General features: G+C 41.1%; 42 protein-coding genes (2 of these 42 running past the window's edge). 30 read left to right on the top strand and 12 right to left on the bottom strand.

Annotated features, from left to right (window positions below; translation table 11 throughout):
* On the bottom strand, positions 1 to 1145 hold the beginning of the coding sequence (locus BMY70_RS18760; protein WP_090337804.1) for a ribonucleoside-diphosphate reductase subunit alpha. Its footprint begins 1300 nt before the window's first position; 1145 of the gene's 2445 nt are visible here — the first part of the coding sequence; the start codon lies at positions 1143 to 1145; the stop codon falls past the left edge of the window.
* 452 nt (positions 1146 to 1597) lie between these two features.
* On the opposite strand from BMY70_RS18760, the gene BMY70_RS18755 reads away from it, so the two are divergent.
* From BMY70_RS18755 to hemC, 7 genes are all read left to right on the top strand, one after another.
* The gene (locus BMY70_RS18755; RefSeq protein ID WP_090337803.1) at positions 1598 to 2512 is read left to right on the top strand and encodes a sugar phosphate isomerase/epimerase family protein; all 915 of its coding nucleotides are present in this window, start codon (positions 1598 to 1600) and stop codon (positions 2510 to 2512) included.
* Between the two features lie 132 nt (positions 2513 to 2644).
* Positions 2645 to 2905, top strand: coding sequence for a type B 50S ribosomal protein L31 (locus BMY70_RS18750; RefSeq protein WP_090337802.1), 261 nt, complete (start codon positions 2645 to 2647; stop codon positions 2903 to 2905).
* A 123-nt stretch (positions 2906 to 3028) separates the two neighbouring features.
* Positions 3029 to 4219, top strand: coding sequence for a putative sugar nucleotidyl transferase (locus BMY70_RS18745; protein ID WP_090337801.1), 1191 nt, complete (start codon positions 3029 to 3031; stop codon positions 4217 to 4219).
* 38 nt (positions 4220 to 4257) lie between these two features.
* Positions 4258 to 5376 carry a DNA polymerase III subunit gene (locus BMY70_RS18740; protein ID WP_090337800.1) on the top strand — a complete coding sequence of 373 codons (1119 nt, stop codon included), beginning with the start codon at positions 4258 to 4260 and terminating at the stop codon, positions 5374 to 5376.
* The gene (locus BMY70_RS18735) at positions 5373 to 5867 is read left to right on the top strand and encodes an ATP-dependent zinc protease family protein (protein ID WP_090337799.1); all 495 of its coding nucleotides are present in this window, start codon (positions 5373 to 5375) and stop codon (positions 5865 to 5867) included. The genes BMY70_RS18740 and BMY70_RS18735 overlap by 4 nt, the downstream gene beginning before the upstream one ends.
* Before the next feature lie 6 nt (positions 5868 to 5873).
* Positions 5874 to 6776 carry a 30S ribosomal protein S6--L-glutamate ligase gene (gene rimK, locus BMY70_RS18730; RefSeq protein WP_090337798.1) on the top strand — a complete coding sequence of 301 codons (903 nt, stop codon included), beginning with the start codon at positions 5874 to 5876 and terminating at the stop codon, positions 6774 to 6776.
* Positions 6777 to 6860: 84 nt separating this feature from the next.
* A complete protein-coding gene (hemC, locus tag BMY70_RS18725) occupies positions 6861 to 7793 on the top strand; it encodes a hydroxymethylbilane synthase (RefSeq protein WP_090337797.1) in 933 nt (310 codons plus the stop codon).
* 138 nt (positions 7794 to 7931) lie between these two features.
* Here hemC and BMY70_RS18720 read toward each other — a convergent pair whose 3' ends face one another.
* Positions 7932 to 10844 (bottom strand): TonB-dependent receptor, encoded by a 2913-nt coding sequence (locus BMY70_RS18720; protein WP_090337796.1) that lies wholly within the window; start codon positions 10842 to 10844, stop codon positions 7932 to 7934.
* A gap of 366 nt (positions 10845 to 11210) precedes the next feature.
* Between BMY70_RS18720 and BMY70_RS18715 the strand changes: the two genes are divergently transcribed.
* Both BMY70_RS18715 and BMY70_RS18710 read left to right on the top strand, forming a co-directional pair.
* Positions 11211 to 12281: a sensor histidine kinase gene (locus tag BMY70_RS18715; RefSeq protein WP_229209674.1), complete on the top strand. Its 1071-nt coding sequence runs from the start codon at positions 11211 to 11213 to the stop codon at positions 12279 to 12281.
* Positions 12278 to 13015 (top strand): LytR/AlgR family response regulator transcription factor, encoded by a 738-nt coding sequence (locus tag BMY70_RS18710; RefSeq protein ID WP_090337795.1) that lies wholly within the window; start codon positions 12278 to 12280, stop codon positions 13013 to 13015. The genes BMY70_RS18715 and BMY70_RS18710 overlap by 4 nt, the downstream gene beginning before the upstream one ends.
* Positions 13016 to 13341: 326 nt before the next feature.
* Here the strand turns inward: BMY70_RS18710 and uvrA are convergent, their stop codons facing one another.
* Positions 13342 to 16197, bottom strand: coding sequence for an excinuclease ABC subunit UvrA (uvrA, locus tag BMY70_RS18705; protein WP_090337794.1), 2856 nt, complete (start codon positions 16195 to 16197; stop codon positions 13342 to 13344).
* Between the two features lie 320 nt (positions 16198 to 16517).
* Here uvrA and BMY70_RS18700 point away from each other — a divergent pair, with 320 nt between their 5' ends.
* The 3 genes from BMY70_RS18700 (at position 16518) to BMY70_RS30945 (ending at position 21850) form a co-directional block, all read left to right on the top strand.
* Complete coding sequence (locus BMY70_RS18700; RefSeq protein ID WP_090337793.1) at positions 16518 to 19778, top strand: SusC/RagA family TonB-linked outer membrane protein; 3261 nt, start codon at positions 16518 to 16520, stop codon at positions 19776 to 19778.
* Positions 19779 to 19812: 34 nt separating this feature from the next.
* A complete protein-coding gene (locus BMY70_RS18695) occupies positions 19813 to 21576 on the top strand; it encodes a RagB/SusD family nutrient uptake outer membrane protein (RefSeq protein WP_090337792.1) in 1764 nt (587 codons plus the stop codon).
* A 106-nt stretch (positions 21577 to 21682) separates the two neighbouring features.
* Positions 21683 to 21850 carry a hypothetical protein gene (locus tag BMY70_RS30945; RefSeq protein WP_177197064.1) on the top strand — a complete coding sequence of 56 codons (168 nt, stop codon included), beginning with the start codon at positions 21683 to 21685 and terminating at the stop codon, positions 21848 to 21850.
* 75 nt (positions 21851 to 21925) lie between these two features.
* Here the strand turns inward: BMY70_RS30945 and BMY70_RS18690 are convergent, their stop codons facing one another.
* Together BMY70_RS18690 and BMY70_RS18685 are read right to left on the bottom strand one after the other, a co-directional pair.
* Positions 21926 to 22531 carry an IMPACT family protein gene (locus BMY70_RS18690; protein WP_090337791.1) on the bottom strand — a complete coding sequence of 202 codons (606 nt, stop codon included), beginning with the start codon at positions 22529 to 22531 and terminating at the stop codon, positions 21926 to 21928.
* Positions 22521 to 23708, bottom strand: coding sequence for an MFS transporter (locus tag BMY70_RS18685; protein ID WP_090337790.1), 1188 nt, complete (start codon positions 23706 to 23708; stop codon positions 22521 to 22523). The genes BMY70_RS18690 and BMY70_RS18685 overlap by 11 nt, the downstream gene beginning before the upstream one ends.
* 164 nt (positions 23709 to 23872) lie before the next feature.
* Between BMY70_RS18685 and corA the strand changes: the two genes are divergently transcribed.
* The 3 genes from corA (at position 23873) to BMY70_RS18670 (ending at position 26985) form a co-directional block, all read left to right on the top strand.
* On the top strand, positions 23873 to 24817 hold the full coding sequence (gene corA / locus BMY70_RS18680) for a magnesium/cobalt transporter CorA (protein ID WP_090337789.1): 945 nt from the start codon (positions 23873 to 23875) through the stop codon (positions 24815 to 24817).
* A gap of 38 nt (positions 24818 to 24855) precedes the next feature.
* Positions 24856 to 25413 (top strand): GNAT family N-acetyltransferase, encoded by a 558-nt coding sequence (locus tag BMY70_RS18675; RefSeq protein ID WP_177197063.1) that lies wholly within the window; start codon positions 24856 to 24858, stop codon positions 25411 to 25413.
* A gap of 588 nt (positions 25414 to 26001) precedes the next feature.
* Positions 26002 to 26985, top strand: coding sequence for a glycosyltransferase family 2 protein (locus BMY70_RS18670; RefSeq protein ID WP_090337787.1), 984 nt, complete (start codon positions 26002 to 26004; stop codon positions 26983 to 26985).
* A gap of 4 nt (positions 26986 to 26989) precedes the next feature.
* On the opposite strand, the gene BMY70_RS18665 is transcribed toward BMY70_RS18670, so the two are convergent.
* Positions 26990 to 28048, bottom strand: a complete 1059-nt coding sequence (locus tag BMY70_RS18665) for a glycosyltransferase family 4 protein (RefSeq protein ID WP_229209670.1) — start codon at positions 28046 to 28048, stop codon at positions 26990 to 26992.
* A 334-nt stretch (positions 28049 to 28382) separates the two neighbouring features.
* Here BMY70_RS18665 and BMY70_RS18660 point away from each other — a divergent pair, with 334 nt between their 5' ends.
* Positions 28383 to 29378: a ribonucleoside-diphosphate reductase small subunit gene (locus BMY70_RS18660; protein ID WP_090337786.1), complete on the top strand. Its 996-nt coding sequence runs from the start codon at positions 28383 to 28385 to the stop codon at positions 29376 to 29378.
* Positions 29379 to 29467: 89 nt separating this feature from the next.
* Here the strand turns inward: BMY70_RS18660 and BMY70_RS18655 are convergent, their stop codons facing one another.
* Both BMY70_RS18655 and BMY70_RS18650 read right to left on the bottom strand, forming a co-directional pair.
* The gene (locus BMY70_RS18655) at positions 29468 to 30508 is read right to left on the bottom strand and encodes a glycosyltransferase family 9 protein (RefSeq protein WP_090337785.1); all 1041 of its coding nucleotides are present in this window, start codon (positions 30506 to 30508) and stop codon (positions 29468 to 29470) included.
* Between the two features lie 149 nt (positions 30509 to 30657).
* Positions 30658 to 31131, bottom strand: a complete 474-nt coding sequence (locus BMY70_RS18650) for a regulatory protein RecX (RefSeq protein WP_090337784.1) — start codon at positions 31129 to 31131, stop codon at positions 30658 to 30660.
* Positions 31132 to 31263: 132 nt separating this feature from the next.
* Here BMY70_RS18650 and BMY70_RS18645 point away from each other — a divergent pair, with 132 nt between their 5' ends.
* Entirely contained in the window at positions 31264 to 32079 is an 816-nt protein-coding gene (locus tag BMY70_RS18645; protein WP_090337783.1) for a metallophosphoesterase family protein, read from the top strand.
* 101 nt (positions 32080 to 32180) lie between these two features.
* On the opposite strand, the gene tyrS is transcribed toward BMY70_RS18645, so the two are convergent.
* The gene (gene tyrS / locus BMY70_RS18640; protein ID WP_090337782.1) at positions 32181 to 33482 is read right to left on the bottom strand and encodes a tyrosine--tRNA ligase; all 1302 of its coding nucleotides are present in this window, start codon (positions 33480 to 33482) and stop codon (positions 32181 to 32183) included.
* Positions 33483 to 33669: 187 nt separating this feature from the next.
* Here tyrS and BMY70_RS18635 point away from each other — a divergent pair, with 187 nt between their 5' ends.
* Positions 33670 to 35436 (top strand): discoidin domain-containing protein, encoded by a 1767-nt coding sequence (locus tag BMY70_RS18635; RefSeq protein WP_090337781.1) that lies wholly within the window; start codon positions 33670 to 33672, stop codon positions 35434 to 35436.
* Positions 35437 to 35674: 238 nt separating this feature from the next.
* Here BMY70_RS18635 and BMY70_RS18630 read toward each other — a convergent pair whose 3' ends face one another.
* Positions 35675 to 36904: an S-adenosylmethionine:tRNA ribosyltransferase-isomerase gene (locus BMY70_RS18630; protein WP_090337780.1), complete on the bottom strand. Its 1230-nt coding sequence runs from the start codon at positions 36902 to 36904 to the stop codon at positions 35675 to 35677.
* Positions 36905 to 36911: 7 nt separating this feature from the next.
* Positions 36912 to 37430 carry a hypothetical protein gene (locus BMY70_RS18625; protein WP_090337779.1) on the bottom strand — a complete coding sequence of 173 codons (519 nt, stop codon included), beginning with the start codon at positions 37428 to 37430 and terminating at the stop codon, positions 36912 to 36914.
* Between the two features lie 214 nt (positions 37431 to 37644).
* Here BMY70_RS18625 and BMY70_RS18620 point away from each other — a divergent pair, with 214 nt between their 5' ends.
* The 12 genes from BMY70_RS18620 (at position 37645) to BMY70_RS18560 (ending at position 57067) form a co-directional block, all read left to right on the top strand.
* On the top strand, positions 37645 to 38205 hold the full coding sequence (locus tag BMY70_RS18620) for a cob(I)yrinic acid a,c-diamide adenosyltransferase (RefSeq protein WP_090337778.1): 561 nt from the start codon (positions 37645 to 37647) through the stop codon (positions 38203 to 38205).
* 103 nt (positions 38206 to 38308) lie between these two features.
* A complete protein-coding gene (locus BMY70_RS18615; protein WP_090337777.1) occupies positions 38309 to 39376 on the top strand; it encodes a branched-chain amino acid aminotransferase in 1068 nt (355 codons plus the stop codon).
* A gap of 566 nt (positions 39377 to 39942) precedes the next feature.
* On the top strand, positions 39943 to 42993 hold the full coding sequence (locus tag BMY70_RS18610; RefSeq protein ID WP_090337776.1) for a SusC/RagA family TonB-linked outer membrane protein: 3051 nt from the start codon (positions 39943 to 39945) through the stop codon (positions 42991 to 42993).
* A gap of 78 nt (positions 42994 to 43071) precedes the next feature.
* The gene (locus tag BMY70_RS18605; protein ID WP_090337775.1) at positions 43072 to 44667 is read left to right on the top strand and encodes a RagB/SusD family nutrient uptake outer membrane protein; all 1596 of its coding nucleotides are present in this window, start codon (positions 43072 to 43074) and stop codon (positions 44665 to 44667) included.
* A 292-nt stretch (positions 44668 to 44959) separates the two neighbouring features.
* Complete coding sequence (locus BMY70_RS18600; protein WP_090337774.1) at positions 44960 to 46105, top strand: glycoside hydrolase family 26 protein; 1146 nt, start codon at positions 44960 to 44962, stop codon at positions 46103 to 46105.
* Positions 46106 to 46126: 21 nt separating this feature from the next.
* Entirely contained in the window at positions 46127 to 47956 is a 1830-nt protein-coding gene (locus tag BMY70_RS18595; RefSeq protein ID WP_090337773.1) for a sodium:solute symporter family protein, read from the top strand.
* A gap of 44 nt (positions 47957 to 48000) precedes the next feature.
* The gene (locus tag BMY70_RS18590; protein WP_090337847.1) at positions 48001 to 49191 is read left to right on the top strand and encodes a glycoside hydrolase family 130 protein; all 1191 of its coding nucleotides are present in this window, start codon (positions 48001 to 48003) and stop codon (positions 49189 to 49191) included.
* A complete protein-coding gene (locus BMY70_RS18585; RefSeq protein ID WP_090337772.1) occupies positions 49191 to 50381 on the top strand; it encodes an AGE family epimerase/isomerase in 1191 nt (396 codons plus the stop codon). Before BMY70_RS18590 ends, BMY70_RS18585 begins: the two co-directional genes overlap by 1 nt.
* 382 nt (positions 50382 to 50763) lie before the next feature.
* Positions 50764 to 53835 carry a SusC/RagA family TonB-linked outer membrane protein gene (locus BMY70_RS18575; RefSeq protein ID WP_090337770.1) on the top strand — a complete coding sequence of 1024 codons (3072 nt, stop codon included), beginning with the start codon at positions 50764 to 50766 and terminating at the stop codon, positions 53833 to 53835.
* Between the two features lie 33 nt (positions 53836 to 53868).
* On the top strand, positions 53869 to 55389 hold the full coding sequence (locus BMY70_RS18570) for a SusD/RagB family nutrient-binding outer membrane lipoprotein (RefSeq protein ID WP_090337769.1): 1521 nt from the start codon (positions 53869 to 53871) through the stop codon (positions 55387 to 55389).
* Positions 55390 to 55496: 107 nt separating this feature from the next.
* Positions 55497 to 56012, top strand: coding sequence for a cupin domain-containing protein (locus BMY70_RS18565; RefSeq protein WP_090337768.1), 516 nt, complete (start codon positions 55497 to 55499; stop codon positions 56010 to 56012).
* Positions 56013 to 56155: 143 nt separating this feature from the next.
* The gene (locus BMY70_RS18560; protein WP_090337767.1) at positions 56156 to 57067 is read left to right on the top strand and encodes a DUF72 domain-containing protein; all 912 of its coding nucleotides are present in this window, start codon (positions 56156 to 56158) and stop codon (positions 57065 to 57067) included.
* Positions 57068 to 57137: 70 nt separating this feature from the next.
* Here BMY70_RS18560 and BMY70_RS18555 read toward each other — a convergent pair whose 3' ends face one another.
* On the bottom strand, positions 57138 to 57671 hold the 3' portion of the coding sequence (locus BMY70_RS18555; RefSeq protein ID WP_090337846.1) for an MBL fold metallo-hydrolase. Its footprint extends 423 nt past the window's final position; only the last 534 of its 957 coding nucleotides appear in the window; the start codon falls outside the window, past its right edge; its stop codon occupies positions 57138 to 57140.

The raw sequence follows: 57671 nt of genomic DNA, 5'->3' as shown, positions 1-57671 counted from the left end.
TTTCTTGCCTTTCCCTCAAGCTCATACTGCTCATAAAGCTTTTCAAATTCTTCACTGTGCGTATCTGCCAATCCCGGACATTCATGCGGACAGAATAATGACCAGGTATCATTTGCTTCCACGCGTTTCATAAACAAATCAGGAATCCACATTGCATAAAAAAGATCCCGCGCACGCTGTTCTTCTTTACCATGATTTTTTCTCAGATCAAGGAAATCAAAAACGTCGGCGTGCCATGGTTCCATATAGATTGCAAAAGAACCTTTACGCTTTCCACCGCCCTGATCAACATAACGCGCAGTATCATTAAATACACGAAGCATTGGAACGATACCATTTGACATTCCATTTGTTCCTTTAATATACGAACCTGTTGCACGCACATTATGTATGCTCAAACCAATACCACCCGCCGACTGAGAAATAAGCGCGCATTGTTTCAACGTATCATAAATCCCTTCAATACTGTCTTCCTTCATTGTTAATAGGAAACAAGAAGACATTTGCGGCTTCGGCGTTCCTGCGTTGAACAGTGTTGGAGTGGCATGCGTAAACCACTTTTCAGATAATAAATGATAGGTTTCTATTGCCGCCTGTACATCTTCCTGATGGATACCGATAGCAACACGCATCAACATTTGTTGGGGTCTTTCGACGATTTTACCGTCTACTTTAAGTAGATAAGATTTTTCAAGGGTTTTGTAACCAAAATAATCATAGGCATAGTCCCTGTCATATATAATAGTAGAATCGAGCAGCGATGCGTGCTGGCGGATAACTTCATAAACCTCTTTTGAAATTAATGAAGCATTTTCACCGGTTTTAGCATCTATATAAGTGTAAAGACGTTTCATTGTTGCCGAGAACGACTTCAATGTGTTTTTATGAAGATTCGAGATCGCGATCCGGGCAGCAAGAATAGCATAATCCGGATGTTTGGTAGTCATTGAAGCTGCTGTTTCGGCAGCAAGGTTATCCAGTTCAGCGGTTGTTACACCGTCATAGATACCGGAAACAACCTTTTTAGCTACCTCTATAGGCTGGATATAATTGTTATCGAGGCCGTAGCTCAGTTTCTCAATACGGGCAGTCACTTTGTCGAATTTTACCGACTCGCGGCGACCGTCACGCTTTATTACATACATGGACATGTCAATTTCTTTTTCTGAGGTGAAAGTGTTTTTTAGTTGTTTATGATAATGAAGGGAGGGATAATATTTTCATGAAATAACTGAAAATTAATCGAATCTGCAAGCGGTAATTTAAGGTAAAAAAGAGCTTTGCAGGGATAGTACAAATTATGAAATTGTTAAGATTCTTATAACAAGTCAATTAGCAAAAAAACACCTAAACAGGTTTACGAAAAATAATTTTGCTAAATTTTCAATTAAAAAATTTGTAAACTTTTTCTTAGTAAATGCTTTGTAAATACAAAATAATAACAATAGTAATATCTGATATTCAATACTTTACATGGGAAAAAATTTCCCCGTTATTTTAAAATTTGCAAACTTTTATCAATTAATCATATTTTTTGTATTCATATTAATCCGATTCAACCTTTTTATTAATACATATACTTTTCAAAAAAATAGATATGGATCAGCCATTTGAACAACAGTCAAGAAGAAAGTTTTTGAAGCAATCGTCCGGAATTTATGCCGGCCTGACGCTGGGGGCAGGAACACTGGCGGAAGCTATGTCGTCTTATAATTCGGGAGCTAAATTTTCATTACCACTTGGCGTCTATGCATCTTATGAAAAAGCAGAAATGCTGAAAAGTTATGGATGCTCCTATATAGAAGAATCGGTGGGTGGATTTCTGATTCCAAAAGACGGTGATTTGAAATATGCTAAAAACCTTCAGCAGTTACAGGAAGAAAAATTCCCGATCCGGTCTTATGTAATTCTCTTGCCCGGAGATTTGAAAACACTTGGGCCGGATGCTAATCATGAAGCGATATTGCAGCGCACAGATCTTGCATTGAAACGTGCGAAAGAATGTGGTTCCAAATATATTGTTTTTGGAAGCGGCGCATCCCGAGTAATTCCGGAAGGTTTTGACCGTGATAAGGCGAAAGCGCAGCATATAGAATTAAGTAAAAAAATGGCTCCGCTTGCCGATAAACATGGTGTCACAATTGCACTTGAACCTTTGAACCGCGGGGAAACCAATTTTATCAATAGCCTTGCGGAAGGTGTTGAAATCATCGATGCCGTAAACAGTCCGTCTTTTCAGCTGCTTTGCGACATTTATCACATGTTGAAAGAAGACGAACCGGCCGACCAGATCGTTAAATTCGGGAAACATATTGTCCACTGCCATATTGCCGAAAAACAAAACCGCACACCACCCGGCGTCGCCGGTGACGATTTCAGGCCGTACCTCAGCGCATTGAAAAAAATAAAGTACAAAGGAGGGCTTTCGATCGAATGTTTCGTTTATCAGGACTTTGACAGCCAGTCTAAAAAAGGGATTGAAGTGCTGCAAAAGCAGATTAGTGAGGTCTGATTTATAATATTTTATATTTATCGCGTAGATATTGAGAAAGATAACTCAGATTTCTTTGGTTTAATAGATAAGAATTTTTACTTTTGCAATCCTTTTTGAGAATTGTATCGAAACACATAATTGCATATACAAATGAAAAATGATATTCATCCCAATTACAGAGAAGTAGTATTCTGGGATTTATCCAGTGATTTCAAATTTATTACACGCTCGACAATCGAAACCAGCGAAAACATTACCTGGGAAGATGGAACAGTTTATCCTGTATACAAAGTTGAGGTTTCTTCTAAGTCTCACCCATTCTACACAGGTAAAAATGTACTTGTTGATACTGCGGGACGTGTTGATAAATTCAGAAAACGTTACGGTACAAAAGAAACTACTGAAGCTTAATTTTAAAAAAATTAATTGCTTGTAAGAAAGCAGTCTCGAAGCGAAAGCTGTCAGAGACTGCTTTCTTTTTTTGCCCGAACCAAAAAAATGGACGAACTTTGACGATACATACTAAAACACTCTATGCGTAGTATCATCTTATTCGACGATCCGAAAATTCGCTTACAATTATTACCATTTACCTATACACGCCCAGTCGCCAAAATTCGCTGCGGAATATGGACTATCGCTGAAAAATGGAATGACTGGCTGCAAACTTCAACCTCTTTTCAAACCGAAAATTATCTAAGTACTCGTTTCCCAGCAATTCATTCAACCGATCAGATTTATATTAACGGCGCTCTTTGCCCTGATACTTTATTGGTAGAAGCCATCGAGAAATTAACTGATGAATCAGTTCTTATTTCGACTGACAATGAGATTTTAGCCATAAAAACTTCTTCCAGCGACTGGACTCCTGCTGCCGGAACAAACAGTTTCAATAAACTCGTATACTCAGAATCTGTTATTATGATCCGCCGGATCTGGGATGTATTTTCTGGTAATGGAGTTCAGATAAAATCAGATTTCGAAAGAATACTGGCTTCCAGAAAATCAGCTGGTCTAACAGATCCATTTACGCATTGTTACAATCCTGAAAATATATTTATCGAAGAAGGTGCCGTAATCAGAGCTTCGGTTTTAAATGCTGAAAACGGCCCGATCTATATAGGAAAAAATGCTTTGATTCAGGAAGGGTCAACCATCCAGGGGCCCTTTGCCATTGGCGAAAGCTCCGTACTTGCGCAAGGGACAAAAATACGGCCTAACACATCTGTTGGCCCTTTTTGCAAAGTGGGCGGTGAAGTTAGCAACAGCGTGATTTTTGGATATAGCAACAAAGGACACGATGGTTATTTAGGAAATGCCGTGTTGGGAGAATGGTGTAACCTGGGAGCGAATACGAATAATTCTAATTTAAAAAATGACCATACTGCGGTAAAGCTCCATAGCTATGTTACCGGAAAACTGGAAAGTACCGACCTGCTTTTTTGTGGACTTTTTATGGGCGATTATTCGAAAGCAGGAATTTCGACGATGTTTAATACCGGAACTGTCGTAGGCGTGAACGTCAATGTATTTGGCGCAGGATTCCAGCCGAAACATGTTCCCTCCTATTCCTGGGGCGGTAATGCGGAAGGATTTACAGAATACAGATTCGAAAAAGCGATTGCGGTTGCGAAAGATACAGTCAGCCGTCGCGGAGTGACATTTGACGAAACCGACGAAGCGATACTTCTGGAAGTTTTCGGACAAACAAAAAACCAGCGATAAAATAATTAAATTTAAAGATAGATTAACCCAAAACCATTGTGCTGTTTATAGATATTCCGGGACTGGAACATATAAAATCGACACTCAGACGTTCGGTGCAGACGAGCCATCTGGCTCATGCGCTGCTGTTCGACGGTGCGAGCGGAGGAGGAGGATTAGCTTTGGCACTTGCGTTTTCTACCTATATAAATTGCGAAAACCGAAGTGAGGAAGATGCCTGTGGAGTCTGTGCTTCCTGCACCAAGATGAATAAATTAATTCATCCGGATTTTCATTCTATTTTCCCAATAGCCACTTCAAAAAAGGTAACCGGGAATACCAGTGAGGCATTTTTGCCTTTATGGCGCAGTTTCCTGCTTGATACGCCTTATCGGGTACTGCCCGAGTGGCTGGACTTCATCAATGCCGAAAATAAACAGGGAAATATTTCCGTAGAGGAGGCTCGGGGAATACTAAAAAAACTTTCTGTTAAATCTTATGAGGGTGAATATAAAATTCTCTTAATATGGAAACCGGAAATCATGAACGCTTCCTCAGCAAATGCCTTGCTGAAAATTCTGGAAGAGCCGCCTTATAAAACACTTTTCCTGCTGGTCAGCGATCAGTCTGACCGCTTGTTAACGACCATTATTTCCCGCACACAACGTGTTGCCGTTCCGGCTTTTTCGGATGAAGAAGTCCGTTCATTTTTAAAGCAACAAGCTGTCAGTGAGAACATAGCAAATCAGATAACCTATCTTTCGGACGGGAATTTATCGGAAGCACTTCGTCTTGTCCATGAGACTTCCGATGACAGGTCTGCCTGGTTTGCCGAATGGATGCGTTATTGTTATAGATATGATGTGGCGAGCCTGGTAAGACTGGCCGACAGTTTTGATGTGATGAATAAAGAAAAGCAAAAGGGTCTTTTCGAATATTCACTCCGATTGTTCCGGGATATGCTGGTTTGGAGCCAGGGCGCTGCCGAGCTGTTGCGGGTTCCCGAGGAAGAACTTACTTTCGTGCAGAATTTTTCCAAAGCAGTTAATTTCGACGCTTTGGAAAATATGGTTCAGGAAGTCAACGTTGCATATTACCACATCGAAAGAAACGTAAGAGCAAAAATGGTGTTTCTTGATCTGTCCTTAACTATTGCACCATTTTTTCAACGTAGATGAAAAAAAAGATTGAGCTTATCGGAGCAACGGATATTGTAGACTTGCCAGAACTTGGCTGGTATAAGGTTCCGGTTCGCGTAGATTCAGGGGCAGCAACCTCTTCCATTCATTGTGCAAAAGTCCGCCTGATTAAAGACGGAGACGATACAAGACTTTGCTTTTATCTGGATTCAAAAAAAGGCGCACCTGGGCAATCGTTTACGGTAAGCGATTTTAAAGAAACCGTTGTCCGCAATTCTTCTGGGAAAGAGGAAAAAAGATATGTGATAAAAACGCAGATCACTCTTTTTGGAAGGAAAATACGCACTGAATTTTCATTGGCGAATCGCAAGAAAATGAGCTATCCGATATTACTCGGAAGAAAATTGCTGAAAGGCCGTTTCATCGTTGATGTTTCACAAAAAGATCTTTCCTCAAAACAAAATGCCGAGAAAATCAGACATAAGAAAAATTCTGATCCGAAGGCCAACCCTACTCTTTTAATCCAATAGATTTATATGAAAATCGCCGTATTATCCACCAATCCGGACCTCTATTCAACGAGGCGTCTGGTGGAGGCAATCAAACAGAAAGGTCACCAGGCTGTGGTTATTGACCATGTCAAGTGCTTTGTCATGATTGAAGGAGGAAAACCAACTGTCATTTATAAAGGAAAGCCGATCAAAGGAATTGATGCTGTCATTCCGAGAATTGGGACTTCGGTAAACGCTTTTGGTTGCGCCGTAGTCAGACAGTTTGAATTGATGAAAATATTTACAACTGTCAAATCACAAGCGATTTTACGGTCCAGAGATAAATTGCGTAGTATGCAGGTATTGGCCAAATCAGGTGTGGATATTCCTAAAACAGTTTTTGCAAAAAATCCTGCGCAAGTAAATGAGTTGATCCAGATGGTGGGCGGGCCTCCTGTCATTATTAAGTTGCTGGAAGGCACCCAGGGTGTCGGCGTTGTTTTGGCGGAAACGACCAAAGCTGCAAAATCAACAATTGAAGCTTTTTATGGTTTGCGTGCCAATTTTCTCATTCAGGAATTTATAGCTGAGTCCAAAGGAGCGGATATTCGCGCTTTTGTTATTGGAAATAAAGTTGTGGCTGCAATGAAACGTCAGGGACATGAAGGAGACTTCCGCTCGAATCTGCACCGTGGCGGGGAAGGTTCTTTGGTAGAACTGACTCCCGAGGAGGAACATACTGCAATCGCCGCTGCCAAAGCATTGGGCGTTAAAATTGCGGGTGTCGATTTATTGCAATCAGAAAGAGGGCCACTGGTAATGGAAGTTAATTCTTCTCCCGGTTTAAAAGGAATTGAAGAAATAAGCGGGATCGATATTGCCTCTTTGATTGTTGCTTATATTGAAGAAAAAATAATCACGGATGAGGGCGATACCGTTGGGGTTTAGAATACCAATTGTATCTCGTAAATTTGGGATAAAATCAGCTGCTATTCTCAACAAAAGTCAGCAGCTAACAGCTTACAGAAAATCATGCATATTAAAATAGGAACACGTGGTAGCAGACTTGCTCTTTGGCAGGCATATTACGTTGAAACACTTTTGCAAAAAGGTGGCGTAACCACGGAAATCGTAATCATAGAAACGAAAGGTGATAAAATTCTGGATCGCTCTTTATCTAAAATTGGAAGCAAAGGAGTTTTCACTCAGGAACTCGAAGATCAGCTGAGAAGCGGAGACATTGATATTGCGGTGCACAGCGCCAAAGATCTTCAATCTTCACTGGATGACGATTTTGAACTTATTGCATTTACAGAACGTGAACATGCCAACGATGTTTTGGTAAGTCATAACACCAGTCTTTCTCTTCAAAGTGGAGAATCTTTTGTTGTGGGAACTTCTTCAACACGCCGTATCGCAATTTTAAAACATTATTACCCGCATATCAAAATCGTTGACATGCGTGGAAATTTACAGACACGTTTCAGAAAATTACAGGAGGGGCAGTGCGATGCGCTGTTATTGGCTTATGCAGGCGTTCACCGCATGGAATATGACGAGTCGATCGCTGAACATTTGCTGTTGGACGAATTTACCCCTGCCGTTGGGCAAGGAAGTGTTGCTATTGAAGGCGCCGTTTCTCTCTCTGATGAAAAGAAGGCAGTTCTTAAACAATTGCTGAATCATGAACCGACCGAAATCTGCCTTCGTACCGAAAGAGCGTTTCTTAAACGACTTCAAGGAGGCTGCAGCATTCCCGTTTTCGCTTTGGCAATCCTGAATCATGACGAGATTAATATTTCAGGTGGCATAATTAGTCTGGACGGACAAGAATTAATTCGCCGTTCTGAAACTGGTGCGATCGCATTTCCCGAAGAACTGGGTAGTGCATTGGCTGATGAATTATTAAACGCGGGCGCCGACCGCATTTTACAAGATATCCGTAGCCAGAATCCGTTGGTATAAGATAGAAAGGTTTTCAGTACAAAGGGCTGCTTCATAAATTGGAGCAGCCCTTTGTTTTTTCGAAAATAAACTGAAAACTAAAAAAAGGCTGTTTCAGATTACACCGAAACAGCCTCTAATTTTCATGAAAACCGATTCTTAATTTTTAATCGGAGGAATAGAATCTGTGGGTTTCTTTGTGCTGTCAGCCGGAGTTTGCGGAATAACAGGCGCTGGTACTTTTTGAGTTGAATCGACCGGCATTGTCATTTCCGGTTTTTTCGTGCTATCAGCAGGCATTTGTGGCATTGCCGCACCTGGTACAATCTGTGTACTATCTAATTTTTGCTGCGTGCTGTCAGTCTTCTGTGGAACGTTCATTCCTGGCTGTATGCGAGAAGCGCTGTCTGGTTTGGTTTGCGGCGCGCTAAATCCTGATTGACCCTGCGGCCTGTTTCCCATACCAGCCGGACGACCACCTGCCGCTCCCGGAGTTATTGCCGGCGTCACAGCTGGTGCTGCCTGTTGCATCTGACCACCACCATCGTTGCCGCCGCCGTCACTTTTCTGGTCATCATTGTTAACTGATTTTCTTCTGCGTGTTTTTTGCTCAACAAAAGTCATCTTACCCAGGCGGTAAGAGAAGTTGATACGGAATCCTCGGTTGTAGCGATAAATTGTACTAACCTGATCAAATGTCGAAGAGGACAGATCCGTTCTCATTTTAAGTGCGTCGCTCAGGAAGTTTTCCATTGCCAAACCTACGCTGCCTCTCTTGTTCTTGAAATCCTTTTTGATACCCAGGTCATACATTCTGAAACCACCTGCAGAACCTTGCAGCTGCACTTCCTTACCTCTTGCAAATCCACCACCCTGGATTCCCCAGCCACCTTTTAAGGTAACACCAGTTCTGAAACGACCGCTTACTACATAACCGTTGTTGCTTGACTGCAGTGCCGCTACCGGACTGTTATTTTTCAGGTTAACATAGTACACATCCATTCCACCACCAACTTGCCAGATTTTGAATAGTGTAAGGTTTCCAAAGATATTTGCACCATAGTTCTGCTTATCTCCAATGTTTCCGTAAGTCGTCGTGATCACACCAGTTTCACTGGTTGTACGAATATTCTCTATCGAGTTGTTCGTAAAACGTGCGAAAGTCGAAACATTGACATACAGGCTATTTTTGAAGAAACTTGTTCCCAATTCGATATTGTCTGTTAATTCAGGATCAAGGTTTGGATTCCCAACGGTGATATTTTGCGGATTGGCAGCATTAACGTTCGGGTTCAGGAATTGGATACCAGGGCGTTGAAGACGACGGTTATAACCCAGTTTAACCGTTTGGCCTTTTCCAAAAGTTTTTGAAACATTCAAACTCGGAACCAGGTTTCCATAAGCTGGCAGGTTCAGATCTACCTCACCCTGTTGCGCATTGATTGAAGTATACTCATAACGAGCACCTCCCTTAAATGTAAATTTGCTTTTTGTTGTCAAGGTATAGGAAACGTATCCGGCTGCCACATTCTGATCATAATCAAGGCTGCTTGACGGGCTTGGTGTATTTACTTCATCGAAATAATCGAACCGGCTTATTACCTGACGGAAAATTCCTTTTCCTCCAACTTCTAACAACTGATTGTTCTTAATTGGTGTCTGGTAGTCAAGCTGAATGGTACTTTCCTGATTGGAGCTTTTGTTATTGTTTCCTGAACGTCCCAAAAATTCTGCTATTCCGCTTTTATAGGTATACAAATCCGCATCAAAATCATTGGTTCTGTTATTACGGCTGTATTGTCCAAGGATACTCAGCTCTTGTTGCGGCTTGCTTAACGTTTTGATATAGTCGACATTAACATCCCATGTTCCTGATAAATCTTTAACATCTACATCACGAAAAGATGAGGTTGTGACGCCGCTGCGTGTATTGTTGGTTGTAATTGTTTGCGGTGTGATATTATTTCTTAAACCATACCGAACACCGGCTGAAATCGTACTGTTTGGATCAATTTCATAATCAGCACCTAAGTTGTAAGATCCGAAGGCTCCTTTATTTTTTGAAGTGGTTTTTTGCTCAATTGAGAAATTATCTCCTGTTTGTAAATTGTCTGTTCTTCCAGGCTGGTTGTAGTTGAAGCGACCGAAACCTCCAAGATTGAAACCAAGTTTACCTGTCCGGTAATTCCCTCTTAAACCTAAATTAGAACCACGGTTACCAACGCCTGTATCAAGATTTAATGTACCGCCTTGAATCGTGCTCTTTTTGGTAATAATGTTAATGATACCGCCAGAACCTTCGGCATCATATTTCGCCGACGGAGAAGTGATAACTTCAACAGATTTAATCATATCAGCGGGGATTTGCTTCAACGCATCCGCAACGCTGGTTGCAACCATGGTTGACGGTTTATTATTGATAAGAACCCGAACGTTCGAGTTTCCACGAAGCGAAACATTTCCATCCAAATCCACTGTCAACATCGGTACCTTACGCATCACATCACTTGCATCACCGCCTTTACTTGTGATATCTTTTTCAGCATTGAAAACCAGGCGATCTACTTTTTCTTCAATCAGTTGCGCCATCCCTACAACCTGAACTTCATTCAACTGAACGACGTCAGGAGAAAGAATAATCGACCCAAGATCCAGTTCTGTCTTTTTATCGATCTTTATTCCTTTGATTGTTTTTGTTTTGTACCCGATGAAAGATATAAGGATCTTGAAATTTCCGGAGGCAACTTTTGTCATATTAAAAGCACCTTTTTCATCCGTTGTCGTCCCGTCTATCGGATTATTTGTTTTTTCATCCACAAGTGCCAGGGCTGCAAATTCAACAGGTTTTTTACTCAGTGAATCCACAAGAAAACCTTTAATTTTCCCGTTTCCTTTGGGTGCGTCATCAAGCGTGCCTGGAATTGCAGCCTGTTTCTGACGATCGCCGCCGCGCTGGAAGTCTCCACCGCCACCGCCGGGACGGCCACCGCCTCCCCCCCCAAACTGTGCGAATGCTGTGCTTGTCAATCCCAGGATTAGTCCTAATAATGTAAATTGTTTTATCATGTTCATGATGAATTGGGCAATAGATTGTGTATAAATCAAGTTCAAAATAAGTATCAATAAAGCGGTAAAAAAAAGGCAATAGATGGAGAGCTAGGTTCTACCGATCAACGGGCATTTCTAGCCGACGAGTTGACTGTCAAAAAACTTAAATTGCAATCTCAGATTAGCAAATCAATTGTCTTTCAGTACGATTTCAAGAACTATTACTGCCCCAAAGAATCGCACTTTTTGAAAAATCGCTTATAGATTGCATGAGCCGATCTGTCGATTTTTAACTTGGTTTGATCGAATCGGCTAGGCACTTACAAAATTTCCCTGTATGATTGTATTGTGATTAAAAGGTTTAAAAGCATCGTCAAAAAAAATATTTGCATGAATAACCCCACCGTACGAAAATATCCTCCGCTGTTCTTGCATCTCTTAGGATGGAGTTTTCTCGCATTATTTTTGATGTGGCAGCCTCTTAGCTGGCAAATTCAGTTTCCTGCCTCCTTCTGGATTAAACAGGCTGTATTATTTACGATGCTGATTGCTGTTTTTTACCTGAATTTTTATTTCTGGTTTCCTCAGTATCTGGCGAAAAACAGATATTGGCAGTTTATTTTATTTAATGTTTTATCCGTCATTGTTCTCGCTGTTTTGATGGAGCAGGTTAAAATTGCCATCAATCACGGTGAACAAATGGATAGGGCATTCAAAATGGCGAGGGAAGCAAACGGGGACAAAAAACATCAGGACCGTCTGGATTATTTTGCCTTGCTGACCGCACTTATTATCATCGGTATCAGTACGAGCGTTGCGGCTGTGCAAAATGCAGAACGCGATAAACAATACAGAAGAAATCTTGAACAGGAGAAGATCAATTCGGAGTTATCGTTTTTAAAAGCGCAGATCAATCCGCATTTCTTTTTTAATACCCTCAATAATATATACGCCTTAACAATTATTGATGTAGAGATGGCAAGGGAGGCATTGCATAAACTTTCAAGGATGATGCGTTATGTACTTTATGAAACGCAACAAGGTACCGTTTTGCTGAGCCAGGAAATTGCATTTGCACAGGATTATATTCAACTGATGCAGCTAAGACTTACTGACAAAGTCACTGTACGCCTCGAACCACCCGTTCCTTTACATGACGTTTCCATTGCGCCAATGCTTTTTTTACCTTTTATAGAAAATGCATTTAAACACGGAGTGAGTGCTGTTCAGCCTAGTCATATTGATATCAAAATCTGGCAGAAGGGGGAAAAAGTTTTTATAGATGTAAAAAACACGCTGTTCACCGAAAAAAGAACTGTGCTGGATGAAAGTAACGGCATTGGCCTGACCAACACGCAAAGAAGGCTGGATTTGTTGTATCCTGGAAAATATCAGCTGGATGTGAGTGAGAACGCCGAAGAAAAAGAATTTGAAGTACATTTGGAATTACAAACTGCATGAATATATTACAATGCATAGCCGTTGACGATGAGCCACTTGCGCTCGGACTGGTCTGTGCTTTTATTGATAAAACTCCTTTCCTTAATCTTGCCGGTCGATATTCCAGCGCAGTTGAAGCGCTGGAAGCCATTCATCAGCAACAGGTTGATCTTATTTTTCTGGACATTCAAATGCCGGATTTAACAGGCATTGAACTGGCGAGAATTATTGAAAAATCAGGAAATCAGGGGCCAAGAATAATTTTTACAACCGCTTTTAATCAGTTTGCTCTGGATGGATTTCGGGTTGATGCACTGGATTATTTATTAAAACCCTTCAATTACGAAGAGTTTTTAAAGGCTGCTTCCAAAGGAAAAGCATACGTCGAACTGGTTCAGCGTGCTGCAAATGTGGCAACGCCACCGGAAATGAAGGAGGATTACTTATTTTTAAAAGTAGAATATCAGCTTGTCAGGATCGCTTACGACGATATTCTTTACATCGAAGGATTGAAGGATTATGTTAAAGTAATTCTTAAATCGGATGTCAAGCCGGTACTTTCTCTCACAAGTTTAAAATCGTTGGAAGAAAAATTGCCGTCAGCAAAATTTATGCGTGTTCACCGTTCGTTTATTGTGAATCTGGATAAAATAGGAGCGGTAACAAAAAATACGATTCAGATTGGAACGGTAACAATTCCGGTGAGTGATCAGTATAAGGAGAATTTTAGCCAGTTTTTAAGTAAGTGGATGTGAGATTTTCATGGATTTGATTCTGTTATAAGCTAATGTCCCTTCAGGACATCCTGTTAATATAGAAAACGCAACTGCAAAATTGAACGTAACTCCAGGGTAGTTTCCTGGAAATTTAACCAAAAATTATCCGGCAAATTCCAGGAGGCTCCAAAGGAGCCGGAGAAACTTTGGGGTAAATTACTTCCTTTATCCTGGCCACTTCCTCAGAGACAAAAAATAATGGTTAGGTTAATAAAAAACAGCCAGGTATTAAGGGCACTTGTCCCAATACCTGACCGCTCTTCCAACCGCTAAAACCCTAACCGCTAATAGCGAACAGCTTCAACTCATCCCTTCAACTCCTCTTTCAAGAAAAACCCGGTATAACTTCCTTTCACTTTCGAAACTTTCTCAGGCGTTCCCTCACCAATTATTTTTCCACCCAAAGCACCACCTTCCGGGCCTAGGTCAATTACATAATCAGAAACCTTAACCACGTCAAGATTATGCTCGATGATCAGGACAGTATTTCCTTTTTCAACCAATTTGTCAAGAACTACCAGCAGATGTTTAATATCCTGAAAATGTAGTCCTGTTGTAGGCTCATCCAGAATATAAAGTGTCTTTCCTGTATCACGTTTTGATAGTTCCTCAGATAATTTCACACGTTGCGCTTCTCCGCCAGAAAGCGTTGTTGCATGCTGACCAAGCGTGATATAACCCAAACCAACATCAAAAAGCGTTTGCACTTTTCTCAAAATACGTGGCTGGTTTTCGAAAAATTCTAACGCAGTTTCAACAGTCATATCCAGAATATCAGCAACCGATTTTCCTTTGAAACGAACTTCCAATGTCTCACGATTGAATCGTTTTCCTTTGCAGGTTTCACAATTCACATGCACATCCGGAAGAAAATCCATTTCAATTCTTTTCATTCCGGCTCCTTCACAATCTTCGCATCTGCCTCCTTTTACGTTAAATGAAAAACGACCAGGCTTGTACCCCCGAATTTTCGCTTCCGGCAATTCCGCGAAAAGCGTACGGATATCAGTAAATAAGTTGGTATAAGTAGCCGGATTGGAACGTGGCGTCCTTCCTATCGGCGACTGATCTACTTCAATAACCTTATCAATATGTTCCAGTCCTTCGATACTTTTGTAAGGAAGCGGCTCTCTTCTTGATTTATAAAAATGATGATTTAGCAAAGGAAAAAGCGTTTCATGGATTAGCGAAGATTTTCCGCTGCCACTTACACCTGTTACGGAAATCATCGTTCCCAACGGAAAAGCCATTGTCACATTTTTGAGATTATGTCCTGTACACCCTCTCAATGAAAGATAATTCCCGTTGCCTTTTCTCCTGACTTTCGGAATTTCTATTTTCTGACGACCGCTTAAATAATCTGCGGTCGATGAACCATTCTTTAAAAACTCTTCCGGTGTTCCTGCGCCTACAACATTTCCACCATGGCGACCGGCACCCGGGCCAATATCTACGATGTAATCCGATGCAAGCATCATATCCTTATCATGCTCCACAACCAAAACGGTGTTCCCAAGGTCACGCAAACTTTTCAGAGAATTGATCAGTCTGACATTATCACGCTGATGCAGACCGATGCTCGGCTCATCCATGATATATAAAACGCCGGTAAGCTGTGTGCCGATTTGTGTTGCCAAACGAATACGCTGAGCCTCTCCTCCGGAAAGTGTACGAAGTGATCTGTTTAAAGTCAGATAGTCCAGGCCTACATCCAGCAGAAAACCCACACGCTTGCGAATTTCCTTTAAAACTTCATGACCAATCACACGTTGCCTTTCTTCCAGGCGATCTTCAAGATCAACCAGCCAGTTGGATAATTCACGAACGTCACGGTTTGAAAGATCTGCTATGTCTTTTCCATCAATTTTAAAATGCAAGGATTCTTTACGTAAACGTTTTCCGCGACATTCCGGACAAACATTTGTCGTCATAAAATCTTTCAGCCAATCCTGAATTTTATCATTTCCTGTTTCCTGCTGACGTTTCAGAAAATTAACAATACCATCAAACTTGGTATCCCATTCTGTTCCGGGATATTTTTTGGAAGGAACTGCCACAGGCTCTTCACTTCCATACAACACCATTTTGATTGCCTCCTCAGGAAATTTTTCTAGCGGCGTGTTCAGATTTACTTTAAAAGGTTTTAACAAAACCTCCATTTGTTTGAAAATCCAGGCATCCCGATATTCTCCCATAGGCGCAATTCCGCCTTTGCTGATTGACAAGGAGCGATCCGGAATAATTGAATCTTCCGTAATTTCCTCAACCATTCCCAAACCCTGGCAAGTCGGACACCAGCCATAAGGAGAGTTAAAAGAAAAATTGTTGGGCGAAGGATCATCATAACTAATCCCGGATTCAGGGTCCATCAGGTTTTGAGAGAAATAGTAAGTTTCTCCTTTTTCATCCAAAACCATCAAAGCACCTTTCCCTTGTTTAATCGCCGTTGCTACCGATTGGCTCAACCGATACCGCGACTGCGGATCTTCTGATTCTGCTTTTGGAACGACACGGTCAATGACAATTTCAATATCATGAACTTTGTAACGATCCAGCTGCATTTTCGGAAGAATATCCTGAACTTCGCCATCGACACGAACTTTGGTATAACCTAATCGCGCGATTTGAACGAACAATTCACGATAATGTCCCTTTCTTCCTTTCACAGCAGGCGCCAGAAGAATTGTTTTTTGACCTAAAAACTGCGTCATCAGCTGGTTTACAATCTGATCCTGAGATTGTTTTACCATTCGTCTTCCTGTTACATACGAATAAGCCTCTCCTGCCCTTGCGTATAATAACCTCAGGAAGTCATAAATTTCTGTAACCGTACCAACCGTCGAGCGCGGATTCCGTGACGTGGTTTTTTGTTCAATACTGATAACAGGCGATAAGCCGCTGATTTTATCCACATCAGGCCGTTCCATTTCACCTATAAAACCGCGTGCATAAGCAGAGAAGCTTTCCATATACCGCCGCTGTCCCTCAGCATAAATGGTATCAAAAGCTAATGAAGACTTTCCACTGCCGCTAATACCGGTAACTACCACCAGTTTATTGCGTGGAATGCTGACATCAATATTTTTCAAATTATGCTCACGAGCTCCCTGTACTTCGATCAGGTCCTGCTCAGCAAGTTCAATTCCATTCAAATGTTCCAAAATGATCCTATTGATTTATAATCGTTGAAGGCACTATATAGAATAACCACAAATGTACGGGTTGAGTTGCAAATTTTTTCCGTGATTTTCTTTCAAATACCGTATTCAGAGTCTGCTGATCCAGGCAAATTCCTCCAGCCAGATACAAACATATACAAACCAACACAGGACCTATTCATTCATTTTTGTAGCCATTAGTATATTTATATTTTTTCTTATAAAAAACATGAAAAATTAAAATAATTCTTGACTAATGTTTAGCTTTGATACTAAATTGATATTTAGTAATATTTTTTTAACATCTCATCCCTTTCATTTCTATGAAGCAAAATTTACGATTCGTAATGTTTGCTGCTGCCCTATTGCTTACAGCAATATTTTGTGGTACAGCAAAAGCCCAAGACAAAACGATTACAGGAGGTGTAACTTCCTCGGCAGATGGCAACGCAATTCCCGGTGTCAGCGTGACCTTAAAAGGATCTACAACCGGGACCGTCACAGATAGCGACGGCAAGTATTCCATCAACGTAAAAGCAGAAAATGTTACTCTGGTATTTTCTTCAATCGGATTTATCAAGCAGGAAATTATCGTTCCTAACGCCCAGTCGGTAGTTAATCTCGTCCTTGTTGATGATGTTAAAGCATTAACTGAGGTCGTTGTTACCGGTTATGCTTCTCAGCGCAAACAGGACATTACCGGTGCGGTTACTGTGATAAGCCCAAAGGAACTTACCGCAGTGCCGGCTGCCAGCGTAACACAGATGCTTCAGGGCCGCGCTGCCGGAGTTACCGTTGGAAATGATAACTCTCCGGGCGGTGGAACCATGGTACGTATAAGGGGGTTCGGATCAATCAATAACAATAGTCCTTTGTATGTCATTGACGGAGTTCCGACTCAGGGAACGCTTAACCAGCTCAATCCGAATGATATCGAATCCATGCAGGTACTTAAAGATGCGTCTGCAGCTTCCATTTATGGTGCCCGCGCTGCCAATGGTGTAGTGATTATTACCACCAAAAAAGGCAAACCGGGAGCGCCAAGCATCACATTTGACTTTTATACCGGAACACAGCGCCCTGGTAAAATGCTGGATTTGCTCAACACCAGAGAGCTGGGCGAATATCTGTATCAATCTGACCTTGGCGCAGGTAAAAATCCTTCGGTTACTTCCCCTTCGGTTCAATACAGGTTTGATGAAAACGGTAACCAGACCATCGCCGACTACATTTACCCTAATGTATTTGGAGAGCTTCCGGCTAACTACACCTATACCAACGACATTGCAGATCCGAACCTGGGAAAAACAGCTTTTAATATTACCAAAGCCAATAAGGAAGGTACCGACTGGCAGGATGCTATTTTTGATCCGGCTCCTATTTCAAATTATCAGCTCGGAGCAAGTGGAGGTTCAAACACTGCGAAATATGCTATTTCTGCAAATTATTTCAAACAGAATGGTATTTTGAAGTATACAAATTATAAGAGATATTCCATCAGGGCCAATACCGAATTCAAAAAAGGAAAGGTAACTGTGGGAGAAAACCTTACTTTTTCTTACGATGAACGCCAGGGTATTACAAACAATGATGAGAGTAACCCGATCATGTTCGCCATCCGTGTTCATCCAATTATTCCGGTCTTTGACATTACCAATGGCCCCCAGGCATTGGGAGGAACCAATACATCTCCATTCAACGGTTTTGCAGGTAGCCGGGGAAGTAACCTCGGAAATGCGCCTAATCCATTAGCGCGCTTATACCGTGAAAAAGACAATATCACAAAAGGAACCCACGTATTCGGAAACGCTTATGCGCAGGTTGATATCTTGCCCGGGTTGACCGGCCGCAGCAGCTTTGGTCTGGAATATAATCAGTCGAACCGTTCTGAGTATTTTCACAGGGATATCGAAGCAGCCGAAGCAAGAAATGCGAACAGTTTGAATGTTATCAATAACCTGGACCGCTCATTTACCTGGTTTAATACATTGAATTATGCAAAAATATTCGGGCCGCATAATTTGAACGTGTTAATAGGAACGGAAGCAGTTAAAACTTATGCGGCAGGTTTTCAGGCTAGTAGAAGTGGTTTTGCGTTTGATGATGTCGATTACCGTTACCTGGATGCAGGTGCAGCAGCCGGATTAGCCAACGCTGGTGCCGGCGCAACAAGAAGTGCACTCTTCTCACAGTTTGGTAAAATAAACTATGGCTATAAAGATCTCTTCCTGGCAGATTTCACACTACGCCGTGATGGGTCTTCTCGTTTCTCAGAGGCATATCGTTATGGTATCTTCCCAGCATTTTCAGTTGGAATGCGTATGACAGAACTGAATTTCATGAAGCCGACGCGAAAAGTACTGGACGATCTGAAACTACGTTTTGGGTGGGGAAAAACGGGCAACCAGCTGATACCCAACGTTTACAATGCCTACACACTCTATGCTGCTGATCCTCAGAACAATGGTTATGACATCAACGGTACAGGCTCGTCCATTGTTGGAGGATTTGACCTTGTACAATTCGGTAATGCCAATGGTAAATGGGAAACGAACACTTCCACAAATATTGGTGTAGATGCCGTTTTGTTTAAGAGTAAGCTTGAAGTTGTACTGGATTTATACAGTCGTAAAACAACAGATATGCTTACTCAGATCGCTATTCCCCGTACAGCAGGTACAGGAACGATCCCTTATACAAATATTGGAGAGGTCACAAACAAAGGTTTCGACATTGGTCTTAATTTCAGGGATAGAAAGAATGACTTCTATTATGCCTTAGGAGTTAATTTCGGGCATTACAAAAACAATGTTGTTAAACTGAACAACGACCCCAATTCAACAATTTTTGGATTTGCAACCCGTCTTCCTGCAATGTCAGCGACCAGGGCTGGCTATCCAATTGCGAGCTATTATGGCTATTTTGTTGATGGCGTTATTAAAGACCAGACCGAAGCGGATGCTGCTCCGAAATTCGGTTCGTATACACGTGAAGGCGTTTTCAAATTCAGGGATGTAAATGGCGACGGTATCATTACTGCGGCTGATAGAACCATCATCGGTAGTCCACACCCGGATTTCAACTATGGTGTTAACCTGAATGTCGGATATAAAGCATTTGACCTTACCGTATTTGGACAAGGAGTATATGGCAACGAAATCTTTAACTATACAAGATATTGGACGGATTTCAACGTTTTCCAAGGTAACAGGTCAAAAGATATGCTCTATAATTCCTGGAAAAAGTCTGGCGATGATGCCAAATTACCAAGGCTAAATTCAGGAGATGCTACAAGCCAGCAAGTTTCATCTTACTTTTTGGAAGACGGGTCTTATTTCCGCATCAAAAATGTACAGTTGACTTATACACTTCCTTCAATGTTACTGAAAAAGGTTAAGATCGCTTCTGCACAAATTTATCTGCAGGGACAAAACCTATTCACGTTTACCAAGTATACCGGACTTGATCCTGATATTAACCTGAGAAGATCGGGTAATGATAATGAGGATAAGCACCTAGGCGTAGACGAAGGCGCCTATCCCGTGGCTAAATCATATCTCGTAGGTGTGCGTTTCGGTTTCTAATTTTCTGATATTAACAAAAATTTCATATACTAAAATGAAAAAAATAGCTTTAATAATTTTCATGACCGCGATCAGCTTCGCCTGTTCGGACAGCTTTTTTGATCTAAAACCACAGGGCCGCGCTTCTGTTGAACAGTTAAGTAATAAAAACGGTGTCAATGCATTGCTGATCGGAGCTTATTCGCTTGTGGATGGCGTCGGTTCAGGCAATACAGGCCGCCAGTCGACAGTTTCAAATTATGTTTTTGGTGGAATTGCGAGTGATGATGCCGTAAAAGGTACCGACGCAGGTGACCAGCCAGAACAATCGTTTATCGAGCAATACAACTGGCTGTCTGACAATACTTACTTTTTGGGAAAATGGTGGCATCAATATGACGGTGTTGCTAGATGTAATGAAGTCATTCAGGTCGTGAATGGAGAATTGGTGAAGGACATGACTGACGCGGAAAAATTACAAGTAATTGCCGAGGCACGTTTCCTCAGAGGATTCTTTCATTTTGAAGCGAAGAAAATGTGGAATAAAGTACCTTATATTGACGACAAAACATATGTATCCTCAGATCCAAATTCAACCAAAGTACCTAATACAGAGGACATTTGGTCTAAAATTGAAGAGGATTTTGATTTCGCCGCTAAAAATTTGCCTGCAACGCAGTCCCAAAAAGGAAGAGCTACACAATGGGCTGCAAAATCTTTCCTTGCGAAGACATACTTATTTCAGAAAAAATGGGCACCTGCAAAGGCATTACTTGACGATGTGTTAAAAAATTCAGGAAAGAAACTTGTAGCTAATTATCATGACAATTACCGAACTGCCGGAAATAATAACAGTGAATCTATTTTCGAAATTCAGTTTTCGGTGAACGACGGAACAAACGGTAACAATGGTAATGCGGGAGATAACCTTAACTGGCCATATTCAGCAGGTGCACCAGGACGTGGCTGCTGCGGCTTTTACCAGGCATCACATAACCTTGTGAACGCATTCAAGACTGAGAATGGATTGCCTTTAATTGGCGATGCAGCCGACGGTACACTTGATACCTATAACAAGGTAGACCTACCGAACGATCAGGGAATAGCGGCATCTGCGCCATTTACCTTGGACAAAACCATCCCGGTAGATCCTCGTCTTGACTGGACAGTAGGACGTCGTGGTGTAAATTTCCTGGATTGGGGACCTATGCCAGGTTCTTCCTGGATTCGGGATCAAACTTATGCAGGGCCATTCACCGGTAAAAAATGGATGTACTACCTTGGTGAAGAAAACAGCACAACGCATTCTACCAGCAAACGAAACGTTAATAATAATTTCAGAATGATCAAACTTTCTCACGTATTGTTATGGTTGGCAGAGTGTGAAATTGAGCTTGGAAATCTGGCTGTTGCAGAAGGTTATGTAAACCAGATCCGTAACCGGGCAAAAACAGGATCTGTGCAAGATGCATCCGTTACCTACAAGGTGGAACCTTATCCGGTAGGAACTTTTGCAAGTAAAGGTGCAGACTTTGCCCGAAATGCAACACGTATGGAACAGCGCCTTGAGTTTGCAATGGAAGGTCACCGTTTCTTTGACCTGGTGCGCTGGGGCATTGCTGTAAAAGTTTTAAATAAATATGCAGCGGAAGAGGCAGTAGCCGGTAAAGAGCCATCAGGACGGACATTTAGCAAAAGAGGATATATGGCAGGGAAAACATTTACTGACAAAAACCTTTACTACCCGCTACCTCAGGATGAAATCCTGAACAGCCAATTGGATGGAAAGCCAACATTAACGCAGAATCCCGGATACTAATTGAAGATTTATTACCTAAACTGAATCCAAGAGCCGGCCTTATGGCCGGTTTTTGTCTTTGTTACCAATAAAATTATATTTGTAAAATATTAAAAATGAATCAGACATGGTATTAAAAAACGAAAGTGACTACGAAAAAGCTTCTGAAAGAATCGAAGAAATTTACGGAGCAAAATCGGGAACACCGGAAAAAAAAGAGCTTGAAGAATTGCTTAAAGCTGTAAAAGCTTATGAAGATGATTTTGTGAAAATGTTGAGGGAAAATGATCTTTAAATTTATTTAAATAATGCAAGGGCCACTTGCTTGAAGTCCGCATCACGAAGACGTAAAGGAGTATAGAGAAAACGATCACAGTAATTTTACAGAAAGCCCCTCCACTTTTTCTGCACGAGAAATAAATCGCTCGGTCAGTGTAGTCCTTACTTCCAGCACCATTTTGCACTCCATTTCAAACGTCTGCTCTCTGACAGGCAGTTCCATTTCTTTTACAATCCGCATCACGTCGTTCATTTGAACGTATGAGAATTGAAGATCATACAAATTGAACAAATGCTTTTCAACGATCTGCGCGTTTTCCAGGGCATCTTCCGTTGCAGATCGGTATGCGTTGATCAATCCCGGAATTCCTAAAAGCGTCCCTCCAAAATAACGGACAACCACAACAAGAATATTGGTAATCTCTTTCGAATAAAGTGTATTTAAAATCGGCCGCCCGGAAGACCCGGAGGGTTCACCGTCATCGCTTAACCGATAGGTCATTCGATCAAGCCCGAGACGGTATGCATATACATGATGATTTGCTTTCGGATGCAATTCCCGAAGCTCAAGCAAGTAAATTTTGGCTTCGTTCTCGGAAGAAATCGGAAAAACAAATGAGATAAATTTGCTCCCTTTATCTTTGAAAAAACCTTCCGCCGGTTCCGCTATGGTGCAGTAAGTATCGTCAAATAACACGGCTCGATCTTTTTTTATACCTGTATATTATAATTGAATAAAGCAGTGCAGCAACAGCAAAACCTGCCATCCATAAGAATACCAAAGGCAGATTCTCAACTTTGTTTGCAAACAACGCCGCGGAAAGAAATGCGCCCAGCCCGATTCCAGCTTCGAGACAGATATACATGGTGGCGATGGCCCGTCCTCTATTATGATCACTGCTTAAATCAACCGTCCAGGCTGACAATACCGGCGACAAAATTCCCATGGATACGCCAAAAAAGGCTGCGCCGGTTAAAAACATAAAAACCGTTTCCGCATAGCCGGTAATAACCATCGATAAAATCAAGACAAGGCATCCGGCGATGGTTACTGGTATGCGACCTTTTCGGTCTGAAAGTTTTCCTGCCACAAAGCGGATCAAAATGGAAAACAGAGTAAATACCATGAAATACATTCCCTTGTTACCCAGCCCGAGAATTTCACTGAAATCTGGCGTGAGTGTCGCAACCGCGCCAAAACCAAAATAGGCGAGAAAAGTTACAAATGCCGGACTGAAGACATCAGGTTCAAAAATGTCCCGCCAGGTAAGCTTGAATGCGTTTACAGAAAGTTTTTCCTTTTCAACCAATGTTTCTTTCATATTAAAAAGAATAACAATTGAAAGGAGCGCAAAAAATGACGACGTATAAAAAAGTGCATTCATCGAAAAAGCCTGGCTGATCATACTTCCGATTGCCGGCCCGAAAGCTGAACCAACGCCCATGCACATGCCGTGAATCCCCATCGCTTCTCCCCTGCGATTTGCCGGAATGATGTCTGCGATATAAGCAGCTGTTCCTGTTGGTTTAAATCCGGTCGAAAATCCATGAACCAGTCTTAAAAGCAAAAAAGGCATTACCTTTGTAAAAATCGGATATAGAAATCCGCATACAAAACATACCAGAGAACCAAAGGCCATAACCGGAACGCGGCCGACCCGGTCGGTTAGTCTTCCGCTGAATGGTCGGGATATACCTGCGGTTAATGTAAATAGCCCAATGATAAAACCCTTGTATTCTGCGCCTCCCATGTCCGAGAGATAACCCGGGAGCTCGGGGATAAGCATGTTGAAACTGGAAGAGAATAAAAAGGAACTCGTACCTAACAACCAAAACTGCAGTGTAAATATTCCTGGAGAAGCCGTATTTTGCATCCCACAAAATTACAACTATCTTGGACAAAAGTTAAGAATACTTGAAAGTGGTTAGCGTCAGGTCAAAATAAATAGCTGGTTATTCGATAATAACTAATTAGAAATTCCGCTGTATTAGTAACTCCTGATTTAATAAGACGCTCAACTTTTAACTTCAATGCGTTATGGTAAGGATATTTTACAAAGAGGGACGATTAATAAAACGTGAAAATGATATTCGCGAACTCGGCAAGGTCGAAAATCTGGTCTGGGTGGATTTACAGTCGCCATCTGCCGAAGAAGAAGAATGGGTTGAGAATAAATGCGATATCAGTTTTCAGACACCTCAGGAAATTGTTGAAATTGAAAGCAGTTCGCGATTTTTTGAACAAAATGAAACGATCAATGCGAACTCCAACTTTTTGAGTATTGACCGCGATGGATATAAAACCTATCCGGTGTCGTTTATCCTTCACAAAAATATTCTGTTTACATACCGCCGCGGAGATTCCAAAACGTTCGCAGACACGGTCAAGAAAATGAAGGTCAGCCCGGATACTTTCCAGACTGGTGTTGATTTTATGCTGATGCTTTTGGAAACCAGAATTGAGGCTGACGCCGATTCTCTTGAAGCAATTTCCAGAGACATTTCGGTTATCAGTAAGGATCTGGCTCATGAACAAAAAGCGAGACAGGAGGTTTTGTTGAGAATAAGTGCGTTGCAGGAGACGACAATGATGCTCCGGGAGACCAGTATAGATAAACAACGCGTACTTTCCGGAATTTTACGCAGTCAATATTTCCCGGAAGACAGAAAAGAACATTTACGGATTATATTAAAAGATATCAATTCCCTGCTTGAATATACCACATTCAATTTTGAGCGACTGGAATATTTACAGAATACCTTTATGGGTTTGATTAACCTTGAACAAAGTCAGGTGATCAAGATTTTCACGGTCGTTACAATTATTTTCATGCCTCCTACACTGATTGCAGGGATTTTTGGTATGAACTATACGCATATTCCTTCCACCGAAGAACCATGGGGATTTTGGGTTTCCCTGTTACTTATGGTACTTTCGTCGCTGGTGGTTCTGTGGTTTTTCAGAAGGAAACGGTGGATATAAAATCCATCGTTCATTTGCCTATTTTAAGTTTTATTTTCATGAACAACACCATTGAATTTACGTTTGCCAGAACTGACCAGGAAATCGACCAGATTCTGGCTCTCCAGCAACTTAATCTCAAAACCAATATTTCCGAAGCGGTCAAGCAGGATCAGGGGTTTCTCACGGTCTGTCATACGCGTCAGCAACTTGAACTCATGAGCGATGCCACTCCCCAGATTATTGCAACGGTCAACGAAAATGTCATTGCATTTGCTTTGGCAATGCTGCCCTCGCTGGGAAAACTCATCCCGGATCTTCAACCCATGTTTGAGATTTGTGACAATATTTTATGGAACGGTAAACTTGTGAGTGAATATAATTATTACGTGATGGGACAAGTCTGTGTGAGCGAACCTTTTCGGGGGCAGGGAGTGTTTGACAGATTATATCAGACACATAAGGCGTTATACCAACCGAAGTTTGACCTTTTGGTAACAGAAATTTCAACTTCCAATAAAAGATCTCAACGTGCACACGAAAGGATAGGTTTTGAAACTATCCATGTTCATCAGGATCATGTTGATGAGTGGAATGTAGTTGCCTGGAAATTTTAGAATGAAAATATTTATAATTCTGCAACATGTGAAAAGAATATAGATGTAATCTTTTTATTAAACTAAACTAATACATACTGGTACTTTACTGCTAAAATTTGAACAGTATATTACGTATAGACATTATTTTTTTAATATTGTGAAAGTCAACACTTTCTTCTGACTGATACTTGAAAATTTACAATTCAAATTAAAAATATCAATATAGTTTCAGATCAGGTAGATTTCAGATTTTTTTCCCCCTTCCAACCCTTTCTCTTAAAGCAGTGTCTTGATAATATTGGCATAGAACTTGCAACAGATTCATCTGAAATCTGGTATGGATTACAGTAAGTGCTGTAATTCTTAACTGGTGAGGAATCAAAGGTTTATGTACAAAGGACTATGAATGCATTTAATTAAGCTTAGAAGTATTATAAAGCTTAACTAATTACGATGCAATGATTCTTATAGAAAAGGCGTTTCAATCCCGACGTGAGAATCTCTGCCATAGGCTGTTTTAGTAAAAAACCGTACTGAGAAATTGAAAAAAAGACAGTTTCAACCGTATAGGTTATTAAAAATCTGTTTAACTAAATAACCGATTGAATGAAAAGCATCTCAGTAATCATTCCAAATTATAATGGAAAACATCTATTTGAAAAGTATTTCAACCATAATTTTCAGGTGCTTACTTCCATTGACACAGAGGTTGAGATCATCGTAATTGATGATGCCTCGACAGATGGATCTGTGGAATATTTGCAACAACATTATGGGGATAGCATCACACTTCTAAAAAAAGAAACAAATTCAGGATTCTCTGAGACTTGTAATTTAGGTATCAAACAAGCAAATATGGATTTAATATTTTTGCTTAATACCGATGTTACGCTGGAACCGGGATACCTTGAAAAGCTATATAAATTTTTCGAGAAGGAGGATACCTTTGGTGTGATGGGCCGAATTATCGGTATGGACGACGATCTGATCAGAGAGGCTGCCAGGGAGCCGCGCATTATGGGCAGAAAGATCAAATCTTCGGATTTGTTCCATCTTCAAAATATGGATGCTTTCACGCCGACATTCTATCTTTCAGGAGCAAACGCACTGATGGATACCAAAAAACTAAAAACGATTAACGGGTTTAATGAAATGTTCAACCCTTATTATGGTGAGGATCAGGAGCTTTCAATCCGGGCGTGGCGTATGGGGTGGAAATGTTATTACGAACACAATGCAGTTTGCCGCCACGAAGTAATGGCAAGCACTAAAAATCATAACCATAAACGCGCGATAAAAAGGATCCATTTCCGTAACCGCTATTATGTACATTATCTGCACCTTCAGGGGTCTGATCTTGCGCTTTGGCATTTACAAATATTGCTTTGTGACGTAATGTTGGGTGCTTTTACCTGCCAGTTTTATAAAATTGAAGCGTACCGGGATTTCCTCAGTAACAGGAAAGGCCTGCGGATAAAGAAAAGCGCATTCAATCGTCAAATGAAGAAAAATCACTCCAACATCGGCATTTTAGATGTGATTGACAATATTAAAATGATGATTAAATATCAGCATGTAATTAAATTATAACAAGTTACTTAATCAAAGTTCTGTATATTTTAATATACTGAGCTGCTGCAGTCTCCCAGGAAAATGATCTGCCCCTTGTCTTGATTTTTTCAAGAGGCAGATTTTTTTTATAATCTTCAAGGCTGTTTTGCAAAACAGAACGCATATGCTCCGGTTCGAAATTATCAAAATAATAGGCACAGTCACCTCCAATTTCAGGCAGTGATGTACAACTAGACAGCAGAATTGGTTTTCCAAAATACATGGCTTCAATGACCGGAAGTCCAAAACCCTCGGCAGTTGAAGGAAAAAGAAAGGCAAGACAATTTTTCAACAGCCACTTTTTATCATTTTCAGTAATCGGCCCGGTGAAAATGAGCCGTTCTGAAACTCCTGATTTTTTAGCTTCTTCAATGATCAGCTGCTTGTAAGCTTTGCTATGTTCTATCCCTGAAATGATCAATTTGTAATCATTTCCGACTAACAGCGCGGGTAAAACGTGGAAGTTCTTTTTCTCGGTAATGGTGCCAATCGTAAATAAGAAGGGTTGGTCGTAAGAAATTTCAGGTTCTTCAATAGGTATGCTGTCGTCCACGTTACAGCCATTGTATATCACAGAAGTTGATTTGCCTTCTAGCGACAGATGTTTCCCAAGATCATTTAATACATAATGTGAGATGGCGACAATATGATTTGCCCTGTTGATCTTATATTGAAGCTGCCTCAAAAGTTTATCCGTCTTGCCTTCTTTCAGGTTCGGGTCGTAAAGAAAATTTAGATCATGAACCGTAAGCACAATTGGAATATTTTTTCGAAAAGGAAAATAGTTAGTATTCTGATACGTACAGTGCCACAAACTCGCTTTGCGCATAGAAGGAAATAAATACTTGTGCAGGGAGTGATGCGTCAAAAATTTGGCATCCTGTCCAAAAATATTTTTTTCACTTTCAGGAATATAAAACGCAATTTCTTCGTCAAAGTTAACTTGCTTTTGCAGTGCTTTTCCTAATTGCAGACAAAAATGATATAATCCGGTATTCGGATATCGCATCCTTTCACAATCAAACATTATTTTTTCAGACATTGATTGTAAGGCTCTAAGGACAGATTTACGAATATTGAGATGTCAAAAATGCATAGACAAACTGGATTTGTCGCTTATGGATTTGCTAAAAGTAATTATTTTAAAATCTAAATATTGAAAACCTTAGGATAAGATAATCTTATTTTGGCAAATTCAGGAAACTCTATTGAGTATATTACCATTAAAGTCTTTCTAAAATAAGAACTGGATTTGGTCTTGTTCTCCTTGAAAATCCGCACCAAACGATGTAGATTTGTTTTTAGCAGTAACTACCCTCAAAGATTCCTACAATACTGCAACTTTAATCTGTTCTGTTAAAACAAGATAATTAACTATGTCACAAGAAATTATAAAACAGGAACCCCTGTTGATTGAAGATCCATTGCGCTTTGTTTTATTTCCTATAAAGCATATGGACATCTGGGAAATGTATAAGCGCCACGAAGCGTCTTTCTGGACGGCTGAAGAAATCGATCTTTCTCAGGATCAAAAAGATTGGGACAACCTGAATGATGGAGAACGCCACTTTATTTCTCATATTCTTGCTTTTTTTGCAGCGTCTGATGGCATAGTTAATGAAAATCTGGCTGTTAACTTTTTAAGTGAAGTGCAATATGCTGAGGCTAAATGTTTCTACGGCTTTCAGATTGCCATGGAAAATATTCACTCGGAGACCTATTCTTTGTTAATCGACACATACATTAAGGATCCGGCAGAAAAAGACCATTTATTGAGAGCCATCGACACCGTTCCATGTGTTCAGAAAAAAGCTGAATGGGCTTTAAAATGGATTAACAGCCCGGTTTTTGCTGAAAGAATTATCGCATTTGCAGCAGTTGAGGGAATATTCTTCTCAGGCTCATTCTGCTCTATTTTCTGGCTGAAAAAACGCGGATTGATGCCGGGATTATCATTTTCGAATGAGCTGATTTCCCGCGACGAGGGATTGCATTGTGAATTTGCATGTCTGCTTTATACACAACATATCGTCAATCAATTGCCGCAGGAACGCGTCATAGAGATCATGATGGATGCTGTAAAAATCGAGCAAGAGTTTGTAACAGAAGCACTTCCGGTTTCGTTAATTGGCATGAATGCTGATCTGATGAATCAATATATTGAATACATCGCTGATTTCTGGCTGGAACGTCTGGGTTGCCCAAAACAGTTTGGTTCTGCAAATCCATTCGATTTTATGGAACTGATATCACTTCCGGGAAAAACTAATTTCTTTGAAAAGCGCGTAGGTGACTATCAGAAAGCTGGCGTAATGAGCGGTTTACAAGATAAAGATTCAGGACATAAAATTTCTTTCGATTCAGATTTTTAGTCTGTTTCCGAAAATTAAAAACCTTGTCATTTTGACCATTGTCTGAAATGATAAGGTTTTTTCTTTAAACGCAATCTCTCGTTTTGAGGCTAAATTCTTACAAGATCGGCGCTTTTCTCCCACTTTTTTATAACTGACGCCACTTCTTTCGGAGATATCTGATTCATACACTCACACTTCGAAACATCTTCCTGACACTTGTTACAACAAGTTTTCCCTACAAGATAGGAAGCTTTCGGCCCGATCGGCCCCCACCGCATTGGAAATAGTGGCCGCATGGGAGGATATAATCCGAGGGCGTTATTTCCTATTGAAGCGGCTATATGCAGAGGTCCGGTGCTGGCGGCGATCAACCCATTGGCATGATAAATAAAAGAAATAAATTCCTTTAAAGTCATCATTCCCGTTACATCAACCACATGCTCGGGAAGCTGTCTCAGCCATTCTTTCATAGAAGCTCCTTCCGCCTTAGTGCCGGAAATAAATATCCTGTACTTTTCTTTAGGTAGAAGATGGATCAGATCCGCAAAATTCTGCAACCCCCACTCTCTCGCACTTTTATTTGATTTTGGATGTAAAATAATATTCAGCCTGTCCTGTTTTAAAAAAGAAAACAATCTTTCGGGAAGGGGGGCGATATTCTTTAACTGAAACTGACGAAACAAGTCTTCCAAAGTAAAATCCTTTTCAATTTCGAGCGCTTTTAAAAGTTTCAGATTCAATTGCGCTTCGTGCAACTCAGATTTTTTTCTGCTTAGCTGAACAAGTCTGTTGCAAGTCATCCAGTGGAACCACCGATTTGTGGTACCTATCCGGATAGGGATTCTGGCATCTTTTGCCAACCTGGATATTTTTAAATTAGGCAGAACATGGATAATTGCATCATATTTTTCTGCCTTTAAAAATTTGACCTGATCCTTGTAATCCAGTTTTTCGATCAGATCTGCGTTAACAAATTTGTCAATTGATGTGCAGGTATCAATTACATCTTCTGTATACGAACGGCCTAAAAAGTGGACTTCTGAAACTTCCGTATTCTCTTTTAAAATATTACAGATAGGGATTGTCAAAATAACATCCCCGATGGCATCTGTTCTACTCACAAGAATTTTAAGCTTCTTTCCTAACATTTTTAATTGTCATTCATGAGTTGCCACCCGACAACATTTATAATCTTTTCTTAACGCTGATTTTTATTTACTATAGTAACTAATACGGGGCAATTTTCTGCTAAAAACTAAATAAATTTTTAGATCAGGTGGTTAATTCTAATATTATTTTAAGAATTAAAGTCCTCTTGTTCAAGATTTTCTATTGTTTTCCAAACCAGCTCACTCTCATACCCTTTACCCAGTGCAAACCTTGCCAGCTTTTGTTTTAATTTGAATTTATCTGTTTCTATCCTGCCCAAGGCCTCTTTTTTCTTTGCTAGCAATTCCTTTAAACCGGCCGAATAAGACTCGTCGGGAATTTCTTTCATACCTTCCTTAATACTATACTCAGATAATCCGCGCCGGTGAAGTTCTTGTTTGATCTTCATTTTACCCCAGTTTTTCATCCGGAATTTTCCGCCTGCATAAGTTTTCGCAAAACGCTCTTCACTCAGATAGTTCATACTGATGAGCTCTGCAATGATCTCGTCCGCTTCATCACCCCAAACCTCCCATTTTTGCAGACGTTTTCGGACTTCGTCCTGTGTCCGCTCCTGATAAGCACAATAAGAAGCCGCTTTTTGAAGAATTAGACGATCCATCAGACAATATTAACAATTATTTATATTTCGTATTGTGCCACAAGATTAAAGATAAAATATCAACTCTGAATAACTATTTTTGGTAAATCATCACTTGAATAACAACGGTCATATACCAAACGCCTAGCCCATATGCTTTTTGAAAGACGCTCCTTTTTGAAATTTTTGCCTGCCATGTCGGGATTATCATTTTTAAGTTTACCCGAAAACAATCTGAAAGCCGGCAAACTTGCTCTGCGTTTCATTATAGCTTCAGACGGCCATTATGGTCAGCCAAATACAGAATATAAAAAATTTCACAGTGATTTGATAGGCTGGATCAATCAGGAAAAAGTACAAAAAGGCGTTGATTTTACAGTGATTAATGGTGATTTGATACATGATGACCCAACGTTAATGTATGATGTAAAATCCACCTTCGAAAATCTGCGGGTCCCCTTTTATGTTACTCGTGGCAACCATGATAAAGTTGGGCTGGACGTATGGGAAAGCACCTGGGGCTATCCAACAAATCATAGTTTTGCGAAGGGCGAATATGCGTTTATTCTGGGAGACACATCAAACGAAAAGGGTGAATATATTTGTCCTGATATCAATTGGCTCAGAACCGAAATCGCTAAATATTCATCCGCAAAGGGTATTTATATCTTCCTTCATATAACACCTGAAAAATGGACAGATAACGGAATTAACTGCAAGGAAGTGACGGACCTTTTTTCTCAAACACCAAATGTAAAAGCAATTTTTCACGGCCATGATCACGACCAGGACAGCCAGAAAACGCTTGGAAAGAAACCATATTTCTTCGACGGACATTTCGGAGGAAACTGGGGGACAGCTTACAAAGGTTATCGTGTAGTTGAAATTTATGAAGATGAAACCTGGCAAACGTATCAATATAATCCAACTGCGGCGCCGATTCTAAATTCTTTCAATGGCAAAAAATAAACCGCCATTTGTCTCAGAGTAAAACTTTGAGTCCTAAAAAAAGAAGCAGATTTCAAAATCTGCTTCTTTTTTTAGGACTCAAACAAACTCCAGATTCAGCGTCAGATAACTTTAATCAGGTGATTTTTCTTCCCTTTGGAAACAAGGATAAAACGATCCTGAAGTAATTCAAAATCGGCAAGTGCTTGCTCAGGAGCTGACACTTTTACTTTATTAATGCTTACAGCATTTTGCTGCAATGCACGGCGAGCTTCCCCTTTCGAAGGATAAATCTCAGAGTTTGTAACAGTAGAAATCAGATCCAGCAAGTTTGGGCAGGAATCCCAGTCTTCACGAGTGATCTCTGTTTGTGGAACTCCGTTGAAAATCGTATCAAATTCATCAATAGCAATGCTCTGCAATGTTTCCAAAGTTGCTTTTCCAAACAAAACATCAGAAGCTTTTAGTACTAGTTGATAATCACGTTCGGAATGAATACGGATCGTAAGCTCAGCCGCCAATGCTTTTTGCATAATTCTCAAATGCGGTTCAGCTGCATGGCTGCCTTCCAACACCTCAATTTCTTCTTTTGATTTTAAAGAAAAAACGCGTAAAAATCTCGGAGAATCTTCATCGCTTTGGTTTAACCAGAATTGGTAAAACTCAAACGGAGAAGTTCTTGAAGCGTCCAGCCAAATATTTCCGCCTTCACTTTTACCAAATTTCGATCCGTCCGATTTAGTAAGCAGGGGCGTCGTTAAAGCATACGCTTTGAAATAACCTTCTTCGTCTCCTTCTTTGCGGCGGATAATTTCAGTACCGGTAGTAATATTTCCCCACTGATCAGAACCGCCCATTTGAAGACGGACATTTTTATTTTTATATAAATGATAAAAATCGTAGCCCTGCAAAAGCTGGTACGAAAACTCAGTGAAAGAAATCCCTGTTTCAAGGCGTTTTTTCACAGAATCTTTCGACATCATATAGTTAACAGATAAATATTTCCCTGCTTCGCGAAGAAACTGAAGAAATCCGATTCCTTTGAACCAGTCGTAATTATTAACCATTTCTGCCGAACTCTCACCGCAGTCAAAATCAAGGAATTGTTCTAATTGCTTACGAATTCCTTCCTGATTGATACGTAAAGTTTCTTCGTCTAAAAACGAACGTTCAGCCGCTTTGAAAGACGGATCGCCGATCATTCCCGTTGCCCCTCCGATTAAGGCAATTGGCTTATGCCCTGCCTTTTGTAAATGAACCAGCAACATGATCGTCGCCAGATTACCGATATGCAGGGAAGCAGCAGTTGGGTCAAAACCGATATAACCGGCCGTCATTTCTTTATTTAGTTGCTCATCCGTTCCTGGCATCATGTCGTGCAACATGCCCCGCCAGCGCAATTCTTCAATGAAATCGGTTCTCATTTTTTTACTATTTGGCAATTTTAAAAATCAAGGTGCAAAGATAGATTGATTTTGGGAAACCTTGCAGATTTACAAAAGGTATCTGATTGAAGATTTAAATTTAGAAATCGGTTCGCGCGTTATTCTGATTAAAAGTGTATATTTTAGAATTAAAATCAGAAATTATTAAATAAAATTAACCTAACACATGCTGGCAAAACTAAAATTTCTGCATTTCATTGTCATTCTTTTATGCCTTAAATCAATCCCAAATTTGGCTCAGCAGCAAACCACATACTGCAATCCGATGGATATTGATTACAAATACAATTTTGAACAACTGAATGAAAAAATCTCTTACCGTTCCGGAGCCGATCCTGTTATCATCAATCATAAATCGGAATATTTTCTTTTTGTAACCATTTCAGGTGGCTATTGGCACTCGAAAGATATGCTGAACTGGAAATATATTACTGCAAACCGCTGGCCGTTTGAAGATATGTGCGCACCCGCCGCTGCGTCGGTTAATGATACCTTATTTTTATTTCAATCAACATTTGAGTCGAGACCTATCCTTTATTCCGTCGCACCTGAAAAAGGAATCTGGGAGTTTTATAATCGCTGGACACCAAGGTTGCCAAAAGATATCGGTCCGTGGGACCCCGCACTTTTTCATGATCCGGATACCAACCGCTGGTTTATGTATTGGGGGTCATCCAACGTTTATCCGATTTTTGGAGCAGAACTGGATCATTCTAAAAAACTGGCCTTTAAAGACCAGTATAAGGCGATGTTATGGTTAAATCAATATGAACACGGCTGGGAACGTTTCGGCCCGAACCATTCTGATCCTTTCAAACCTTTCACAGAGGGCGCATGGATGACTAAACATAAGGGAAAATATTATTTGCAATACGGCGCGCCGGGAACTGAATACAATGTTTATGCAAACGGCACCTATGTCGCCGATGATCCGCTTGGACCGTTTACCTACGCACCTTATAATCCTGTATCATACAAACCTGGCGGCTTTGCGACCGGTGCCGGGCATGGAAATACTTTTCAGGATAATTATGGAAATTATTGGAATACAGGTACTTCCTGGATCGGCTTGAACTGGGCCATGGAAAGGCGAATTGTTCAACATCCCGCTGGTTTCGATAAAGACGGACAGATGTTCGCCAACACCCGGTTTGGCGATTTCCCGCATAAAATAACCACAAAAAAATGGAGTGGAAAAGGCGATGAATTGTTTACGGGCTGGATGCTGCTTTCCTATAAAAAACCAGTTACCGCATCCACCACACTCGATACTATGTCGGCTGCGAAAATTACGGATGAAAATCCAAGGACATTTTGGGCAGCAAAACAGAACAAAGCAGGAGAAACATTGACGATAGATTTGCAGAAGGAGCAGGAAGTGAAAGCAATCCAGGTTAATTACACCGATTATAAATCGGACATTTTCGATAATGATCCTGCAAAGGTTTACACACAATTTAAAATCCTTACTTCGGCTGATGGTAAGAAATGGAATATTGCAGCCGACCTGACCACTGAGCCAAAACGTGACCGCCCGTGTGCATATATTGAATTGCCCAAACCGGTAAAGGCACGCTATGTCCGGTATGAACATATTCATGTGGCCTCCCCTGTGCTGGCCATTAGCGAGTTTAGAATTTTTGGAAATGGTTTTGGCAAATTGCCGCCGACGCCTAAAAAATTGATAGCAGTAAGGCAAAAGGATCAGCGAAACGTGGATTTAAGCTGGGAGAAAGTCGCTGGCGCCGTTGGGTATAATGTGCTTTGGGGGATTGCACCTGACAAGTTGTATCAAACCTATCAATTCTGGAACGACGAACCGAACACATTTGAACTGCGTGCCTTGAATGTTGGTGTACCCTATTATTTTGCTATTGAAGCCTTTGATGAAAATGGCGTTTCAGCGATAAGTGAGGTTGCTAGCATCAAGTGATTATTTATTCAAAGCGGGCTTATATAAAAAGGGCAAAAGCTGGGTCGAAGTACGAAATGGATTCAGCAAAGAATGATGAAACAAGAAACCCGGAATAAGTTATCGGATTATCGGAAGAACAACTGTGTCTAGAAAAAGGAGGAATTCGCTTTGTTACCAAATTACCATCCACTCTTTAATTTATTTCGGCAAATCACAGTAAATCAGACCATTAAAAAAAATATAGATACTGAGACACCTACTTTTTCCACAACAGAGAACTATCGCCATAACTTAAAAACCGATACCCATTGTCCATAGCTTCCTTATAGATGCGTCTCCAATCTTCTCCTACCAGCGCCGCGACCAGTAAAATTAATGTCGAGCCTGGCTGATGATAGTTTGTTATCAATCCTTTGCACAGTCTGAATGTATATCCAGGAAAAATGAAGATCTCCGTCTCTCCAACCACCTCGTCAAGCTTTCCGGCATCCATATAGGTTGCAATAGCCGTCAAGGCGTCATGTGCCGAAGGAAGTTCCTCTGCTTTAAAAGGATATGGATAAAGTTTTTCGATGTTAAAGACAGTTGTTTCTGCTCGGAATAATTTCACCCCAAACCAATATAAACTCTCCAGAGACCGCAATGATGTTGTACCAACCGGAACAATAGATTCTGTATTTTTCAGTAATTCAGTAATCAATGCACGGGAATACACTACCTGTTCCGAATGCATCTTGTGCTCAGTAACTGAATTTGCTTTAATGGGTTGGAAGGTTCCGGCTCCCACATGCAAGGTCAAAAACGATTTTCGGATACCCTTTTCCGCTAGTTTTTTAAATACATTTTCAGTGAAGTGAAGGCCAGCAGTCGGGGCTGCTACTGCTCCGTTCTGACGTGCATAAACCGTTTGATAGGTTTGTTTATCCCCTTCTTCCGTCTCTCTTTTGAGGTATGGTGGCAAGGGAATTTCACCTAAAGCCTGAACGATGTCGAGAAACTGAATCTCCTGATCCCACCATAATTTGATATGATTTCTGTCGTAATCAGCATAAGCAACCTGTAATCTTACCGTCTTTCCATTCACAAACAGCTCGGTAGAAAGTGTATCTGTAAGCTTAAAACGCTTTTTATTGCCGATCATACATTCCCAAATGCATGAATCCGTTACAAGCATCGCATCGTTGATGATACGTGTCGGCAACTCTGGATGTAATAAAAGAATTTCGATCGTTGCGCCAGTTTCCTTTTGAAAATAGGCGCGGGCAGGAATTACTTTGGTATCGTTAAAAACCAAAAGAGTATCCGAAGGCAAGTTCCCGGTTAAATCACAAAACGTTCCGTGTTTAATTTTGCCCTGGTTAAAAACCAAGAGTTTGGAGCTATCCCGCGGATCTAGCGGATAACGCGCGATTCTTTCATCCGGCAAATCATAGTCGAATGACTCTATACGAAGTGATTCCGCCTGCTCCAGCCAGTTATTTTCCATTCAATTTCTAATAAGTATCTTCTTCTTTTGGAACCGGTGTCCTCAATAAACGCAGAGGAAGAAGAAAAATTAAGATCATCAGAGCAAGACCGACATAAGACACCCAGGCAAAATCAAAAACAGTAAGATTATACTGACTGCTGTTTATTGTCGCCAATGCGAGAAGACTCAAACCTATGATGGTATTGATGGAAGCCACAACTGTATACAACCAATTGATTAAATGTTCGTTCAGTTCTTCACGATACTGAATCCAGATATTCCGCTTTGGAATAGGAAAATGCGATGGATCAATTTTAGGGATCTGTCTTGCAAACGCCGAAAGGACAACGTTATTAAGGATAAAAAAAGCCATAACTATGTAGAACAAATGTTCCTTATTTACATAGATTTCCGCAAGTCCGGATGCCGCAAAATCAACTGCAATCTGCTCAGGGAAAACCGAATAGGTCCAAACCAACGCAGCAAATACCATCAGCATTGAAAACCAACGCCATATTTTCACACTAAAAGTTCCAATTTTCATGAAATATCAATCCTCCTTATCTTTTCTAATTTCCCCATAATTTGGGTGCAAAATTAGGTTGGAGAGTTTCTAAAACCTAATCGTAGGAAGAGTATATGAAAAAGATTTAGGGATCAAAGTGAATATAGCGCCGTATTATTTGTAGCATTAACTTCCATTTTACCAGACAAAAGGTGCATCATCATTCTGATCATTCACTTTCAAAATCCATTTTATGAAAATTTACACTAAAACCGGAGACAAAGGCACAACTTCTCTGATCGGGGGGACACGCCTCAGTAAAGCACATATTCGTATTGAAGCATATGGCACCGTTGACGAATTGAACAGCTGGATCGGCTTGCTCCGGGACCAACCGGTAAATGAAAAACGCCGCGATCTGTTGAAGGAAATACAGGACAGATTATTTACTATCGGTTCGCATTTGGCGTCTGAACCCGAACAAACCAAGAAAATCCTTCCTGATTTATCAGAAGAAGATATAAAACTCCTGGAAACGTCCATGGATGAAATTGACGGGATTGTGCCTCAGCTAAAAGCTTTCGTTTTACCAGGCGGGCATCAGTCAGTCTCATTCGGGCACATTGCCCGTACTGTTTGTCGCCGGGCCGAGCGCTGCGTTATCCATTTGCAAACGCAAGAGGAAGTTGAAGACATCGTTGTTAAGTATCTAAATCGTTTATCCGATTATCTGTTTATGCTTTGCCGCGCAATGACTTATGAGCTGGGAATTGAGGAAGTTACGTGGAAACCAAGGGTGTCGGCAAAAAAATAATTGTTATACTAAATATCTTCGTTTTGTAGATAATTTCATTAAATTGCGAGACTAAAATAAGAAATAAAAGAGTACTTAATATTCAGCATAAATTCCAGGCCTTATGACTGCCGACACATTGCAAATAGAGATCCAGCAAACGCAAAATTCACGTTTGAAAGAGGTTGATTTTAACAACCTTGTTTTTGGTCGGAACATTGCCGATCATATGTTCATTACCGAATATCGTGATGGTCAGTGGAACAATCCGCGTATCATCCCTTACGGAGATCTTTCACTCAGCCCTGCTACTGCTGCTTTACACTACGGACAAGCTATTTTTGAAGGAATGAAAGCCTACAAAAGTGAAGAAGGTGACACCCTGCTTTTCCGTGCGATTGATAACTGGAAACGTCTAAACAAATCAGCTGAGCGCCTTTGTATGCCAACCGTTCCGGAAGACATTTTCATGAGCGGTCTGACAGAACTGTTACGTCTGGATTCAGGATGGGTACCCTCGCAGGATGGATGCTCCCTTTACATTCGCCCGTACATGTTCGCGACGGACGCCTATATTGGTGTAAAACCATCTGACACTTATACTTTTATCATCTTTACTTCTCCGGTAGGAACGTACTACGCTAAACCTCCAAGAGTAAAAGTTGAAACGCATTTCATCCGTGCTGCCGAAGGCGGTGTTGGCGGAACAAAATGTGCAGGCAACTACGCCGGTTCACTTTACCCTGCAAAACTTGCCCAGCAGGAAGGCTACGATCAACTGATCTGGACGGATGCACGCGAACATGCCTATATTGAAGAATCCGGCACCATGAATGTGATGTTTGTGATCGACGGCAAGTTGGTTACTCCGTTTGTTTCTGATACAACACTGGATGGCATTACCCGCAAAAGTATCGTTGCGATCGCTCAGCACTGGGACATACCGGTGGAAGAACGCAGGATTTCTGTGAAAGAAATCATTGAAGCACTGCAGGAAGGACGTTTGGAATCTGCTTTCGGGGCCGGAACTGCCGTTGTTGTTTCTCCATTTGCGACAATCGCATTTGAAGGTGTCGATTACGCTTTGCCAGAATTAAAGGAAGATTCGTTCGTTAATAAAGTAAAAAATTACCTAACCGAAATTCGTACCGGAAAAACAGAAGACGTTTTTGGCTGGACGTTGAAGGTTTAGCTACAAACAATAACCATAGAAAATGGACGGCAGCAATGTCGTCCATTTTTTTTGTCTTCAGAAATCTCGCCTCTGAACATCTAATTTAATAAATAGACTGCTTCAACTCCTCAAAAAAGCCTGTCTCTCAGAAATTCTTAAAATTTTACAATTTTCATCATTTTGATTAAAATGTCAATCAGACATTTTAATCACTTTTTAATTTTGTAAATCATTCTGACTCTGCAAGATCCGAGCAAATTATTTCTATAAAATTAGCATTCAAAAGTGTGAAGTTCACACTTTTGAATCATACAAATAATATATTAAACTTCAAAAAATGATATAATAGTATCATAACAAATATTATTGTAGTTACTTTTATTTAAGGCGTAATTAATAATAAAATAATCCAATTAATTTCATTAGAATAATACAATATCAATACATATTGTAATTTAAGCACCAGAAAAATGTTGCGATTAGTTTTAATTATTCAATGAATAGATAAAATAGTATTATGGTATCGATCAAAAAAGTCTATTAATTTGTATTAAAAATCATAAACCAATTAAAGCGTCATAAGCATGTTTCAAAGATTACTTATGATCGTCTCTTTGTTTTTGGGAAGTTGCCTGATGGCAATTGCTCAGAACCAAAATATAAACGGGACGGTCTCAGATGAAAAAGGAGAAGGACTACCTGGTGTAGGTGTGGTTATCAAAGGAACAACCATTGGTACCACAACGGATGTGGAAGGAAAATTCACTTTGGGTATTCCCGCTGACGCAAAAACGTTGGTTTTAAGCTCAGTTGGAATGAAGTCACTCGAAGTTGAAATTGGTGGAAAATCAACTTTCGCAATCACGATGCTCTCAGACGAACGCGCGCTGGACGAAGTCGTTGTTGTAGGTTATGGTACTACCAAGAAAAGTGATATTACGGGCGCTGTTGCTTCGGTAAAAGCGGAAGCGATTACTAAAATTGCCACTGCGAATCCACTGCAAGCCATTCAGGGCCGGGTTCCCGGTGTTAATATCGTTAGTCAATCAGGTGAACCTGGTGCTGCTGTTCGAGTGCGTATCCGTGGTGTCGGTACGATCAACAACAGTGATCCTTTATATGTTGTTGATGGTTTCCAAACCAGCGATATCAGCTTTTTAGCTCCTGGTGATATTTCTTCCATGGAAATATTGAAAGATGCTTCGGCAACGGCCATCTACGGTTCACGCGGAGCAAACGGCGTAATTCTTATTACTACAAAAAGAGGAAAAAGTGGAGCGCCGAAGATCTCTTTTGACACTTATGCAGGTGTGCAGAAAGCATGGAATAAGGTAGACGTTTTGAATGCGAGTCAGTATGCGACGTTACGTTTGGAATCTTACAGCAATGATGGAACTGTGCTTCCTACGAACGAAAATCTTTACCAGACTTTAAATGCTTTTAAAAATGGAACGGATCAAGGAACCAACTGGCAGGATGAAGTAATGCAAACTGGTTCAGTTCAAAATTACAGCCTTAACGTTATGGGCGGAAATGACAAACACCGTTACAGCGTTACAGGTACTTATTTCGGACAGGAAGGTATTGTTAAAAACTCGCCGTTGAAAAAATTCTTTTTACGTTTCAACAATGACTTTTATCTAACAAAATGGCTTGACGCTGGTATTTCGGCTGCTTATGCTAATACGGATAAAACACAATATACAGGAAGCCAGTACGGTGGTATTTTGACAAGTGCATTATCAGTATCTCCACTGGCCAAGGCATGGGATCCTGCTACCAATTTTTACGGTACACGTCCTGTACCGGAAGGTGGCGCTTACAACCCGCTGCGTATTGTTGATGAATACAAAAACAACAAGGCCTATGAGACGCTTGTTAACTCAAACTTCTTTCTTGACGCAAAAATTATCCCGGGTCTGACATTCCGTACGCAGTTCGGTGTTAACTGGAAAACAACGCATGCGAAAAGATACTTGCCACAATATTACCTGGCTAATGACGATCAACGTCAGCACAGCACATTGCGTGAAGGCAGAGGCGAACAATTGGGTTGGGTTTGGACAAATTATCTTACTTATGCAAAAACGATCGGCAAGCATAGCTTTACGGCCATGGCTGGTTTCGAAGCACAGCGTATGACATACAGCGATATGTTCCTGACCGTCCTGGATGTACCAAACGATAAATCTCAATGGTATCTGACAGCAACAAAAGGCACAGATTATTTAGTTGAAGCAACACAGTCTGACGAATCGCTGCAATCTTACTTCGGTCGTCTTAATTATAACTTCAACGAAAAATTGCTTTTGACAGCAACACTTCGTCGTGACGGATCTTCTCGTTTCCTTCCTGACAATCGTTGGGGAACTTTCCCGTCTTTTGCAGCAGGTTATAACCTAGCCGAAGAATCATTTATCAAGAGCATTCCTGCGATCAGTCAGTTGAAACTTCGTGCTGGCTGGGGACAAGTGGGCAACCAGAACAGTGCAGCTAATTACGGTTATGCTACAACAGTTACAGGGAATAATATGTATGTTTTCGGAGATCAGGCCGTTCAGGGATTTGCTCCGACAACTGCAAGCAATCCCGATTTGAAATGGGAAACTACGACAAGTTCTAACTTCGGTGTGGACGCAGGTTTCTTCAACAACCGTTTGACTTTGACTGCTGACTACTTCATAAAAGATACTAAAAACATGATTGTCCGTGTTCCAATCCCTGTTTTTGCAGGTGTGGGCCCTCCGTATGTAAACGCGGGAAGCATGAACAACAAGGGTATCGAACTGGCACTTAATTACAGAAGTCAGATCAAAGATTTCACATACGACCTTGGATTCAACGTTTCTAAAATCACAAACCGAGTAGTTGACCTTGGTGGTGGGGAACCAATTGCAGGTGGTGATATCAACGGACTTGGACAAACTACACGTACGGAAGTAGGTCGCGAAATCGCAGTTTACTATGGTTTAAAAACAGACGGAATTTTCAGAACGCAAGCTGATCTTGACGCTTATACAAGAGAAGGAACAGCAATTCAGCCAAATGCAAAACCGGGAGACGTGAAGTTTGTTGACTTGAACAATGACGGAGTAATTGATAACAATGACCGTACATATCTTGGCAGCGCAACACCAAATCTTTCTTACGGATTTAACGCAAGCCTTGGTTACAAAGGTTTCGATTTCAGTTTCTTCCTGCAAGGTGTAACAGGCGTTGAGCTTGTGAACGGTTTGGGACACTGGATGAACAATGCAAATGGTATGTTTAACTCAGTAACGAGCCGTCTGGATCGCTGGACTCCTGACAATACCAATACAGACCAGCCACGCATGACTCAAATGAACCCAAACAACAATGATCAGTTCAGCGATCGTTTCGTTAGCAGCGGAAACTACATGCGTCTGCGTAACCTTACTTTCGGTTATACTTTGCCAAAAGGCCTGGTGGAAAAACTTCATATCAGCAATGTCAGAGTTTACGTTGCGGCGGATAACCTGTTGACTTTCACAAAATACAAAGGAATGGATCCTGAAATCGGTGAATTCAACAGTAATCCATTGAACTTCGGGGTTGACCTGGGAGCTTATCCTCAGCCTCGCGTGGGAAGAATCGGACTAAGCGTAAACTTTTAAAAACCAGTTAAAAGCGATATGGCCAGCGTAAAATGCAACGGCCAATAGCTATAAGCTAATTCCATAAATATTCGAAAAATGAAAAAATATAGTTTTCCAGCACTTTTGATATCAGCTTTTATGCTGTTGCAAGGTTGCAGTGATTTCCTGGATAAAGAACCGCTGGGACGTGAAACAGATACCAATTATTTCTCTGACTCGACCAATACGCTTCTGGCAATTAATGCCGTTTACGACGTTGCTTCGTACGATGAAGGAAACGACGGACTTGGCAATTATCTTCCGCATAACTACGAATGGATGTGGGGAGATGTGTTGTCTGATGATGCTGAAAAAGGAAGTACACCAAGTGACTTTTTAGATATCCAGTATCTGAAAGAATGGAGAGCATTACCTACGAACACACCGGTTGTTGGTGTTTGGGGTAATCTTTGGATCGGTATTTATCGTGCAAACTGGGTACTGAAAAACATCGAAACCGCACCGATCAGCAATACCTTAAAAACCCGTGTTGCCGGAGAAGCACATTTCTTACGCGCTTATTATTATTTCTATCTTGCTCGTCTTTTCGGTGGTATGCCGTTATTTTCTGAGCCGGTAAAAACGACTGAATATTCGACTACACAACGTGCAAGTTTACCGGAAACCTATGCGTTTATAGAAAAAGATCTGGAACAGGCAATTGCAAATCTTCCTGAGAAAAATCAATACAGCGCTTCTGATCTTGGTCGTGCAACGAAAGGTGCTGCCCGTGGTTACCTTGCACGTGTGATCATGTATCAACTTGGTATGGACAACACGAACAACCATACCTGGAAGCAAGTACTTGACTTGACGAACGCAATTACACAGTCAGGACAATATGGGTTGACAGCTAACTTCGCCGCGATTTTTGATGAAATAAGCGAAAACAATACAGAGTCTCTTTTCGAAATTCAGGCAAAAGAATCAGGTCAGACCTGGGGCCCGATCAAAACAGGTGTGACAAACAACGTAATTCAAAATAACCGTGCAACATGGGGATGGGGTTTTAATAATCCTACCACGAGCCTGGTTAATGAATTTGAAGCAAATGATCCGCGCAAAGCCATGACGGTTTATGGAAACGGAGATATTTTGTTCGGGGTAAGACAAACCGTAGCATTTCCTGCTGAAAACATGACAGGTTACCTTAACCGTAAAGCTGCGATCGTTCAGCCGGCGCAGTCATCGGCATCAGGACAGAATATTCGCAGAATGCGTTATGCCGAAATATTGCTGATGAAAGCCGAAGCAGCCGCCCAGACAGGTGACGAAGCAACGGCCCGTGCAGCAATTAACGAAATCCGTGCAAGAGCACGTAAGTCAACTTTGCCATTAGGATCCGTAGTTGGAGGTTCCACCTACGACCCGACCAACATACCGGCGACGGCTCTTCCTGATATCACAAGTTCTGTAACAGGGTCAGCTTTAATTACTGCGATTTTACATGAACGCCGTGTCGAGCTAGGGATGGAATCTCTCCGTTTTTGGGATCAGATCCGTACCGGAACTTATATGAGCTCGTTAACAGCAGATGTAAGAGCACGTGCACAAGCGCGCTCGATCGCAGGTTCAGTTAATCCGATTCCGGTTTTGCCAATTCCATTGAACGAAGTGCAGACATGGGGTTTACAACAAAATCCTGGATATTAACATAAACTTTGCTCCGAAGTAGCATCCTGTTTATCGACGATGGCCATCTTATTATAATAAATGACTCCGTGTCAGTCGCCTGTTTCTAACCAAATTCAGGCGACTCTTCCGGAGTCATTTTTTTGGCTGAAATTTCACCAAAGACAACATGCGCCTGCAAAGTCAGGCTTATGTTGAATTGCCACTTCAAATTCATTTTGACATTGATAAAAAAATAAATTGTTTACATTCAACTTTCCCAAGTACAAGCATATCTTGTCTTCACTGAATTTCTACTCAATAAATAAGTATCATGTCTTCAATTAAATTATTATCATTTTCCCTGTCACTGGCAATCGTCTTTTTCGTTGCTGGCATTTCCAGCGCACAAATTGACAAAAACGCTACGCAGTCAACAAAAAATCTCTATTCCGGATTAAAAAGAAGTGCTTCGAAGGGTGTCATTTTCGGTCAGCAGGATGCACTTGCATACGGTTTGAATGCCGACAAAAGCCGGTGGATCGGTGATGAAAACCGCTCGGATATAAGGACAATTTCAGGAGAACATCCAGGTTTGGTTGGATATGACTTAGGACATCTCGAACTTGATAGTGCCAATAATCTTGACGGCGTTCCTTTTTCAAGAATCAAAACAGATATCAGGAAGAATTATGAACGCGGCGGTGTTAATACAATCAGCTGGCACCCGAATAATCCTCTTGACCTTTCAAAAACAACATGGGATAAAGAAGAATTTACAATCAGAAGAATTTTGTCTGATACCCGGAATAAAAAGAATTTTGAAAAAATACTGGACAAACTGGCTGATTTTTTCCTTTCTTTAAAAGGATCAAAAGGAGAACTTATCCCGGTCATTTTTCGTCCGTATCACGAGCACACTGGGAGTTGGTTTTGGTGGGGAGCCGATCATTGCACACCCGAAGAATACAAACAATTCTGGAAACTTACGGTCGATTATCTGCAAAAAACACGAAAAGTAAACAACCTGCTGATCGCCTACTCTACCGATAATTTTAAAGACAAAGAACATTATCTTGAACGATATCCTGGCGATGACCTGGTCGATATTTTAGGTTTTGATACCTATCACAGAAACCCTCCGAAAAGTGATTCTGCTTTTAAAGCCAATGCAACAAGAATGGTGGCGACAATCCGGGATCTTGGAAAAACCAGTAGTAAACCTTTCGCCATTACCGAAACTGGTCTTGAACAAATAACGGAAGCGGACTGGTGGACAAAAATTGTTCAACCCATCGTTCAAAACTCGGGACTGAGTTATATACTGGTTTGGCGAAATGGCCGTCCCGATCATTACTACGCACCTTTTGAAGGAAATAATACTGTTGAAGACTTCAGGAAATTACAACAGTCCGGAGATATTTTACTGGAGAAAAAAGTCGCCAGCGAAAATTTGTATGGCAAACCGGTAAAAAAATAACGCCTCTTCAACCCTTTACTGATGAAAATACAACTCGTCGATTTCCTGGTCATTATTGCCTATCTGGTACTTGTGACAGTCATAGGACTGGTACTGAAAAAACAAGCTGAACGTAGTAAAAACGATTATCTCCTCGGTGGAAAATCCATGCCTTACTGGATGCTCGGGGTGTCAAATGCTTCCGGCATGTTCGATATTTCCGGAACTGCATGGATGGTCGCCATTATGTTCATTTATGGTGTAAAAAGTATCTGGCTACCCTGGCTTTGGCCAGTGTTTAATCAGATTTTTATGATGGTTTATTTGTCCATATGGCTACGCAGATCGAATGTTTCCACGGGAGCAGAATGGATGCTTACCCGTTTTGGAAACAAGGCAGATGCACAGCTTTCCCATAAAATAATTATTGCATTCGCCTTGCTGAGCTGCCTTGGATTTATGGCGTATGGTTTTATCGGCCTGGGAAAATTTATTGAAATTTTCATTCCCTGGCCTGTCGTTCAGCCATTTATACCTTTCATACTGGCGCCAGAATATGTAGCACATACTTATGGTATCATTTTTACGCTTTTTACCGTTTTTTATTCCCTTTTGGGAGGGATGAAAAGTATAGTCTGGGCAGATCTGATTCATTATGTGATCATGGTTTTTGTCTCCTTTGCCATTGCAATTATCGCCATGAACGCGCTGGCAGATCACGGAAGCTTGCCGGTACCAAAAGGCTGGACAGATTTGTTCTTTGGTAAAAATCTTGATCTGGACTGGACGGGATATATCAACGAAGTGAATGAAAAAATATCGGCTGACGGCTTCAATCCATTTGGATATTTCTTTGCGCTGATGACTGCAAAAGGAATTTTATCGAGTCTTGCCGGGCCTGCTCCAAATTACGATATGCAGAAAATCCTTTCCACTAAATCTCCACGGGAAGCAGCATTGATGAGTATGATCGTAAATGTGGTTTTATTGCCAACACGTTATTTGCTCATCATTGGCATTGCCGTTTTAGGTTTGCTTTTCTACAAAGACATCAACATTTCCTCACCGGCTGGCCAGGATTTTGAAAGAATTTTACCAGCTGTTTTGAATGCATATATTCCATCGGGATTGCTCGGGCTCGTTCTGGTAGGTTTGATGGGCGCATTTATGGGAACCTTCGCCGGGACATTTAATGCTGCGCAGGCCTATATGGTGAATGACATTTATCTCAAATCATTTAATCCAAATGCCAGCAATACGCAAATTAAAAAAATGAATTATCTGACCGGCCTCGTGGTAGTTGCGATTAGTATTTCACTTGGTTTTTTTGCAAAAGATGTCAACAGCATTCTTCAATGGATCGTGTCTGCATTATATGGCGGTTACATTGCAGCCAATGTCTTGAAATGGCATTGGTGGCGGTTCAACAGTAACGGGTTTTTCTGGGGAATGTTTGCGGGCATTCTCTCGGCGATGGTTTTACCCTACATTTTTCCTGACACTGTTCCGCTTTACTATTTCCCGATTATTCTGATTTTATCTGCACTCGGTTCTGTTTTAGGTTCACTGATGACGCCGGCTACCGACACCGAAGTATTGAAGAAATTTTATAAAAATGTAAAACCCTGGGGATTCTGGGGGCCTATTCACGAAGCCGTTATCAAAGAAGATCCGACTTTCCTTGCCAACGGAAATTTCAAAATGGATATGTTCAATGTCATCATCGGCACAATCGGCCAGACTTCCATCACCGCCCTGCCTGTATTTGCAGTTTTGATGATGCCAGTCGAAGCCGGTATCACAACCGCTGTGCTGGGACTATGTATTATCATTCTTTGGAAAACATGGTACCAAAAGCTTCCGGCAGCTTAATTTATTCAGAAACAATTCATTGTAAATCAACAAATACTACAGCTATGTCAGATTTCACAAAACGCCTAACGCAATTGCAGCAAGAGCATAGGGAATTGCTTGAACGCAAAAACTACGCAATATGGCCTGGAAACGGAATTTATGATCGTTACACACATCCGGTTCTCACCGCTGCACACGTCCCCATTTTTTGGGAATATGATTTAAATCCTGAAACAAATCCGTTTTTAATGAAACGTTTTGAGATTAACGCCGCCTTTAATGCCGGCGCGATCAAACATAACGGAAAATATCTGGTTGTTGCGCGTGTCGAAGGTTCGGATAGAAAATCTTTTTTCGCAGTTGCCGAAAGCCCGAATGGTATCGATAATTTCAAGTTCTGGAACCATCCGATCGTAATGCCGGAAACTGATGAGCCTGATGGAAATGTCTACGATATGCGTTTGACAAAACATGAGGACGGGTTTATTTATGGACTTTTTTGTACCGAACGCAAAGATCCGAAGGCAAAACCAGGCGATGAATCTTCGGCCGTCGCACAATGCGGCATTGCCCGTACAACGGATTTAAAAACCTGGATACGCCTTCCTGACCTTGTAACCCCGTCACCGCAGCAGCGCAATGTTGTGCTTCATCCTGAATTCGTAAATGGCAAATATGCGTTTTATACCCGTCCACAAGACGGCTTTATTGAAGCTGGTTCTGGCGGCGGAATTGGCTTTGGATATTCCGAAACAATTGAGAAAGCGGTTATTGAAAAAGAATTTATCGTTGACCATAAACAATACCATACGGTTTACGAAATAAAAAACGGGCAAGGTCCTGCACCCATAAAGACGGATAAAGGTTGGCTTCACCTGGCCCACGGGGTAAGAAATACAGCTGCCGGCCTGCGTTATGTTTTATATATGTTCATGACTGATTTATATGATCCCGCCAAAGTAATTTATAAGCCCGCAGGTTATTTTATCGCACCCCAGGGCGAAGAAAGAATTGGTGATGTGTCTAATGTAACATTTTCAAACGGATGGATTTTAGATGATGACGGAACTGTTTTTATATACTATGCGTCTTCTGATACACGTCTGCACGTGGCTAAATCCTCTATTGAAAAGTTGTTGGACTATGTCTTGCATACGCCCGCAGACAATTTTCGTTCAGCCGCTTCAGTTGAAGTTTTAACGGGCTTAATCAATAAAAACCTGTCTCATGCAGGGCATTCTGTTAGCATCTGATGATAGAAAAACTACCAAAATTCCGGTCTGAGATTGAAAGTGAATTACTTTCCATTTTAGATTTTTGGGTAAAAAATGCAGTTGACATCGAACAGGGCGGTTTCGTCGGCAAATTGGATAATGATGGAACTGTTCATCCTGAGGCCATAAAAGGCTGTGTTTTAAATGCAAGAATTTTATGGACTTTCGCAGCTGCTTATAATAAATTGGGCGATCCGTCTCATCTTAAGCTAGCAGAACGTGCTTATGATTATATACGAAATCATTTTCGTGATCAGGAAAATGGTGGCGTTTTTTGGTCTGTCGACGCCGTTGGGAAACCTTTTAATACCAGAAAACAGATTTACGGTCTGGCATTTACGATTTACGGACTAACTGAATTTTATCAAAACAATAAAAATCAGGAAGTTCTGGATTTTGCAGTTGAATTATTTGAGCTGATTGAAAAATACAGCTTTGATCAAAAAAATGGCGGCTACTTCGAAGCATTCTCTGAAAACTGGCAGCCTCTGGAAGATTTACGACTGAGCGAAAAAGACAGGAATGACCCGAAAACGATGAACACGCATTTGCATATCATTGAAGCATATGCCAGTTTATACCGAGTCTGGCCGGAAAAACGTGTTGCTGAGAAAATTAAACATCTGCTCGAAATTTTTCAAAAACATATTATAGATCCTGACAGCTTCCACTTGAAATTATTTTTTGACGAAAAGTGGAAAAGTCAGTCCAAAGCTATTTCATATGGTCACGACATAGAAGCTACCTGGCTTTTACAGGAGGCAGCCGAAGTTTTAGACGACCAATTTCTTGTTGACGACTGGCAAGAAATAGCCATTAAAATGTCGGATGCGGCGGCGAAAGGATTTATGCCAGACGGCAGCCTGATCCACGAATACAATCTGGAAACACATCACCCGGACACACATAGGGAGTGGTGGGTTTCAGCAGAGGGTATGGTTGGATATTTGAATAGCTATCAGATTACAGACGACGAGAGTTATTTAAAAAGGGTTTTCGGCTTCTGGTCATTTATTCAAAAACATTTACTTGATAAGGATAAAGGGGAATGGTTCTGGGGAGTTTGGGATGATTATTCGAAAATGAATGAAGACAAAATAGGCTTCTGGAAATGTCCTTATCACAATGCAAGGGCATGCATGGAAATACTCCGGCGCATTAAAAAATAAGAGCATAAAAAAGGCAGCGAAAGCTGCTTTTTTTATGCTCGCACCGATTTGTAATCGGGGCGTTTATGGTTCAGCGTTTGCAACGCGAGTACTACTTAAAATTTACCATACCCGCGTTACAAACGCTAAACCAGGCAACACCGATTGGAAATCGGTGTTAGCGGTGCAAATCGGTGTTAGCGATATCGGTCCTCGCAGTTTGCAGATAGAAAATGTGTCATTTTTTGATAAAATAATATTATGTGTTTACTCTTTGCAAATAGTACATTTGATTTAAAATTTTTAATTATATCCATAGTGACTACACACACATGTAACTTTTAGTATAATTAAATATATTATTTCATAATAATATCCTTGTATTTTAAAACACAAAAACTGTATGCAAAAAAATCTACTAGTTTTAACACTCTTCCTCTGCTCCCTTCTCGTCAACCTCAGTTATGCCCAGGAAATGGCGGTAACAGGAAAGGTTAGCGAAGAAGGAGGAGGCGAAGTTGCCGGAGTAAATGTCGTTGTGAAAGGAACAAACCGCGGCACGACAACAAACGATAAAGGGGAGTTTAGCATTCAGGCTGAAAAAGGAAAAGTTCTGATTTTCAGTTTTATTGGATATAATTCCAAAGAAGTGACTATCAATGCATCAATTTTAGATGTGTCACTAACGCCTGAGGCAACCGCGCTAAACGAGGTCGTGGTAACTGCCCTCGGTATTAAAAAAGAGAAAAAAGCACTTGGATATGCGGTCTCTGAAATAAAAGGAGAAGAACTCACCGTAGCCCGCACGCCAAACATGGCGAACTCACTCGCTGGTAAAGTAGCAGGGTTAAATATCACCGGCACGGCAACTGGTCCTGCGGGATCCACCAGAATAACGTTGCGGGGAAACGGTTCAATTTCCGGAAATAACCAGCCATTGATCGTTGTTGATGGTATTCCTATTAATAACGAAAACCTGGGGCAAGCGGGGATGTGGGGCGGAGCCGACCAGGGTGATGGAATTTCCAGCTTGAATCCTGATGAAATCGAAAACATCAGTGTTTTAAAAGGGGCAACCGCGGCTGCACTTTACGGGTCACGTGCTTCCAACGGAGCTATTTTGGTGACCACGAAGGGCGGAAAAATGGAAAAAGGCATTGGCCTGGAAGTGAACAGCAATTATCTGGCGGAAGACTTGCTGATCAAAGAATTCAAGGATTACCAGTATGAGTATGGCATGGGAAATAACGGACTTAAACCTACAACTGTCAACGAAGCATTAACTTCAAACAGCTGGGGCACCAGACTTGACGGTTCCAATGTGATACAATTTGATGGTGTTTCCCGCCCATATTCAGCGCAGCGCGATAACCTGAGCAAATTTTACCAGATTGGAAGTACCTTCACGAACAGCGTCGCTTTTTCAGGTGCGGCTGCGACAAGCACCTATCGTTTTTCCATGAATAATATGGATAACAAAGGTGTGATGCCTAATAACACTTTGCACAGAAATAACTTCGCCCTGAACGTCAATTCAAATCTTGGTAAAAAGCTGAGTATATTGACGAACATCAAATATGTTTATGAAAAGACCAAAAACAGACCAAGATTATCCGATTCACCGGGAAATGCCAATTATGCAATATACTCTCTGGCCTCTTCTATGGACGTGGAAACTTTCAGGGATACTAAATATGACGCAGCAGGAAATGAAAAAGTCTGGTCGGACAACGTGTATGTTACAAATCCGTACTTTGCGGCTTACGACTTCCAGAATAATGATCAGAAAAACCGCGTAATCGGTGCTATTGAACCAAAATTTGACATTTTGGATTGGCTGTTTGTAAAAGGACGAATTGGTATAGATTATTTCAATTATCGCTATCGCGCGATTGAACCATACGGAACTGCCTATAAAGTTTTGGGTTCTTACACATCGAACCAGCGGGAATTCATGGAAAGAAACATGGATTTAATGTTGGGAATTGACAAAAAATTCGGAGATAAATTTGGCTTCAATCTTCTTTTGGGTGGAAACCAGATGCGTAATGTGAACCGGTTGACAAACCTTGGGGGGAACAACTTCAACATTCCGTTCTTCTACGATATTTCAAACATTGATCCGGCAGCCAGAACATCCAGCGAAAATTATATTGAAAGACGTATAAATTCTCTGTATGGCTCAGGTGAATTTTCTTTCAATAACTATCTGTTCGTAACAGCAACCGCGAGAAATGACTGGTTCTCAACTTTAGCCTCTGGTTACAACAGCATATTATATCCTTCGGTTGGAGCGAGTTTCGTAGTTTCAGAAGCTATTCAAATGCCTGCTGCAATTAATTATTTCAAAGTAAGATCTTCATGGGCACAAGCAGGTGGCGCGACAGATCCGTATAAATTATTGCTGACCTATGCGTTATCGGGCGCTCACAACGGTGCTCCTCTTGCCCAGATCAATAACACCGAAATCCCAAACAGTTTGTTGCAGCCTCTGACGTCAACAACATTTGAGGCAGGTTTGGAGGCAAGGTTATTCAATAATCGTTTGAGTGCTGATATTGCGTATTATTCAAGAAAAACAACAAATGATATTGTAAATGCCACGGTATCTTACACTTCCGGTTATAATGCCGCGGTTTTCAATGTGGGCGAAATCTCTAATAAGGGTATTGAGTTATTGCTGAATTTTGAAGCGCTCAGAAAGAATTCCTTTACTTGGAACGCTTCGTTCAACATGGCTTATAATAAAAGTGAAGTCATAAATCTGTATAATGATCTGCAAACATTAAGAGTCGATGAAAACAGAACCAGAACTGCCTATGTACATCAGGACGTTGGCTTGCCATACAGTCAGGTAAAAGGTTTCGATTTCAAACGCGACGATCAGGGACGTGTCGTTTATGATGCACAGGGATACCCGCTTCAGGGAAATCTGATGAGTTATGGTTCCGGCGTTTCTCCGTGGACATTAGGTTTCACCAACTCATTCCGCTATAAAGGCGTCGGTTTGAGCTTTCTGGTTGATGGCAAGTTCGGTGGAAAAATATTCTCCGGAACAAATGCACTTGGCTACAGACGTGGGAACTTGGAAGAAACATTGCCAGGGCGCGACGGCGGGCTTATCGGAGAAGGGGTCAATGAAAATGGAGAAGCAAATACCGTTCGTGTGGAAGCTCAGCCTTATTATGACAGAATAGCAAATAACATCGCAACACCGTTTGTATACAGTTCCGACTTTATCAAACTGCGTCAGGTGATTATTGATTATGCAATTCCTTCTAAATATCTGGGATCAAAGTCGCCATTCAAAGCAATTTCTGTGTCATTAACAGGACGTAATCTTTGGATTATTCACAAGAAAACGCCCAATATCGATCCTGAGTCCAACTACAATAATTCAAATGCGCAGGGCCTCGAATTTTACAGTGCTCCCCCGACACGCAGTATGGGTGTTAACCTAAACCTGAAATTCTAGAACCATACGACCAATATTTAAAAGGATATCATTATGAAATATAAAATATTTGTATTGCTGGGTCTTATGACTTTTTTGGGATCTTGCACCAAAGACTTTGAGGAAGTAAATGTTAACCCCAATGCACCGGCAATTGTGCCGCTTGACTATTTATTAAGTCAATCTGCCTTATTACTGGCAGGGTCGGCGGGAGATCCTGGTTACAAATCCTGGCGTGCTAATTTCATTTACGCAGGCTGTATCATGCAGCAAATGGCATCAGTAGAAGTAGGTTTTTATCGCGGTACGGTTTACACTTTTCAGGGTGATTTAAGTGCCGCTTATTTTGAAAGCTCCTATCCAAATTCGATCAAAAACCTGGTAAATCTGATCGATCTGGCAAGCAAAGACGCCAAAGATGTTAATGTCTTGTCAATGGCGAGAATATTGAGAGTAGTTGAAACATCATTTTTAACCGACTTATATGGTGATGTTCCTTATTCAGAAGCTGGAAAAGGGTTTATCAGCAAGATAAATTCGCCGAAGTATGATCCGCAGCAAGCAATTTACATGGACATGCTTAAAGAACTGGACGAAGCCAGCAAGGCATTTAATCCTGCTTCCTACAAACCTACAACTGCTGATTTCGTCTACGGAGGAGATCTTGATAAATGGAAAAGAGGTGCTAATTCATTGATGTTGAGAATTGCGATGCGCATGCAAAAAGCGGATGCTACCAATGCGCAGGCCTGGGCGAAAAAAGCTATTGATGCCGGAATAATGGCTAGTAATGACGATAGTTTTACTATTAAAATGGATAAAACCGGCGCAGGAAATAATTCTAATGCAAACTCCTGGAATCTGGGAGCGGGCAGAAAAATTGCAGATGGCAACAATATCCAATGGGCAAAAACTTTCATTGATATGATGAAAGCCAGAAAAGATCCAAGACTTCCGGTAGTAGCAGCGTTGAAAAACGGGGATCGATCTGTTGACAAACAAATCGGGATTCCAAGTGGAACCGATGCGACAACCTTGACCAGTCTGCCTGAAAAAAACCTGGATAATTATTCGCGCGCTGCGCCGAATATGTATGTTCTGAGTAACCCATACTTTATCATGACCTATGCCGAGTCTCAGTTATTGAAAGCAGAGGCGATTGAACGCGGGTGGGCCACTGGTGATGCAAAAGCGGCTTTTGAGGCGGGCCAAGTAGCAGCAATACTTCAATTGAATGCATATGGCGGAACTCTGACAGATGCAGATGCAAAAGCATATTCAGCTGCTAATCCATATCCTTCCGGAACACTTGACGCAAAACTGGAAGCAATTCAAACTGAAAACTGGCTTATTAATGGCTCTGTTTTGAACCATATGGAAGCTTGGGCTGATTGGAGAAGAACAGGTTTCCCAAAACTGGTTCCGGTAAATTATCCTGGAAACGAGACAAACGGACAAATTCCACGCAGACTCCGGTACCCACAAAGCGAGGTTGGTGTCAATGAAAATATCACCGAAGCAATTACACGTCAGGGCGGTGATACGTTTATGACTAAAATTTGGTGGGACAAATAATTACCGTTAAAAAAGTTATCGAAAGATGCTCCAAAACTTTTGGAGCATCTTTTTGCTTTTTATTCTAATTTTGAATTTCTACCGGATCTTAACCAAACTTATAAAATATGCTTGATGTATTTCCAGCTTCGACTGATAAGGCTGTTGTTTTCGATAATGTTCAGAAGTTTATTGACGAACAAGGTTTTTCAGTTGTAGCCAAAGATCATTCCCGTCCATGGGGAGGTTTTTTTGTACTTGACGAAAGTCAGGCTCCACAATTTATCAAAACTTTTTTCCCGCATTTGTCGCTTGAAGACTTTGCAGGTTATGAAAAACTGAGCCCAAAAATTTTGGTCGTAGCGCCGCAGAAACGTCTGTCATGGCAATATCACCACCGCCGTGCCGAAATCTGGAAAGTAATCGGTGGCAACGCAGGTATCGTGATCAGCGACACAGACGAAGAAACTGAAATGAAACAATTGCCGATCGGAACGGTGATAAGTCTTAATCAGGGAGAGCGTCACCGCCTGATCGGTGTCGATGAGTGGGGCGTCGTTGCTGAAATCTGGCAGCATACAGATCCATCCAATCCTTCTGATGAAGACGATATCGTTCGCGTTCAGGACGATTTCGGAAGATAAGTTACAATATCAGACGCAAGTGCCATGGTTAATTTTCGCCATGGCACTTCTTTTTTATATACTAAACTGGCATAGTCCGCTAAGCATGGATTATTCAGTATATTTATCATCTCCCCAAAAAACCAGATATTAACCAACCAGCCATGAAATTCGGAAAAATTGATAATCCAGAGGTGGTAGATTTTGTGCTTCCACCCGACAACAAAGACAATAAGCTCGTTTTAGAAAAATCAAAAAAAGGGAGACCTGAAATATTTATAGGTTGTGCCAAATGGAATAAAGCAGATTTAAAGAATTTCTATCCAAAAGGAACGAAGGACGAATTGGCATACTATGCGACTCAATTCAACAGTATTGAACTGAATGCCACTTTTTACAACAATTTTCCGCTCGAAACCATAGACAGCTGGCATACCAAAACACCGGAAGGATTTCGTTTTTTTCCAAAACTTCATCAGGGAATAAGTCATTGGAAACGACTGAAAGACGCTGAACAGCCAACGAGTGTATATCTCGACCATATTTCGCATCTTGAAGAAAAGCTTGGTATGTTGTTTCTGCAAATGCCAGATAACTTCGGTCCGAAAAACTGGGAAGTATTGCGGGATTATCTGGAAGTATGGTCTTCCGGATTTCCGCTTGCGCTGGAATTAAGACATACTGCCTGGTATGATGGCTCATGGGATAATAGCCCATTGTATGAGCAGCTTGAGAAGAAAAATATCACCCATATTATCACGGACACAGCCGGTCGGCGTGATTTGCTGCATATGCGCTTAACGACTCCGACGGCATTTATTCGTTACAACGGTGCGAACGTTGATTCTGATTACTCGCGTTTGGATGACTGGCTGGATCGTTTAAAACTTTGGGTGAACCAGGGAATAGAAAATATTTACTTCTTCGTACACCAAAATCATGAAGAGGCCTCTCCCCTTTTATCCGCTTATCTGATTGAAAAAGTCAATAAGGAGTTTGGGACTGAAATTAAGATTCCGCATACTCCTGGAATTCCAACCAAGAAAGGTAATTCAGATCAAATCGGTTTATTTTAGCAACTTTTCTTTTTCCGCCACGAATACACTAATTTTCACAAATGTGTTTTGATTTTTGTATTCGTGGTTTTTACAATTCAAATGCGGTTCCTTGCTCGGGATAAATGATTTGTAATCCGAGTGCATTATTATTACTGAGCTGACCTTTGATGATTACTTCATTCTGACCAGTCGGTTTCATATGCGTGATGACCAGTTTCAAATCCCGCATATTTTCTTTTCCGGCTAGAATTGCCAACCTATCCATTTCCTTCATAATCCAGTTTGGTGTTAAATGACCAAACAATTTGTTGTCCGGCTGCTCATTAGGATAAGAAACTTCCAGAAAAATTCCGGTTAATGTTTTTGCTTTGATTAATGGTGCCACTGCTTCCCATACTTTTTGAAGTTTAGTTGATTTTTCAACCTCATCCGGGCCGGTATCTCCAAAATACAATGCCTGTTTGCCATGCGTTTGAATTAAAAAAGCAGCACCTTCATAGGGATTTCCATGACTTAAAGAGAAAGTCTTTAATGTCATTTCGGTATTTTCCAGCGGAATTTCCTGTCCTTCTGACAAAGGTTTGTAAGTAAATTTCTTCAATGGATTAACACCTTCACTCCC

Source organism: Dyadobacter koreensis (assembly GCF_900108855.1).
GTDB classification, from domain to species: domain Bacteria; phylum Bacteroidota; class Bacteroidia; order Cytophagales; family Spirosomataceae; genus Dyadobacter; species Dyadobacter koreensis.
Note: the sequence above shows the minus strand (reverse complement) of the source record. Positions and strands in the feature narration are given on the sequence as shown.

What these genes read in the sequence shown, in the direction of transcription:
- BMY70_RS18560 (WP_090337767.1), top strand. Translation starts at nt 56,156, where the DNA reads ATGAAATTCGGAAAAATTGATAATCCAGAGGTGGTAGATTTTGTGCTT.
- rimK (WP_090337798.1), top strand. Translation starts at nt 5,874, where the DNA reads ATGAAAATCGCCGTATTATCCACCAATCCGGACCTCTATTCAACGAGG.
- BMY70_RS18650 (WP_090337784.1), bottom strand. Translation starts at nt 31,131, where the DNA reads ATGGATCGTCTAATTCTTCAAAAAGCGGCTTCTTATTGTGCTTATCAG.
- BMY70_RS18685 (WP_090337790.1), bottom strand. Translation starts at nt 23,708, where the DNA reads ATGCAAAATACGGCTTCTCCAGGAATATTTACACTGCAGTTTTGGTTG.
- BMY70_RS18750 (WP_090337802.1), top strand. Translation starts at nt 2,645, where the DNA reads ATGAAAAATGATATTCATCCCAATTACAGAGAAGTAGTATTCTGGGAT.
- BMY70_RS18700 (WP_090337793.1), top strand. Translation starts at nt 16,518, where the DNA reads ATGAAGCAAAATTTACGATTCGTAATGTTTGCTGCTGCCCTATTGCTT.
- BMY70_RS18670 (WP_090337787.1), top strand. Translation starts at nt 26,002, where the DNA reads ATGAAAAGCATCTCAGTAATCATTCCAAATTATAATGGAAAACATCTA.
- tyrS (WP_090337782.1), bottom strand. Translation starts at nt 33,482, where the DNA reads ATGAGAACCGATTTCATTGAAGAATTGCGCTGGCGGGGCATGTTGCAC.
- BMY70_RS30945 (WP_177197064.1), top strand. Translation starts at nt 21,683, where the DNA reads ATGGTATTAAAAAACGAAAGTGACTACGAAAAAGCTTCTGAAAGAATC.
- BMY70_RS18660 (WP_090337786.1), top strand. Translation starts at nt 28,383, where the DNA reads ATGTCACAAGAAATTATAAAACAGGAACCCCTGTTGATTGAAGATCCA.
- BMY70_RS18610 (WP_090337776.1), top strand. Translation starts at nt 39,943, where the DNA reads ATGTTTCAAAGATTACTTATGATCGTCTCTTTGTTTTTGGGAAGTTGC.
- BMY70_RS18715 (WP_229209674.1), top strand. Translation starts at nt 11,211, where the DNA reads ATGAATAACCCCACCGTACGAAAATATCCTCCGCTGTTCTTGCATCTC.
- BMY70_RS18595 (WP_090337773.1), top strand. Translation starts at nt 46,127, where the DNA reads ATGAAAATACAACTCGTCGATTTCCTGGTCATTATTGCCTATCTGGTA.
- BMY70_RS18745 (WP_090337801.1), top strand. Translation starts at nt 3,029, where the DNA reads ATGCGTAGTATCATCTTATTCGACGATCCGAAAATTCGCTTACAATTA.
- BMY70_RS18735 (WP_090337799.1), top strand. Translation starts at nt 5,373, where the DNA reads ATGAAAAAAAAGATTGAGCTTATCGGAGCAACGGATATTGTAGACTTG.
- BMY70_RS18755 (WP_090337803.1), top strand. Translation starts at nt 1,598, where the DNA reads ATGGATCAGCCATTTGAACAACAGTCAAGAAGAAAGTTTTTGAAGCAA.
- hemC (WP_090337797.1), top strand. Translation starts at nt 6,861, where the DNA reads ATGCATATTAAAATAGGAACACGTGGTAGCAGACTTGCTCTTTGGCAG.
- BMY70_RS18625 (WP_090337779.1), bottom strand. Translation starts at nt 37,430, where the DNA reads ATGAAAATTGGAACTTTTAGTGTGAAAATATGGCGTTGGTTTTCAATG.
- BMY70_RS18585 (WP_090337772.1), top strand. Translation starts at nt 49,191, where the DNA reads ATGATAGAAAAACTACCAAAATTCCGGTCTGAGATTGAAAGTGAATTA.
- BMY70_RS18675 (WP_177197063.1), top strand. Translation starts at nt 24,856, where the DNA reads ATGAACAACACCATTGAATTTACGTTTGCCAGAACTGACCAGGAAATC.
- BMY70_RS18635 (WP_090337781.1), top strand. Translation starts at nt 33,670, where the DNA reads ATGCTGGCAAAACTAAAATTTCTGCATTTCATTGTCATTCTTTTATGC.
- corA (WP_090337789.1), top strand. Translation starts at nt 23,873, where the DNA reads ATGGTAAGGATATTTTACAAAGAGGGACGATTAATAAAACGTGAAAAT.
- BMY70_RS18655 (WP_090337785.1), bottom strand. Translation starts at nt 30,508, where the DNA reads ATGTTAGGAAAGAAGCTTAAAATTCTTGTGAGTAGAACAGATGCCATC.
- BMY70_RS18590 (WP_090337847.1), top strand. Translation starts at nt 48,001, where the DNA reads ATGTCAGATTTCACAAAACGCCTAACGCAATTGCAGCAAGAGCATAGG.
- BMY70_RS18665 (WP_229209670.1), bottom strand. Translation starts at nt 28,048, where the DNA reads ATGTCTGAAAAAATAATGTTTGATTGTGAAAGGATGCGATATCCGAAT.
- BMY70_RS18570 (WP_090337769.1), top strand. Translation starts at nt 53,869, where the DNA reads ATGAAATATAAAATATTTGTATTGCTGGGTCTTATGACTTTTTTGGGA.
- BMY70_RS18695 (WP_090337792.1), top strand. Translation starts at nt 19,813, where the DNA reads ATGAAAAAAATAGCTTTAATAATTTTCATGACCGCGATCAGCTTCGCC.
- BMY70_RS18645 (WP_090337783.1), top strand. Translation starts at nt 31,264, where the DNA reads ATGCTTTTTGAAAGACGCTCCTTTTTGAAATTTTTGCCTGCCATGTCG.
- BMY70_RS18630 (WP_090337780.1), bottom strand. Translation starts at nt 36,904, where the DNA reads ATGGAAAATAACTGGCTGGAGCAGGCGGAATCACTTCGTATAGAGTCA.
- BMY70_RS18565 (WP_090337768.1), top strand. Translation starts at nt 55,497, where the DNA reads ATGCTTGATGTATTTCCAGCTTCGACTGATAAGGCTGTTGTTTTCGAT.
- BMY70_RS18710 (WP_090337795.1), top strand. Translation starts at nt 12,278, where the DNA reads ATGAATATATTACAATGCATAGCCGTTGACGATGAGCCACTTGCGCTC.
- BMY70_RS18615 (WP_090337777.1), top strand. Translation starts at nt 38,309, where the DNA reads ATGACTGCCGACACATTGCAAATAGAGATCCAGCAAACGCAAAATTCA.
- BMY70_RS18575 (WP_090337770.1), top strand. Translation starts at nt 50,764, where the DNA reads ATGCAAAAAAATCTACTAGTTTTAACACTCTTCCTCTGCTCCCTTCTC.
- BMY70_RS18620 (WP_090337778.1), top strand. Translation starts at nt 37,645, where the DNA reads ATGAAAATTTACACTAAAACCGGAGACAAAGGCACAACTTCTCTGATC.
- BMY70_RS18605 (WP_090337775.1), top strand. Translation starts at nt 43,072, where the DNA reads ATGAAAAAATATAGTTTTCCAGCACTTTTGATATCAGCTTTTATGCTG.
- BMY70_RS18600 (WP_090337774.1), top strand. Translation starts at nt 44,960, where the DNA reads ATGTCTTCAATTAAATTATTATCATTTTCCCTGTCACTGGCAATCGTC.
- BMY70_RS18720 (WP_090337796.1), bottom strand. Translation starts at nt 10,844, where the DNA reads ATGAACATGATAAAACAATTTACATTATTAGGACTAATCCTGGGATTG.